Below are 57,066 nucleotides of genomic sequence, written 5' to 3'. Positions count from 1 at the left end.
CACACCGGCACGTTTAAGGGTCGCGGATCAGTTTGAAATCGACGCGTTCTGCCTTTGAACTACCGTGCCACGGAGCGGCACAGACAGGACTCGAACCTGCATTCGTCGATATTCGTCCGCGCCCGGTCGATCCGGTGTTCGGCGGCGAATGCTGAGACTGGAGCGGGAGTCTGAGATTCAGGGGGTCTGCCTCTGCCTGCTTGGGCCACCCCGGCCGGTGGTGCCGGGGGGAGGATTCGAACCTCCACCGAAACCCCTGGTCAGCTTCAACATCAGTGTCAGCTTTTCGCACCGCGCAGCGTCCCCGCCCGGTTCTCCCGGAACGGTTCCGACGCGCTCGGTGCACCCGCCCGGCTCCCCGGGCGGGCGTTCACGGGCTACCGGAACAGGTAGCCGAAGACGGCGTCACCCACCCGCTGGTCGGTGACCTCGACGGAGTTGGCCTCCTCGCGGGCGAACTTGACCGCCTGCTGGAGCCTCTCCACCCGGTCGGCGAGCTCGTTCACCCGGCGGGCCGGCAGCGCTCCGGAGAACTTGACCGTGGTCCAGTAGCCGACCGCGATGTCCTCGTAGTAGACCTCGACCTGGGCCGGGTGCTTCTCGGTGGCCTCGGCCTTGACGTGGTTGCGCGGCACCTTCTTGGTCCGGATGGTGCGCACCGGCTCCGTCTTCCAGGAGTCGGTGGACGGGTCGAGGTTCCAGGACTCGGAGGCGTCCAGCACCGGGAGCTTCTTCACGAAGGTGAACAGGTCGGTGAGCTGCTTCTCCAGGAAGAGCAGGTACGGCACCGGCACCTGGGGGAGGAGCACCTGGCCGTCCACCACGACGTCGGCGCGGGCGTCGACGTTGGCCCAGTCCTTGGTGGCCGTCACGTCGAAGAGCCGGGTGAGGGTGCTCGCGGTCGACCGCAGGATGTCCTCGGCCTTCAGCTGCACCCGGGTCGACTCCGGCGGCAGCTGCTCGCCCTCCTCGTCCTTGGGCTGGTAGGTGCGGGAGATCCCGGCCAGCAGCGCGGGCTTCTGCAGGTCCTGGTGGGCCTGCGTCAGCTCCTGGAAGGACTTGGACTTGACGCCCTTTTCGACGGCGATGATCTGGTTCAGCTTTGCCACGTCCGGGACGCTATCAGTCCCGAACTGAACGGCGACACCCGATTATTGACCGAGTGGCGACCGGAGCCCCGGCCGGACCGCTCGAACCGACGAGGAGAGGGCCATGGCCATCGCGCCGATCACCTCCGGCGACTTCCCCACCAGCCCGCTCGCCCTGCGCTTCGCCGACCCCGCCCGACAGGTCCGGGCCCGCGCGTTCGCCGCCGAGCAGGCGAGCGCCGCCACCGAGGCGGCCGGCCTGCTGGCACGGATGTGGCGGGCCGCCGCGGACCGGTCGGCCCGGGTGGCCGCGCTGGCCGTCGTCCACGCCCACCTGGTCGACTGGCGCTACCGGCTCGCCGTCTCGATGGGCCCGCCCCCGGGCGGCGTCGCCTTCGACCCGGAGCGCTTCCGCACCCCGATCCGGGAGGGCGACACCAACTACGACCGCCTCGGGGACGTCGGCCGCCTGCGCGAGGGCGCCCGGTGGGACCAGGCCACGCGCAGCTACACCGGAGGCCGGGCGACCCCGGCCTGGGAGGCCGTGCTCCGCTACGGCCGTCTCGCCGAACTGCGCTTCGCCGCCGAGGGCGTCAGGGGCGACACCCTGCAGAACCGGGTGCTGCTGCCGGACGGACGGCGGATCGCCGGCAACCGCCTGCTGCGGGGCGAAGCCGCCCGCCGCGCCGACGCCGAGCTCGTCGCCCGGACCGCGGCCCGGGGCCTGGACGCCTCCCGGCTGGAGACCGGCGGCAGGCCGGTCTACACCGCCACCCCCGCTCCCCGGGACAGCGCCGTGCTGCATTCCGCCGCCCTCGGCCTCCTGGCCCGGCCCCGGCTCACCGTCCAGGACTACCTGTCGGCCCGCTACCTGCTTTTCCAGGCCCCGCAGACCAAGAAGGGGAGCGACGCCGTGACCAGGACGTTCGTCGTGGCGGTCGGCGCCGTCGCCCTCCCCGGCGCCAGGCCCGCCCTGCCCGAGGACGTCGACCTGCGCTGCTACGTCCTCGGCCAGCCGCATCGGCGCCGGTAGGAGGGCAGCCGCGCCGCCACCCGAAGGAGGTCAGGCTGCCGGGGAGTCACGCGGCTTCGGCCTGACCGCGGGCGGCGGCCCCGGCGGCGTGCTCCCGGGGCCGGTCGTCGCCGGAGGCGCCGAGGGAGACCAGGAGTTCCCGGATGCGCAGGCCCAGGTGGAGGGTGATGCGGTCCGCGCCGTTGTCCAGGTCGAGTCCGGTGACGTCCTGGATCTGCCGCAGCCGGTAGTAGAGCGAGGTGCGGTGGATCCGGAGTGCTTCGGCGGTCCTGGGGACCGACCCCGCGTGATTGAGGAAGCACCGCAGGGTCGCCTCCAGGCGGTGTCCGCCGCTGGACTCCAGCAGGGCGCGCAGCGGTTTCGGGAGCAGGGACTCGTTCAGGGCGTGGTCCGGCAGTTGCAGGAGCACGGCGAACTCGCCGAGGTCCTCCCAGCAGCCGATGCCGTCCAGGCCGGGCATCCGGCGTGCGGCGCGTACCGCCACGAGTGCCTGCTCGTGGGAGGTCCAGGCGTGGGCGAGGCCGCTCTGGTGGCCGCCGACGCCGATGACGGGAGCGGCCGAGGCGCCCAGGCGGGCGCCGAGGGCTTCCCTGATGCGGGCGGACTGCTCGCGGAGCGCCTCCGGGGGCAGCGGCCGGTCGGCGGCCTGGAGCAGGACGGCCCGGTGCGAGGCGACCGCGAAGGCGCCGTGTGCCGATCGGGTCCGGCGGAATCCCTCCAGCACCCCGTGGAGTGCGGTCGCCACCTGCCCGGGGGACACCCGGGAGCGGGCCACCTGCACGATGCTGACCACCGCGTGGGGGGCGTCCGGCAGCAGCGCGTCGTCCAGGATCCGGGTGCGGCTGTCGGCGCGGGCGGTCGGGTCCGGGTCCAGCAGCGACAGCAGGAGCCGCTGCTCGCTGGCCCTCCGGGCGTCGGCCGCGACCTGGTCGGCGTACAGCTGGCCGACGACGGCGGGCGTCGCCCGGGCGACGGTCCCGGTCTCCTCGGGGGTCAGGGAGGTGTCCGGTGCGATGACCGTCAGCAGGCCGAGGAGGTGGCCGCGCTCGCGCAGCGGCACGCAGTAGCGGGGGAGCAGCCCGAGGTCCTCCCGGCCCGGGAGGAAGCCCGGCTTGGACCACCGGAGGACGCCCTGGTCGCGGACGTGCCGGGCGACCTCGTTGCTCACCCGTCCCTGCAGCAGGCTGTAGAGGCGGGCCGGGTCCGCGTCGTCGTAGTGCCGGCTCGAACAGATGCGCCTGCCGGAGGCGTCGGTCAGGGTGACGGACCGACGGAGCGACTCCGCGAGTCGCTCGATCAGCCCGCGCAGCGCGGCGGTGCCGGCGGGGGTCCGCCGCCGCTGTTCGGTCGTGGCAGTCGTCATCGTGGTCATCCCTCCGTGTCCTCGACCACGGTGGCACCGACGCGTTGCCCCAGGGTGCACAGCTCTTGCCCCTGTCTGCGGGAAGTGCCGGACCCTTGTGCCCCGGGGGCGGACCCGTCTCGGACCGACCGGCGGGTCAGTCGCCCCCGTCCGTGGCGACCGCGCCGCCTTGCCGCCGCCATTCGCTCGGGGAGACCCCGTAGGCCGCCTGGAAGCGGCGGCTGAAGTGGCTCGGGCTGCTGAAGCCGCAGCGGGCGGAGACGGCGGCGACGGTCAGGCGGTCGTACCGTGCGGAGGCCAGCATGTGCCGTGCCTTCCCGAGCCGCTCGGAGATGAGCCACTGCTCCAGGCTGATCCCCGCCCCGCTGAGCAGGGCGTAGAGCCGGCGGACCGAGACGGCGTGCTCCGCCGCGATCCGTTCCGGCGTCAGGTCGCGGTCCGCGAGGTGGGCCCGCGCGTAGGCCGTGATCCGGGTGAGCAGGGTCTCGTCCATCGTCGACCTGACCTCGGGGGCCTGTTCAGCGTGCGCGGCCGACAGCAGCAGGGCGCGGACGAGTTCCGTGGTGGCGGACGCCAGGGCCTGCGCGCCGGGGTCGTGCTCCAGCCGGCCGGGATCGCGCCACACGCCCCGCAGGTGCTCCAGCACCAGGCCGTACAGCGGACTGGCGCGCAACCGCAGGGAAGCCCGCACCACCGTGTCCACCGGTACGCCGAGGCGGTTCATGTCGAACATGATGGCCTGGGACGCGCCGTCGCCGGACCAGCCGTACACGCGGGGCGACAGCTCGTGGAAGACGCAGATGTCGTCGGCGCCCAGGAGCGTCCGCCGGTCCGCGACCTCGGCCCGGTGGACGCCCCGGGGCTGGAGCGAGACCGAGACGATCGGGTCGCTCCGGTGGTGGTGCACGTGCTGGGCCGTCCGCCGCACCTGGAAGCCCGAGTTCCGGGTGGCGAAGAAGTCCAGTCCGCCGACGCGCCAGAGTTCCATGCGGGCGCGGATACCGGTCTCCGGCTCCTCGTGGGCGACGTCGTTGGGGACCAGCGAATCCGTCAGCGCGTGGTGGAACGCCTCCACGCGCTCGCGAGGCGCCACGGTGTCGAGGTCGAGCAGCAGCACACACCCTCCCGGGGAAAATGATCTTCATCCCATTCTGCCGCACCGGTGCGCGCCCCCGGCCGCGGCGGACGTCCGGAGGCGGGGCCCGGGGTGGACGTTCGGACGGAGGGCCCGGGGCCGCGCGTCAACGCCGCTGGGGCGCGTACTCGGCCGGGTGAACATCGCGAGTGCGAGGTGCACCGCGCCGGCCGGCCGGGCAGTGGTGGGGAGCCGGGGGTTCCGTCAGAAAGGGGTGTGCCATGGGGCGTGCACTGATCGTGGTCGATGTGCAGAGGGACTTCTGCGAGGGCGGGGCCGTTCCGGTCGGCGGCGGGGCGGGGCGGGCCCGCGCCATCGCCGATCTCGTCGAGCGCACCGCCGGCGGCGAGTACGCCCACGTCGTCGCCACCCGCGACCACCACCTCGACCCGGGCGGCCACTTCTCCGACCATCCGGACTTCGAGGAGTCCTTCCCCGTGCACTGCGTCGCCGGCACCGAGGGGGGCGAGTTCCACCCCGACTTCGCCCCCGCGGCCGAGCGGAAGGTGGACGAGGTCTTCTACAAGGGCGCGCACTCCGCCTCCAAGAGCGGCTTCGAGGGATTCGCCGCGGACGGCACCGCCCTCGCCGACTGGCTGCGCGCGCGGGAGATCACCGAGGTGGACGTGGTCGGCATCGCCACCGACCACTGCGTGAAGGCCACCGCGCTCGACGGTGTGCGGGCCGACTTCGCGGTCCGGGTCCTGCTCGACTACACGGCGGGCGTGTCCGCCGAGACCACCGTCCGGGCCGTTGCCGAACTGGACGAGGCGGGCGTGGAGTTGAGCGGTACGCCGGTCGTCCTCGCCTGACGGCCGAGCGCGTCAACCTGATTCGCCGGCTCGCCCTCGAACGGGTGGGTTGCGGTACCTCGGGGGCGGCGGGTGGCCAGGGTAGCGGTCGTGATCAACATTCGAATTCGCACGGCCGCCGGCGCGGTCGCCCTCGCCTGCGCCGTCGTGCTCACCCCCGAGAGCCTGGCCGCCGCCGTCCCCGCGGCCGAGGCCGCCACGTTCCGCTGCCTCGACCCCAGCGGGGAGGCGCTCTGGAGCGGCCCCCAGTGCGACGGCGTCGTCGTCCGTGAACTCGGCACCGGGGCCGTCGCCATCGTCCTGGACGGCCGCCGGATCGACTTCGCGAGCGAGGCCGAACTGCGCGCCGACGGCTGCGCGGCCCGGCCGACCGTCACCCTCCCCGCCAGCACCTTCGAGAGCATCCCGGAGGGCCCGGACCCGCTGTACGCCGCCGTGGACCGCCGGGTGGACGCCCCCCGCATCACCCCGGCACCGCACTGGCGCAAGGACTGCCACCCCCTCTTCCGTTCGGACGGCCGCGACCCGTCCGTCATCTTCGAGCAGGGCTTCGCCCCGAAGGACGTCAACGGCCAGTACGACGTCACCAGTTACGTGCTGCAGAACCAGCCCTCGCCGTTCGTCAGCACCACCTACGACCCCGAGCTGTACAAGAAGTGGAAGAAGGTGCCCTGGGACTACTTCATCGACGCCCCCGGCGGCATCAACGTGAACGCCACCATCGGCGACCAGCACCAGTACGCCGACCAGGTGGAGGTCGCCTTCCCGGGCGGCGTGGACCGGCACTTCATCCGGCGGGCCTGCCCGGTCGACCGGGCCACCGCCGCACTGGTCGAGTCCGGCTGCGTGGACAACCCGAACTACCAGCCCTGGCTGCACTGACCGCGGGGCCGGAAAGCGAGGCGGCCGGTCGAGCCGAGGCTCGGCCGGCCGCCTCGTCCGCAGTGACGTGCGTCGGAAGTCCGGTTCGGTAGGGGAGTTCGGGACCGGCTGCCCGAGCGCCCTCCGGGCGGAGTCCTACCGGGTGTTCCAGAACAGGGCGGTGACGCCGGCGGTGAGGACCAGCCAGCCGGTGATCCCGACGGTGAGGGCGATGGCGAAGGCCATCCCTGTGGTGATCATGGTGGTGCTGCCGAAGAAGGCGAGGAAGGCGATGGCGAGGTAGGCGGCGGCGGGGGCCTTCCAGCCGATCCGGTGGCCCCGCAGCAGGGTCTGGACGGCGACGGCGGTGCCCGCGCCGATCAGCAGGGACAGTTCCAGGAGGGGCCGCCAGGGGACCGTGACGATCGCGTTGCGGTGGCCCCCGTGGGAGAGCTCGATGACGCGGCCGTTCCAGAAGGTCAGGTCCACGTCGGAGCCCGTCCGCGTGCTGTCGTAGAGGTCCTCGGAGACGTAGTAGGTGCGGTCGGGCGCCGCCTCGCGGGAGACGGTCAGCTGGTGGCTGGTGTTCTCGCCCTCCCAGTGGGTCTTCCTGCCGGTGACCCGGCCGGTCTCCCGGGTGGTGCAGTCCGTGGCGGGCGGGTCGGCGAGGGCGGCGCAGGCGGGGGCGCCGCGGTAGGCGAACACCTCGTCGTAGGTGTCGGTGAACCGGGAGAAGCCGAGGGCGACGGCGGCCAGGCCGGTCAGGACGAGCAGGGTCCGGGCCGCGAGGCGGGCGGCCGCACGGGCCGTGTGCGGACGGGCCGGGTCGCCGGTGCGGACGGGTGGCGCCGGGGGCCGGCCGGCGAGTTCACTCATCGTCGCCGCCCAGCACCTCGGCGAGGAGCGGTACGGCCCGCGCCTGCTCCGACTGCCCTGCGGTCAGCGTGACCCGGCCGCGCCTGGTGGTGACTTCGAGGGACACGTCCGTGTGGCGGGTCCGCAGCCACTGCGACAGCGCTCCGGCCAGGGCCGCGCCGGCGCCGCCGTCCCCGAGGGCGATCTCCAGCACCTCGGTCGTCCCGCCCGGTTCCCCGTCGGCGGGCCGGACGGGAAGCGGGCGGACCGGCCCCGCCGGGCCGCTCCCGCGGCGCAGCCAGTCCCGGAGTTCCGCCGTCTCCCGCAGCCCGTCGCCGCCGGCGACCCTGATCCGCGCGTCCATCGCACTCCCTCCGGCCACGCCCGGGCGGCTCCCGGGCTCAGTCGGGATGATGGCAGGCAACGGCGCCGGGCCGGGAGCAGGCGGCGGAGCTTGTGACGGAGTTGTGGAACTCCCGCGCGGCGGAGGCTCCTCGGCGGTCCTGGGCGGCCGTCGGCGGCCCTCGGCGATCGGCGGCGCGTCAGGTCGGGCAGACCGGCTCACGTCGCGCCAGGTCCGGCGGGTCGGCTCACGTCACGTCAGGTCGGCCACGCCGCGCCGGGTCCGGTCAGGGCAGCAGCAGGCCGGCGAGCTCGTCCAGCAGTTCGGTGACCCGCCGTGCCTTCTCCGGGTCCGGAACGGCCGTGGCGATGACCGGCTCGGCGGGCCGGGCGACATGGGCGTGGATGGCGCGCCGGGCCGACTCGGAGACGGTCAGCAGGGTGCGCCGCCCGTCGCCGGGGTCGGGGGCGGCGTCGAGCAGGCCGCGTTCGCGCAGGCGGGCGACGGAGACCGAGACGTGGCTCTGGGCGAAGCCGGTGCGGACCCGGATCTCCTGGACGGAGGAGGCGGGGTGGCGGAACACGTCGGAGACCACGGCGATCTCCCCTGCGGTGAGGTGCTCGGAGGCCGGATCGGTGATCAGGGCTCGGCCGAGCTCGGTCAACCGCTTGCCCAGTCTGAGGAGTTGCACGCCGTCCATGTCCCCAGAATACATCTTCACCGATGCATCGGTAGCGATGTAGATTGCCGGGCATGACGACCTCCGAACCGCTCAGCCCGGTCTCCCGCACCGCCCTGTCCGTCGCCCGGGTGCGGGCCTACGAGAGCTCCCGCCCCGACCCGCTCTTCGTCGACCCGTACGCCGCCGCGTTCGTCGCCGCCGCCGGTCTCGACCTGGCCCCCACCGGGGCGGACAGCAGCTTCGCCAAGGCCCTGCTCGCCCACGGCATCCTGCGCACCCGCTTCTACGACGACCGGCTGCGCGCCGCGGGCGCCGACCAGGTGGTGCTGCTGGCGGCCGGCCTGGACACCCGCGCGTACCGGCTGGACTGGCCGGACGGCACCCGGGTGTTCGAACTCGACCTGGGCCCGGTGCTGGCCTTCAAGGAACAGGTCCTGGCCGGGCTCGGCGCCGCGCCGAACGCCGAGCGCACCACGCTGCCCGCCGACCTGCTCGACCCGCGGTGGCCCGAGCGGCTGGTCGCCGCCGGCTTCGATCCGGCGCGGCGCTCGGCCTGGCTGGCCGAGGGGCTGCTGGTCTACCTCACCGCCGAGGAGGCGGCCGCCCTGCTGACGGCGGTGGCCGGGCTGGCCGCGCCGGGCAGCCGGCTGCTGCTGGAGCAGGGCCGGGACCTCAGCCGCACACCGGACGATCCGGCCCTCGCCCATCTCACCGGCCTGTGGCGCGGCGGGCTCGGCCCGGGCACCGGCGAGTGGCTCGACGGGCACGGCTGGACGACGGAGGTCACCACCCTCGTCCGGCTCGGGGAGGCCTACGGGCGGCCGTTCCAGAACCCCTCCGCCACGACGGCGTTCATCGAGGCGGAGCGCCGGGCGGCGCCGGGCGGGGCCGCCCGGCCCTGATCACGGCCGGCATGCCGCTTCCGTCGTCGCCCGGTCCCGGAACAACTGCCCTTCCGCACAAGGACGTCACAGCGAGCCGGCCGGCTGCGGCGGCCAGCTGCCCGGGAGCAGGACGCCGGTGGCGTAGGCCCGGGCGACCAGGGCGGTGCGGTTGGGGACGCGCCAGCGGCGGGAGAGCCGGGCCAGGTGGTAGTTGACCCCGTCCGCGGTGACGCCGATCTCCCGGGCGATCTGCGCGGTGGTGTCGCCGCGGGCCGCCGCGGCCAGGATCCGGGCCTCGACCGGGCTGGCCCCGGCCCGCGGGCCGGGCGGCGGGGCCGCCTCGCCCGCCGGCTCCGCCGCGTTCAGCGACAGCAGCAGGCTCGGGGTCTGCTCCGGGGTGTCGCCGACCAGGGCGACGGTCATCTCGCCCTGCCGCTCCCGGCCGCCGGCGGGCGTCCAGGAGACCCGGGCCGGGTACTGCGAGCGGCGGTGCAGCCGGACGGCCTCGGTGAGCGCCTCCAGGGTGCCGCTGTCCCGCAGAGTGAAGAACTCCAGAATTTTACGGTTGCGCAACTGGCCCGGCAAACGGCCGAATTCGGCGGCCATCGCGCGGTTGACGATCAGGATCCGACCGCCGAACTCGCACACCGCGATGGGCAGCGGCACGTGGTCCAGCAGCCGCAGCGCCCGGTTGCGCCAGATCACCGCCGCCTCCAACCCGTCGTCCGGCGCCGGGCCGCAGCCCTCGGTCGTACGCATGAGTGGTTCTCCTCCCCGGGGGCCGCTGCTGACGGTTCGTGGGCAAGCCCGTGACGGCCCCGGGTACTACACAATCATGTAGTGACCGGGGCCCGGGCTCCCGCCCGGTGGGCGCACAGTGGGGGAAGCCGAAAGTTTCCTGCTGTGGGAGGGGCACACCGATGACCGAGACCGTGGAGAGCGTGGCCGAGGACGAGCGGGCGGCGGGGGCCGGGAGCCGGGGGGTCCCGCTGGTGGACATCTCGTCGGCGCCGCCGCTCGCCGCCCCGATGCTGCGCACCATGGAACTGGCCAGAGAGCACGGCCCGGCCTTCGTCCAGCGGCTGCACGGCCGGGACACCCTGGTCGTCAGCTGCCTGGAGCTGGTGGCGGAGCTGGCCGACGAGACGCGGTTCACCAAATCGATCAGCCCGGCGCTGGAGAACGTCCGGCAGTTCACCGGCGACGGCCTGTTCACCGCGTTCAACGACGAGCCCAACTGGGCCCGGGCGCACGACATCCTGATGCCCGCCTTCGCGCTCGGCTCGATGCGCACCTACCACCCGGTGATGCTGCGGGTGGCCCGCCGACTGGTCGACGCCTGGGACCGCCGGGAGGCCGCCGGACTGCCGGTGGACGTGCCCGGCGACATGACCAGGATGACCCTGGACACCATCGGACTGGCCGGCTTCGGCTTCGACTTCGGCTCCTTCGAGCGGGACGAGCCGCACCCCTTCGTCGAGGCGATGGTGCGCTGCCTGGACTGGGCGATGACGAAGCTCACCCGCGACCCGGAGGCGGACCACCACGAGCGCGACGCGGCCTTCCGGGCCGACGCCGACTACCTGGCCGCCGTGGTGGACGAGGTGATCGCCGCCCGCGCCGGGGAGGGCGTCCCGGGCCCGGCCGAGGACCTGCTCGGCCTGATGCTCGGCGCGGTCCGCCCCTCGGACGGCACCCGGCTGGACGCCGAGAACATCCGCAACCAGGTGATCACCTTCCTGATCGCCGGCCACGAGACCACCTCGGGGGCGCTCTCCTTCGCGCTGTACTACCTGGCCAAGCACCCGGCCGTGCTGCGGCAGGTGCAGCGCGAGGTGGACGGGCTCTGGGGCGCCCAGGCCGACCCGGAGCCCTCCTACGAGGACGTCGGACGGCTGCGCCACACCCGCCAGGTGCTCAACGAGGCGCTGCGGCTGTGGCCGACGGCGCCCGCGTTCAGCCGGGAGGCGCGCGAGGACACCCTGCTCGGCGGACGCATCCCGCTGCGCGCCGGGGAGACCGTCTTCGTCACCACGCCGATGCTGCACCGCGACCCGGCCTGGGGCGACAACCCGGAGCTGTTCGACCCGTCCCGGTTCGACCCCGAATGCGAGGAGGCCCGCTCCCCGCACGCCTTCAAGCCCTTCGGCACCGGCGAACGCGCCTGCATCGGGCGACAGTTCGCGCTGCACGAGGCCGTCATGCTGCTCGGCATGGTGGTCCACCGCTACCGGCTGATCGACCACGCCGACTACCGGCTGACCCTCAAGCAGACGCTCACCATCAAGCCCGACGGCTTCACCCTCGGGCTCGCCCGGCGCACGCCCGTCCAGGCCTCCGCCGCCGATCCCGGCACCGCCGGGCCGACGGCCGTCGACCGGCAGGCCGGCCCGGCCGCCGAGGGCGCCGGCAGGGTCCGCCCGGGGACCGGGCTGCTGCTCCTGCACGGTTCCAACTACGGTGCCTGCCGGGAGTTCAGCCGACAGCTCGCGGAGGCCGCCGCCGACCTCGGTTGCGAGACCGAGATCGCCCCGCTGGACGCCTACGCGGACGGGCTGCCCACCGGCCGGCCGGTGGTGATCACCGCCGCCTCGTACAACGGGCAGCCGACCGACGACGCGGCCCTGTTCGTCCGCCGGCTCCAGGAGGCGCAGGAGGCCCCGGCGGAGCCAGTGGCCGACGACTCACCGCGATTCGGGGCGGGCGGGGCGGCCGACGGAGTCGAGTACGCGGTGCTCGGCATCGGCGACCGCACCTACGCGGCCACCTACCAGCGCGTCCCGGCGCTGATCGACGACCGGCTCGCCGCGCTCGGCGGCACCCGGCTGCTGGCCCGCGCCGAGGCCGACGCCTCCGGCGATCTGGCCGGCACCGTACGGCAGTTCACCTCGGCGCTGCGCGAGGCCCTGCTGGCGCGCCACGGGGACGCCGACGCCCCCGCCGCGCCGCGGCCGGAGGCCGCCTACTCGGTGACCGAGGTGACCGGCGGGCCGCTGGCCGCGCTGGCCGCCCGGCACGACATGGCGGAGCTGACCGTCACCGCCGTCGGCAGCCTGACCGACCCCGCCTACCACCGGGTCAAGCGGCTGGTGCGGCTGGCCCTGCCCGAGGGCGCCGGCTACCGGACCGCCGACCACCTCACCGTGCTCCCGGCCAATGACCCGGTGCTGGTCGAGCGGGCCGCCAAGCTGTTCGGCGCCGACCCGGACACCGTGCTGGGCATCGTGGCGCACCGGCGCACCGGACTGGCCGTCGACCGCCCGCTGACGGTGCGCGACCTGCTCACCCGCCACGTCGAGCTGCAGGACCGCCCGAGCGCCGAGCAGCGCGCCGCGCTGGCCGCGCTCAACCCCTGCCCGCCCGAGCAGGCCGCGCTGCGGGCACTGCCCGAGGACGACCCGCGCACCCTGCTGGACCTGATCGAGGACCACCCGGCCCTGCAGGAGCGGCTCAGCTGGCCGGTGCTGCTGGAACTGCTGCCGCCGATCCGGCCGCGGCACTACTCGATCTCCTCCTCGCCCACCGGCGACCCGGGCCAGGTGGAGCTGATGGTCTCGGTGCTCAGCGGGCCGGCCCGCTCGGGCCGGGGCGCATTCCGGGGCACCGGCTCCGGCTACCTCGACCGGGTGGCCGTCGGCGACACGGTGCTGGCCCGGGTCCAGCCCTGCCGGGAGGCGTTCCGGATCGGCCACCGCACCCCGGTGGTCATGGTCGCGGCGGGCACCGGCCTGGCGCCGTTCCGGGGCGCCGTCGCCGACCGCCGGGCGCTGCTCGCCGAGGGGGCCGGGCTCGCCCCGGCGCTGCTGTACTTCGGCTGCGACGACGCGGCGGCGGACTACCTGCACCGCGGCGAGCTGGAGGCGGCCGAGCAGGCCGGCGCGGTCTCGCTGCGGCCCGCCTTCAGCGAGCGGCCGCAGCACGGGCGGCGGTACGTGCAGGACCGGATCGCCGCCGAGGCGGCGGAGGTCTGGGAGCTGCTCGAAGCCGGCGCCGAGGTGTACGTGTGCGGCGACGGGGCCCGGATGGCGCCGGGCGTCCGGGAGGCCTTCCGGGCGATGTACCGGGAGCGCACCCCGGGGGCGGACGAGCAGCGGGCGCAGGACTGGCTGCAGGGGCTGGTCGAGGCCGGGCGGTACGTCGAGGACGTGTACGCGGGCTGACCGGTCCTCCCCCGACATGGCCGTGGGGGCCCCCCCCCCCGGGGGGGGGGCGCCCGGGGGGGGGGGGGGGGGGGCGGGGGGGGGCGGGGGGGGGGGGGGGGGGGCCCGGGGGGGGGGGGGGGGGACGCGCGGGGCCCCCCCGGGGGGGGGGGGGCGCCCGCCCCCCGGGGGGGGGGGGCCCCACGGCTGGGGCGGATCGAAGTGCTCAGCGGGCCGGAAGTGTTCAGCGGGCCCGAGGTGCTCGGATGGCTCGAAGGCTCCGAACGGCGAAGGCTTCGAACGGCCCGGTCAGTACACGCTGACCCCGTACGCGGAGAGCGCCGCGTTGACCGGCTGGTAGAAGGTCGTCCCGCCCGAGGTGCAGTTGCCGCTGCCGCCCGAGGTGAGGCCGAGCGCCTTGGTGCCGTCGTACAGCGGGCCGCCCGAGTCGCCCTGTTCGGCGCAGACGTTGGTCTGGATCAGGCCGCGGACGGTGCCGCCGCCGGTGTAGCGCACGGTGGCGTTCAGCCCGGTGACGGTGCCGCCGTGGGTGCCGGTGGTCGAGCCGGTGCGCTGGACCGACTCGCCGACGAAGGCGTTCGGGGCGGAGGTGAAGCCGCCCGGGTGGCTGAGCGCGGCGTTGTCGTAGCGGACCAGCGCGTAGTCGTGCCCGGGGAAGGTCGAGCTGACCGTCGGGCCGATCCGGGTGGTGTGGTTGGCGTCGGTGTACCAGTCGGGGGCGACGTTGCCGCAGTGCCCGGCGGTGAGGAAGTAGTAGGTGCTGCCGCTCATCACGTTGAAGCCCAGCGAGCAGCGGTACTGACCCCCGTAGATGGCGTCCCCGGCGGCGACCAGCGGGGTGAAGGTGCCGGGGACGCGGTGGATGTCGACGGCTGCCGCGTTGGTACCGACGGCGCTCATCAGCCGGCCGAGCGCGAGGGGGGTGACGGTGCTGTCGGCGGTCACCACGACGCGTCCGGCGGCCTCGTCGACGTACCAGGCGGTGCCGTCGACCTCGGCGTTCAGGATGGCGTCGCTGACCGCCGAGAGCTGTCCCGGTTGCGGGGCGGGGGTGGGAGCGGCGGCGGCGCCCGGCGCGGCGACCGCGGTCGCGGTCAGCAGGCCGAGGGTCGCGGCGAGCAGGCGGAAGCGGCGCCTGGTGCCGGTGCGGGGCGTGGTGCGCGTGGTCCTCACCGATGTCCTCCAGAGGGGTGACGGCCCTGGGGGTCGGGGCCGTGGAGCGCGGTCAGGGGGCGGGCGGACCCCGGCCGGTGCTCTCCGGAAGCACGACGGATGATCTGCTCCTGACAGGCGCTGACCGGAAGTATGAGGAAACGGACCTTTCGGTACAAGCTTCCTGATGGGGTGTCGGTGGACCCGCGGGCTCGGGGGTGAACCCGCGGATCCGCCGTTCGGCGGCTGCCACCCGGGTGCTACCGGGCGGGTGCTGCCACCCGGGTGCGGGCGGGCACCGGTTCGGGCCCGGCGAGTCGCCGGCCGCGGTGGAGGGCGTGCAGCGAGAACACGCAGAGCGCCCCCAGCCGCCGGTGGCGTAGTGCGAGGCGGCGAGGCGGCGGCAGGTCCAGACGGCCTCGGCCGGGGCGACCCAGTGGACCTCGTCGAAGGTGCCGTAGGCGACGTTGCGCGGGTGGATGCTGGAGCCGAGGCCGCGCATCAGCCGGGCGCGGGCGGGCTGGCCGAAGATCGTGGAGCCGACGGTGTCCACCCCGACCACCCGCAGCCCCGAGGCGGGGGAGTGGACGCGGGCAGCCCACGCCGGCGCGCACCGCGGGGCGGGCGTGGCGGGGCGCGGGCCGGAGCCGATCTAGACCCTCAGCCGGGCGATCCGGTGGGGGAGTTCGGGTGTTCTGGCCGCGGTGCCCCGGGCTGCCGGGAGTGCCGGGCCAAGCGTCGCGGGCTGTTCACCGAGGGCCGGTCGGACGGCGACGGCCGGCCGGGCGGCCTCGGCGCCCGGGCCGTCCTCGGGCTTGCCGGACAGGCACTCGCCGCCGGGGTGGTCGGCGTCCTCGTCGTGTTCCCGCTGGTGCGCGGGCTGGGTGCAGTCGGCGGCCTGCGGCCCGTCCGGCGCGGACCGGACGATCCGGATCGGATCGGTGCCCGGCGCCGTTCTCCATGCTGAACCCGTGGGCCGCGAACACGGCCGCCAGCAGGGCGCCCAGCCACAACAGCCGCGCCGCCACCCCTCGGGGGCGGGCGCGTCGTGTACGCAACGGCGACCGGGCGGTGACCGTGCCGTGATCCTAGCCCGACTTCCCGCTCCGCCGTAGCGTGCCTTGGTTGAGGTGATGAATCGTCAACCGGCGGTGCCGGGAGGCCGATCGAGGGAGGTGCGGCGTACGCCGGAGAGGGCGTTTCTCAGCCCCGGTCGCTCCGTGCGGCCGCGTGCCCGACGCGGGGCCGGCCGGGCGGGGTGCGGCGCTGGAGCATGACGGCCGCCTCGCGGTCGGTGATCTCGTGGAAGTCGCTGTACCAGGGCCCGGCGGCGTGCGCGTAGCGGGGGAGGTGGAGGCAGACCACCGCGTCCACGTCCCGGCGCAGCTCGGCCGCGATCCGGGCGTCGCCGACCGGCGCCGCGAGGATCAGCCGCCGCGGGTGTTCGGCGGTGAGCGCGTGGAGCGCCGCCCGGGCGGTGAGGGCGTCGGTCAGGCCGTCGGAGACCAGGACGGCGGTGCGCCCGCTCAGCGGCAGCCGGGCGCGGCCCTGGCGGTAGAGCGACTCCCGGCGGTGGACCTCGACCCGTTCCCGCCGGACGCTCTCGCCCAACTCCGCCGGGGTGACGCCGAGGCTGGTCAGGCTGCACCGGTCGAACAGCGGCGGGTCACCGTCGGCGATCGCGCCGACCGGGCGGTCGTGGCCGGGCACGGCCAGCGGCCGCACCACGGTGGCTTCGAGCGGGGCGCCCAGGGCCTCGGCGACCTCGGCGGCCACCGGCATCCCGCCCGGTGCCAGGCCCAGGACCACCACCCCGTCGCCGCTCCGTTCGCCCAGCAGCGGGACGAGCCTGCGGGCCAGCTGGTGTCCGGCGGTGCTGCGGTCGAGGAATCTCACGGCCTGTTCCCTGCCCTCCGTGCGTCCGAGCGCCCCGGTCGGGCGGCCGGGGTGCACCGGCGAGCGGCCTGCGGCCCCCGCCGCCGGTGCGGCTTCCCCGCCGGGACGGGCTCTAACGTCCGGGAGGCGGCCCGGATCGTCCGTGGACGCGACGCCGGACGTCCAGGACGTGACCCTCGGCAGACCAGGACCCGATCCGGACCGTCCAGGACGGGGCCCAGGACCGTCCCGGACGCGATCCGGGCCGGACGCGCCCCAGGCGGGTGTGCCCCGGCGGGGTTCGGGCAGACGCGGGGCATGGACGGCCGACGGTCGGCGCTACCGCCCCTACCCGGTGTGCTCGCGGGTACGGGCGCCGGCACGGCCCGCGACGGCGCACGCGATGATGTCCGGCGCGACGCCCCGCCGTCCCTGTCTGACCGGGAGCGAGCCATGCCAGGATCATCCGAGCCGTCCCGCGAGCCCGGCGGTCGGCACGTGCCCGAAGAGCCCGAGCCCGACGACCTGAGCGTCACGGTGGCCGACCGGGGGCCGGTGCGGATCGTCACCGTCACCGGGGAACTGGACCACGACAGCGCCGACCGGCTGCGCGTCGCGCTCGCCCGGCCGGCGTCGGCGGACGGCATCGAGCGGATCGTGGTCGACCTCGCCGGTCTGCGGTTCTGCGACTCGACCGGACTGAACGTCCTGCTGCGCGCCCGACTGGACGCGGGGGCGGGGGAGCTGCGGCTGGAGCTGGCCGGCCCTGGCCCGCTGGTGGCGCGGCTGATCGCGATCACCGGGGCCGACAGCGTGCTGCGGGTCCACCCCGACCTCCGTACGGCGCTGGCGGCCTCCGGCGAGGGGTCCGCCGGCGGGGCCGTGGCGCCACCCGGACCGAGGTGAGGAGGCGGACCGTGGAGCGCCCCGGGAACGGTGGGCCGCCGGGCCGGGAGGAGACCAGGCGGCTGGCGCTGGAGGGCAGCGCCGGCGCGGTGCAGCGCAGCCGTGACTTCAGCCGGCGGGCGCTGGTGTCCTGGCACTGGCTGCCGGCCGCCGACGAGGAGCGGCGGGCCGCGGCCGAGGACGTCCTGCTGATGGTCTCCGAGCTGGTCACCAACGCCTGTCTGCACGCGCCGGGCGGCCCGCTCGAGCTGCGGCTGCACTGGGACGGCGACCGGCTGCGGGTGGAGGTCGAGGACGCCAGTCCCGTCCCGCCGCGGCTGCGCCCGTTCGCGGGGCCGGGCCGCCCTGGCGGGCACGGGCTGCGGGTGGTGGACCGGCTCGCCGCCGCCTGGGGCTCGCGGCCCGAGGGCGGCGGGAAGCTGGTCTGGTTGGAGGTGCCGCGCCCACCCGTCGTGACGGCGGCGGACGGGAACCGGGCCCAGGGGCCGGCGGGGCCGGGCCCGGGCTGATCGGCGGCCGGTCCCGATCGGGACGCACCGAGGGGTTTCCGGCGCGGCACAGCGGATAGTCGCGGGATGTGAGCGCCGGCCGTCGACCGGCGCGTGCGGTCCGGACCGTGTGAGAGGAGCCGCAGCCATGGCGCAGCGCCCGTCGAAGTCCGGGGAACCCGCCGCCGACCGGGCCGAGGGGCTCACCGTCGAGATCCGGCCGTGGGCCGGGGGGACCGTGCTGGCACTGCTCGGCGACCTGGACCTGGACTCGATCGCCGATCTGCGGGCCGCGGTCGACCGGGCCCTCACCGAGCCCGCCACCGTGGTCGTGGTGGACTGCGCCGGGCTGGAGTTCTGCGATTCCACGGGGCTCAACGCCCTGCTGCGGGCCAAGGCCCGGGCGGCGGTGGACGGCAGCCGGATCGAGCTGGCCCGGCCCCGGCCGCTGATCCTGCGGATGCTCGAACTCACCGGCGCCACCGACGCCTTCCCGATCCGCGACACCGTGCCCGCCTGAGCCCCGCCCCGCGTGCCCTCCCCGCGTGTCACCCCCGGCCGGCGGTGGCACAGTGGGAGCAGGGCGGCGCCCGCCGCCCTCGGGGCCGAGGTGCCCGAACGGCGCACCCCGGCCGTGCGAGCGATCCGGACGGTGGACGGATGGACGAGCACCCGGTGGCCGGAGCCCCCGCGCCCGACCCGGCCGAGCAGGCGCTGCGGCAGCTGCTCGCCGGGCTGACGGCCGTGCGCGACGGGGACTTCCGCACCCGGCTCGCCCCGGACCGGCCGGGGGTGCTGGGGGAGATCGCCGCGGTCTTCAACGGCATGGCCGACCAGCTGGCCCGGGTGACCTCCGAGGTGACCAGGGTGGCCCGGGAGGTCGGCACCGACGGGCGGCTCGGCGGCCAGGCCCAGGTGCCGGACGCGACCGGCACCTGGCTGGAACTGACCGACTCGGTGAACGCGATGGCGGGCAACCTCACCTGGCAGGTGCGCAACATCGCCCAGGTCACGACGGCGGTGGCGCGCGGCGACCTCACCCAGAAGATCGAGGTGGACGCGCGCGGCGAGATCCTGGAGCTCAAGAGCACCGTCAACACCATGGTGGACACCCTCTCCTCGTTCGCGGACGAGGTGACCAGGGTGGCCCGGGAGGTCGGTACCGAGGGCCGGCTCGGCGGCCAGGCGCAGGTGCCGGGCGTCGCCGGGACGTGGCGCGACCTGACCGACTCGGTGAACGCGATGGCGGGCAACCTCACCTGGCAGGTGCGCAACATCGCCCAGGTGGCGACCGCCGTGGCGGAGGGGGACCTCACCCAGAAGATCTCGGTCGCCGCCCGCGGGGAGATCCTGGAGCTCAAGACCACCATCAACACGATGGTCGACCAGCTGTCCGCCTTCGCCGCCGAGGTGACCAGGGTCGCCCGGGAGGTCGGAACCGAGGGCCGGCTCGGCGGTCAGGCGGACGTCCGGGACGTCTCCGGCACCTGGAAGGCGCTGACCGAGTCCGTCAACGTCATGGCCGACAACCTCACCGCCCAGGTCCGCTCGATCGCCGAGGTGACCACCGCCGTCGCGGAGGGCGACCTGACCCAGAAGATCCGGGTCGACGCGCGCGGGGAGATCCTGGAGCTGAAGGAGACCATCAACACGATGGTCGACCAGCTGTCCGCCTTCGCCGCCGAGGTGACGAGAGTCGCCCGGGAGGTCGGCACCGCCGGGAACCTGGGCGGGCAGGCCACCGTCCGGGGCGTCTCCGGGACGTGGAAGGACCTCACCGACAACGTCAACGTGATGGCCTCCAACCTCACCGGCCAGGTCCGCTCGATGTCCGAGGTGGCGACCGCGGTGGCCCGCGGCGACCTCTCCCGGAAGATCACCGTCGAGGCCGAGGGCGAGGTCGCGGCCCTCGCCGACGCGATCAACACCATGGTGGACACCCTGTCCGTGTTCGCCGACGAGGTGACCCGGGTCGCCCGCGAGGTCGGCACCGAGGGCATCCTGGGCGGCCAGGCCAGGGTGCCCAACGTCGCCGGGACGTGGAAGGACCTCACCGACAACGTCAACTTCATGGCGCACAACCTGACCAGCCAGGTCCGCAACATCGCCCAGGTCACCACCGCCGTCGCCGAGGGCGACCTGACCCGCAAGATCGACGTGGACGCGCGCGGGGAGATCCTGGAGCTGAAGACGACCGTCAACACGATGGTCGACCTGCTGTCCTCGTTCGCCGCCGAGGTGACGCGGGTGGCCCGGGAGGTCGGCAGCGAGGGCCGGCTCGGCGGGCAGGCCCGGGTGGAGGGCGTCTCCGGCACCTGGAAGCGGCTCACCGAGAACGTCAACGAGCTGGCCGGCAACCTGACCCGGCAGGTCCGGGCGATCGCCGAGGTCACCAGCGCCGTCGCGGCCGGCGACCTGACGCGCTCGATCAGCGTGGACGCCTCCGGCGAGGTCGCCGACCTCAAGGACAACATCAACGCGATGGTCGGATCGCTGCGCGAGACCACCCTGGCCAACCAGGAGCAGGACTGGCTCAAGACCAACCTGGCCCGCTTCTCCGCCGCCATCCAGGGCCGGCGCGACATCCGCCCCGTCGCCGAGATGATCACCGACGAGCTGACTCCGCTGGTCGGCGCCCAGTACGGCGCGTTCTTCCTCGCCGAGGAGGGCGCGGAAGGCACCGAACTGGCCCTGATCAGCGCCTACGGCCGCCCGGCCGGCGAGCGGCGGCTACGGCTGGGGGAGACCCTGGTCGGCCAGGCCGCCCGGACCCGGCGGACCGTCGCGGTGGACGAGCTGCCGCCCGGCTACGCCACCGTCTCCTCCGGCGCGGGCAGCGCCGACGCCCGCTCGCTGGTCATCCTGCCGATCGCCCTGGAGGAGTGGCTGATCGGCGTGATGGAGTTCGCCTCCGTCCACCCGTTCACCCAGGTCCACCGCGACTTCCTGGCCCAGTTCGCCGAGATCTGCGGGGTCAACCTGGGCAACCTGCTGGCCAACGCCCGCACCGACGAGCTGCTCGGCGAGTCCCAGCGGCTCACCGCCGAACTCCAGGCGAGATCCGAGGAGTTGCAGGAAGGGCAGGAGGAACTGCGGCGCTCCAACGCCGAGTTGGAGGAGAAGGCCGCCCTGCTCGCCCAGCGCAACCGGGACATCGAGGCGAAGAACCTGGAGATCGAGCAGGCCCGCCAGGAACTGGAGGAACGGGCCAGGGAGTTGACCCAGGCCTCGATGTACAAGTCGGAGTTCCTGGCCAACATGAGCCACGAGCTGCGCACCCCGCTGAACAGCCTGCTCATCCTCGCCCAGCTGCTCGCCGAGAACAGCGCCGGCAACCTCACCCCCAAGCAGGTCGAGTACGCGGGCGTGATCCACTCGGCCGGCACCGACCTGCTCCAGCTGATCAACGACATCCTCGACCTCTCCAAGGTGGAGGCCGGGAAGATGGACCTGGCCATCGAGCCCTTCGCGGTGCGCGAGCTGCTGGAGTACGTGGAGTCCGGCTTCCGGCCGCTGGCCGACCAGAAGGGGCTGGCCTTCGAGGTGTCCGTCGACCGGAACACGCCGGAGCGGATCGTCACCGATCAGTCCCGGCTGCGCCAGGTGCTGCGCAACCTGCTCTCCAACGCCGTCAAGTTCACCGACGTCGGCCGGGTGGAGCTGCGGATCGAACGCGTGGAGGAGGCGGACCTGCCGTCCGGACTCGGCCGGACCCGGGCCGCGGTGGCCTTCCACGTGGACGACACCGGGATCGGCATCGACCCGGCCCACCTGGACACCATCTTCGGCGCCTTCCAGCAGGCCGACGGATCCACCGCGCGACGCTTCGGCGGCACCGGCCTCGGGCTGTCGATCAGCCGGGAGCTCGCCCGGCTGCTCGGCGGCACCATCACCGTGCGCTCGGCGGCCGGGCAGGGCAGCCGGTTCACGCTGTACCTGCCGCTGGGCGAGGCCGAGCACACGCCGGACGGCGCGGCCGAGCCGCGGGTCCTGGTGGTGGAGCCGGACCCGCCGGGGCTGCTCACCCAGCTCGCCCGGGCGGCGGTGGGGACGTCCTCGGGCGGTCCGACCGGCGGCTCTGCGGATGCGCCGGCGGACGGCGGCCCGTCGGACGGCCGACCGGCGCCGGTGGTGCGGGTCGACGGGGTGGGCGACGAAGCCGGGCTGCGGGCCGCGCTCACCGGCGGGCCGTACCGGTGCGTGCTGCTGGACCTGGTCGGCTCCGCGCACCTCGCCCCACTGCTCGGGCGGTTCGCGGCGGGCGGCACGCCGGTGCTCGGGTACGGGACCGGCGGCGCGCCGCCCGAGGGCGTGGAGCGGGTCGGCGGACTGGACGAGCTGCGGGCGCGGGTGATCCGGGCGCTCGGCGGTGAGCCCCCGGCCGCCCGGGAGCCCGGGGAGGCGGAGGAGGCCGCGGGGACCGACCACCCGGGCGTCGCCGCGGCCCTCGCCGGACGGACCGTGCTGATCGTCGACGACGACATCCGCAACGTCTTCGCGCTCACCGCCGCCCTGGAACGGCACGGACTGGACGTCCTGCACGCCGCCGACGGCCGCGCCGGGCTCGACCTGCTGCGCTCCCACCCGGACACCGACCTGGTGCTGATGGACGTCATGATGCCCGGACTGGACGGCTACGCGGCCATCGCGGCGATCCGCGCCGACGCGCGCTTCGAACGGCTGCCGGTCGTCGCCGTCACCGCCAAGGCGATGCCCGGCGACCGGGACCGCAGCCTGGCCGCCGGGGCCGACGACCACGTCACCAAGCCGGTCGACACCCGTCGGCTGCTGGAGCGGATGAGGGACTGGCTGGACGCGTCATGACCGCTCTCCGGCACGGGGGAACCGCCCTCCGGCTCGGCGGGACCGCGCTCCGACCCCGGGGTGCGCGGTGACCGACGGGCAGGAGCCCCCCGGGCACGCCGGGCAGGAGTCCGCCCGGCGGGAGTCCGCCGAGCGCACCGCCCGGGCCCTGGCCGAGACCGTCCGCCGTCTCCAGGCCGCCGCCGCCCGGTCGCACGCCGAGGCCCGGACCAGGGCCGCCGTCGACCTCGCCACCGGCATCCTGGCCGAGCGGCTCGACCTGCCCGTCGCCGAGGCCGCCGCGCATCTCGCCCGGCTGGCCCGGGAGGCGGGCGTGCCGGTGCTCGCGCTGGCGGCGGACGTCGCGGGGCTGCAGGCGCCGGGCCCGGTCCCCGGCCAGGATCCGGCACCGGAACCGGAGGAGGGGCCCGGACGGTCCGCCCCCGCCCTGCCCCCCGTCGGACCGCTCGAGGCCGGCCCGCCCGTCGCGCCCGCGCTCGCCGCCTCGCCCGACCTGGAACGCGCCGCCGGGGCCGTCCTGGACCAGGCCGCGGCGGCGCTCGGCGTCCGCGCCGTGGCCGTCTGGCTGCGCCTGCCCGGCGGAGCGCTCGCCCTCGCCGCGCACGCCGGGCTGTCCGCCGAGGAGGCGGCCGACTGGGCCCGGGTACCGCCCGGCGTGCCCACCCCGGCGCAGCTGGTCGTCGGCGGCGGAGCCGAGCTGTGGCCCGGCGACCCGGGGGCGGACGGGCCCTCGGTGGGCGCCGGCGCCGCCCGGGCGGTCCTCCCGCTGATCGACCGGCGCCGCCGCCGCGGCGCGCTGGAGCTGCTCTGGCCGGCCGCCGGCCCGGGATCCGCCCCGGTGCTCGGCCAGGCCCAGCGCCGCGAGCTGTGCGCCCTCGCCGACCTGTGCACCACCCTGCTCGGCCCGCCCCCGGAGCCGATGGCCCCCGAGCAGGCCGCCGCCCTCCTGGACGGGCTGCTCACCCCCGCGCTGCTCCTGGCCCCCGCCGTCCGGGCCGAGCGGATCGCCGACTTCACGCTGCTGCGGGTCAGCGCCGGGTTCCGCGACCCGCTCGGCCGCTCCCGGCAGGAGCTGGAAGGCGCCTCGCTGCTGGCGACCTACCCCGCCGCCTGCGCCGCCGGGCTGCTCGACCGGCTGCTGCGCGCCTACGAGACCGGCGTGCCGTCGACCGCAGAGCCGGTCCGGCTGGCCTTCCGGGAGCACGGACCGGCCGTGCCGGTGGCCGTGCTGCTCTCGGTCGTCCCGCTCGGCGCCCGGATGCTGGTCTGCTGGCAGCTGGAGGACGAGCGGGAGGAGGACGAGCACACCGCCCTGCTGCGCCAGGCCCAGCGGCTGGCCCGGGTGGCCGGGTTCGAGGAGCGCCCGGCCGAGGGCCGGATCCGCTGGAGCGACGGGCTGCGCGAGCTGTACGGGCTGCCGCCGGACGCCCCGCCCGTACCGCTGGACCGGCTCGCCCGGCACACCCACCCGGACGACCGGCCGGCGATCCGGCGGCTGCTGGACACCGTCCGGCACCACCACCGCACCGCCTCCGCGGTGGTCCGGCTGGACCGCCCGGACGGCACCCACCGCTTCACCCGGGTGATCGCCGAACCGGTGGTGGACGAGGCCGGCCGGCTGGTCGCCGTCCGCGGCGCCTACCACGACGTCTCCGCCCAGCACTGGACGGAGGTCGCGCTCGGCGCCACCCGGGAGCGGCTGGCCGACAGCGAGCAGGAGTCCGCCGAGCGGGCGCAGCTGGCGCTCCGGCTCCAGCAGGCCATCCTGCCGGCCGCGCCGCCCCCGCTCGGCGTCACCGGCCTGCACGCCGCCGTCCGCTACCGCCCCGCCGGCCAGCGCGACCGGGTCGGCGGCGACTGGTACGACGTGCTGGTGCTGCCCGACCGGCGGGTGCTGCTCGCGGTCGGGGACGTGGCCGGGCACGGCGTCGGCGCGGCCACCGGGATGGTCGCGCTGCGGCACGCGCTGCGCGGCCTCGCCGTCACCGGGGCCGGCCCGGGCCGACTGCTGGCCTGGGCCAACACCGTGGCGCTGCGCGAACCGGGCCAGATCACCGCGACCGCCGTCTGCGTGCTGCTGGACCCGGCCGGCGGCGAACTGCGCTGGGCCCGGGCCGGCCACCTGCCGCCGATCCGGCTCGGCGCGGACGGCGCCCAGGTGCTGCCGCTGCCGCACGGCGTGCTGCTCGGCGCGCTCGACGGCGCCGAGTACGAGGAGCACACCGCCCGGCTCGACCCGGGGGACGTCCTGTTGCTCTACACCGACGGGCTGGTCGAGCGCCGGGACCGCCCGGTGGAGGAGTCGGTGGAGCAGCTGCTCCGGGCGGCCGGCGCCCCCGGCCCGGACCTGGAGCAGTACCTGGACCGGCTGCTCGAACTCAGCCCCGCCGACACCGACGACGACACCTGCCTGATCGCCGTCCAGACCGAATAGCACCCCGCGGGCGGGTCTCCCACACCTCGGGCCCGACCGTCTTCCCGACCCGTTCCCCCGTCGCCCCGGGACGAGTCCGGCCCCACCGCTCACGCGGTGGGGCCGGAACCCGGCATCATCATCAGCCTTCGAGTCCGCGCCCGACCGGGGAGCGTCCCGGCGGACGGACCGTCAGGTGATCGAGCCCTGCCGGGTGTACATCCCCCAGACGTTGTCGTCGAAGTACGGGGTGTCGATCTCCACGCCGTCGTGCGCCCGGGTGACCCCGTTGACCGCCGGCTGCAGGGTGTCCGGATCCACCCACAGCCACGGCCCGCCACTGGCACCCTGACCCAGGGTCCGGCAGGGCAGGTCCAACAGGATGGGGTAGAGGATCAGCCGCTCCAGGGTTCCTGCGCAGCTCACCTGGTGGGCGGCGTCGTCGATGTTCGCCGGGTACCCGACGGCGGTGACGAAGGTCTCCTCACGCCGGTTCACCACCAGGCCGTTGCCGCCGGTGGCCTCGACCACCTTCTGCCCGTTGGCGTTGGGGTTGAGGGTGACCATCGCGACGTCCCACTCGGGAGCGTCCGACTCGTCCAGCCAGTTGTTGAACACCCGGGCCTGCTTCCAGGTGAACATCCCGTACGGGTACGGGTCGTTGCCGTTGTACGCCGGCACGTAGATCCAGTCGACCTTGAACCACTTCGGATCCCCGCCGTTCATCCGGCTGCCCTTGCCCGCGACGCAGTGCGCGGCGGTGATCACCATCATCTTCGAGGGGCTGTTGAGGGCGCTGGCCGTGCAGCTCTTGTTCGCCTGCTCGACCGTGTTGTAGTAGAAGACCCGCCCCACCGTCCGGTCCACCGACCGGTTGACCGCGAAGCGGGCGGCCGCGGCGTCGACCTCGGCCCGGTCCGCCGCGTCGCCACCGGCGGCCTTCGCCTCCTCGGCGACGGTGGCCGCCATCCGCTCGGGCGTCCAGTACGCGCGGGCCGCCGCGTCGTCCGCCGCGCTCGTCTCCGAGGTCGACGTGCCGGCGGTCCGGTCGGGCCGGGGCGCCGCGTCGGCGGTGCCGACCGTCCCCAGTCCCAGGGCGAGCGCCAGCGCGGCGCCGCCGAGAGTCCTCAGCAACTTCACTTCGTTCCCGCTTCCGTGTCCGTCGGGCGGCCGGGTGACCGCCGTGATGGCAGCGTGACACCGGGCCCGGGCGCGTCGCCTGAGTACGGATACTCAATGATGGCGCGCGAACAGGCTTGGCCAGCATGGGAATTCACGTTTCGGTCGGTCCGCGAACCGTTTCCGCCACTCGTTCGGCGGTAGCACGGCTCGGGGCGGCCGATGGCGGCGTGCCGGGGCCTCGGGGCGCTCAATCCCCTCGGCAGCGCGGTGCGTTCGGGTGCGTCCAGCAGGGCGAGCGCCTGGTTGAGCCGCGGAGACCCTCCGGCGGACCATCGCGAGGTCGCGGGCGGGGGTGACGGTGACATCGAGCCGGCGCTCGCCACCTACCGGGCTCTCGTCGCCGACGCCTACGGCCGCGGAGCCGTCACGCTCCGCGAAGCCCTGTGGACCTCGCGCTGGCGCTACAACGAGCGGATGGTCGACGGCTACCGCGTCGGGCGCGTCCTGCTCGCCGGAGACGCCGCCCACGTCCACGCACCCGCGGGCGCCCAGGGCATGAACACCGGCATCCACGACGGGATCAACTTCGGGTGGAAACCGGCCTCGGTCCTCAACGGCGCGCCCGAGCCGCTGCCGGACACCTACGAGCAGGAACGGCTGCCGATGGCCACAGCCGTGCTGGGCGTCTCCAAGGAGTTGGTGACGCGCTTCGCCCGGTTCGAGGACTCCGACCTCGATGCGGCGTCCGGCCTGGGGATCAACCTACCGTGGCGGCCCGCTCAGCCCGCTCCGGGACGGCGCCGGCCCGCACCCGGGCGACCGCAGCCCCGACGCGCTCTGCTCCTGGCCCGACGGGCGCCCGATGCGCCTGTTCGAGCTGCAACGCGGCAGCGACTGGACGCTCCACCGGTTCGGCGTCGGCCCGCTGCCCGACGTCGCCGGGGTCAACGCCTACTCTCTCGGCTCCGACCTGCTCGACCCGCACGCCGCGGCGGGGTCGGCGTACCAGGCTCACGACGACGAACTCATCCTGGTCCGCCCGGACGGACACGTCGGACTGCGCACCCGGGACGCAGCCGCCGTCACTGCTTACCCGGCCGCCGTGACGGCAGGCTGAGCGGGAACTCGGTCACTTCCCGCAAGATCGGTCACTTCACACAAGAGGTGGAAGACGACGGCTTCGCCCGCGTCCTCTGCGGCAGCGATCTCCCTGCGGCGTGGAACGGGGATCCCAGCGTGTGGCCGCGGAGTCATGGCCACTCGTCGACGGCGGCGATGAGGACAGTCGCCCCGTAGCGGACCGTGAGCTCTCCGTCTCGCGTAGCGACAGCACGGTTCCGCCGTTGTTGCCCGGTGGCCGTTAGGGGCCGCCGGGGGCGGGTAGGCGCGAGCGGACAAGGGGGGCCGAGACCAGGACGGAAGGGACCGATCCCCATGTTGCTGCTGGGACTTCTGCTGATGGCGGCGTCCGGAGCGTTCGTCGGACTGCTGATCGCGGACAACCTCTCCGGCGGGCCCGACTACCAGGTGACGATCCTGGGCAACGACCTGGTGACGTTGAACAGCCTGAGCATCTTCCTCGCCGGGGTGGCGCTGGCCCTGATCTTCTGCCTCGGCCTCGCGATGATGCGGCTGGCCCGGCGGACGCCGCGACGGGTGCGGCGGGCGCGGCCGGCCGCAGCTCCCGTGGAACGCGAACGCACCGTGGGCGGCTCCGACGACATGCGGGTGCTGCCCGAGGAGCGGGCCGCGGAGCAGGGCGGCCGGGAGACGGCGGCGCGACCGGGCGGCCGGATCCGGCACATGTTCGGACACTGACCACCCGTCGTCGGCCGAATCGCCCCGCCACCCCAGGAGGCCGCCATGGACCTCGCCTTCCTCACCCCGCTGCTCGACCGGACCGGCCCCTGGGCCTCGGTCCACCTCGACACCTCCCGCGCCACCGAGGACGCCGCCAGGCGGCGGGCGCTGATCGACCGCGCCGCCGTCCAGCGGCTGGCCGACGCCGGCGCCGACGGACCGACCTGCGCGGCCGTCCGCGAGCACCTGGCCGGGATGCCCGCCGCCGGGTCCCCGCCCGGCCGGGCGCTGTTCGCCGCCGACGGCGAGGTCGTGCTGGACGTGCCGCTCGCCGACTCCCCGCCCGACGTCGCCGCCACCTGGGCCCCGCTGCCGCACACCGGCCCGCTGCTCGGCCTGCTGGACGACGCGGTGCCCGCCTGCCTGGTCGCTGCCGTCGACCGCACCGGGGCCGACCTGCGGCGCTACGAACTCGGCCGCGGTGAGCCGCTGGGCACCGTCGAGGGCCCGCAGTGGCAGGGCCGGGGGCACCGCGCCCCACCCGCCGACCGCTACGAGTGGCACTACCGGCACCGGGTCGAGGACACCTGGGAGCGCACCGCCGGGATCGTCGCCGAGCACCTCGCCCGGAGCTGGCCGCACAGCGGCGCCCATCTGCTGGTGCTCACCGGCGGCACCCGGGAGCGCCGGGCCGTCCACGACCGGCTCCCTCCCCAACTCCAGGACGTGGCCGTCGAGTTGGACGGCGAACCCACAGGGGACGCCTTCGACCGCCGCCTCGCCGAGGCCTGGGCCGACCACCGCGGCCGGCACGTGGCCGAGCTGCTGGACGCCTTCCGCACCGGCGTCGGCCGCCCCGGCGGCCACCGCACCGACGGCGACGGCACCGAGACCGCGCCCGGCTCTGCCGCCCAGGGCATCCCCGCCGTGGTGAGCGCCGCCCGGCAGCACCAGCTCGCCGCGCTGCTCCTGCAGGCCGGCGGCCACGACCCGGAGCGCCCGGTGTGGACCGGGCCCGAGCCCGAGCACCTCGGCGTCGACCGGGCCGACCTGCGCCGCATGGGCGTCCGCCACCCGGTGCAGGCGCCCGCCGCCGACGCCCTGCTGCGCGCCGCCACGGCCTGCGCGGCCGAGGCCGTGCTCGTCCCGGAGGCCGTCCCCGGCCCGCCCGGCGGCCTCGGCGCGGTTCTGCGCTGGCCGGCCTGACGCCACGCCCGGCCGGCGGACGGCACACCGCCGGCCCGCCGGCCGGGCGGAGCCGGCGCCGACGGGCCGGTCGGAGCCCGCTCACGGCCGTGTCGTTCAGCGGGCGGCGACCGGGGGCAGCCGGTCCAGGATGCGCTCCATGCCGCTGGTCCAGTTGGCCTCCAGCGCGGTGACGGCCTGGTCGATGTCGCCGTCCAGCAGGCACTGGGCGATCCGCTCGTGCTCCTCGGCGGCGCGTTCCAGGATCTCGTGGTCGCCGACCACCACCCGCTCGTAGCGGTGCAGGGTGAGCTTCAGCGAGTCGATCATCTCGCGCAGCCGGGCGTTGGCGCAGCCGGAGAGGAGCAGGGCGTGCCAGGCGTCGTCGTAGCGCTCTATCGTGCCGTGCGGGGCTTGCGGGGCGGAGAAGGCGCGGGCCTCGGCGAGCAGCCGGGGGGCGATCCCGGCGAGGTGCGCCGGGTCGGAGGTGCGCAGGGCCAGCGACTCCAGGGCGATCACGATCGCGGTGAGGTCGAGGAACTCCTGTTTGCCGGTGGGGGCGAAGCGGAAGCCCTTGCCGCGCTCGCTGGTGATGATGCCCTCGCGTTCCAGGCTGATCAGGGCCTCGCGCAGGGGGGTCCGGCTGACGCCCAGTTCCTCGGCGAGCTGGACCTCGTTGATCGACTCGCCGGGGGTGAACCGGCCGCGGCCGAGCTGCTCCAGGAGTTCGTCCTTCACCTGCTCGCGCAGCGGACGCCGCTCGATCGCCATCGGGCTTTCCTTTCGTTCTCGGTCGGTAGCGTACCGGCCGGGCGACCGGCGCCGGCGGTCGGGCGCCCGGGGCCGGGTACGGGGGTGCGGGTCAGGCGGTGCCGGCGCCGTCCACGGCGATGACGGCGCCGCTGACGAAGGCGGCGGCGTCGCTGGCCAGGAACGCCACGGTCCGGGCGATGTCCCGGGGTTGGCCGATCCGGCCGAGCGGTCGGTCGGCGGCGTCGGTGTAGAAGGCGTCCGGGCTCTCGCCGAGCTGGCGGGCCTCCTCGGCGAGCATGCCGGTGTCGGTGTCGCCCGGGCAGACGCAGTTGACCCGGATGTTGTCCGGGCCGTGGTCGATGGCCATCGCCCGGGTCATGTTGACCACGGCGCCCTTGGAGGCGCAGTAGGAGACGGCCCGGCCGCCGCCCTTGATGCCCCAGCCGGAGCCGGTGTTGACGATGCTGCCGCCGCCGTTCGCCGCCATCAGCGGCACCACCAGCCCGCTGAGCAGCATGATCGAGCGGACGTTGACGGCCATCACCAGGTCCCAGTCCTCGTCGCTGATCTCGGTGACGGTGGAGCGGCGGATGATGCCCGCGTTGTTGAACAGCACGTCCACGCCGCCGAGTTGCTCCACCGCGGTGCGTACGGCCCGCTCGCAGTCGGCGCGGCGGGAGACGTCGCAGCGGACGAAGGTGCCGCCGGTCTCCTCGGCGGCCGCTTCGCCGCGCTCGGCGTCGACGTCCAGGAGGACGACGGCCGCGCCGAGTTCGGCGAGCAGGGCGGCGGTGGCCCGGCCGATGCCGGAGGCGGCGCCGGTGACGATCGCGCGCTTGCCGTGCAGGTCGATCATGGGGGCTCCTTCAACTGGCCTGGGGGAGTGGGGTGTCGGAGTCAGGCGGAGAGGCGGTAGACGGCGCCGGAGCGGCGGCCGGTGATCACCCGGACGTGGCCGGCGAGGGCGTCGTCCAGGTCGGGGTCGCCGGTGTCCAGCAGCAGCGGGCGCCCCGCCAGGGCGGCGAGCTTCGCCTCGGTGGCGAGCACCAGCAGCCTCTCCCGGCCCGCGGTGCGCAGCAGTTCGGGAGTGAGCTGCTGGTTGCCGCGGCCGAGCAGGAAGCCCTGGCCGCCGATCGGGGAGAGGGCGATGAAGGGGGTGGCGGGCAGGGCGCGCAGCTGGTCGGCCCGGGCGTCGCGGACCAGCACCCGGGCGGCCGTGGCGAGGCCGTCGCCGTGCCCGGGGCCGATGGCCCGGCGCCGGCCTCCTGCCCGCGGGGCCTCGGCGGGGCCGAGCCGCAGCAGGTCGACGCCGGTCAGGCTGGTGTCCGGCGCGCCGAGCGCGGTGGCCACCGCGTGGGTGGTGCTGCCGGGCCCGAGGACCAGCAGCCCGCCGGGGCCGACCCGTTCGGCGACCTCGGCGGCGAGGCCGGCCGGGGTCCCCGGGTCGGGCCCGGAGCTGCCGGTCTTGCGCTGCTGCACCCGGGCGGGCAGCACCGGGACGGTCAGCCGGCCGTACAGCCGGGCGGAGACCAGGCCGGCCCGCAGCGCGGCCTCGTCCCGGTCGACCACCTCGGCGGGCGTCAGGCGCACGCCCCGGCCGGCCGCCCAGGCCGCCGCGACCTCGGCGGCGGCCCGGGGGTGGACGGCGAACACCGCGGAGTGCATCTTGACCCCGGCCGGGATGCCCAGCACGGGCAGCCGGGGTTCGGGCCCGAGCGCCTCCAGCACGTCGCGGGCGGTGCCGTCGCCGCCGCAGAACAGCAGCAGTCCGGCGCCGGCCGCGACCAGGGCGCGCACCGCCGCGCGGGTGTCGGCGGCGGTGGTCGCCGTCCCGGCGGGCCGGTGGACGGTTCGCGCGGGCCGGCCGGCCGCCCGGGCGGCGTCGGCGCCCATCGGGCCGTCGGCGGTGACCAGTTCCACGCCGGGCAGGCCGCGCAGCGTCAGCGCGGCCCGGGCGACGGCCTGCGGGGCGGCCCCGAGTGCCAGGGCCCGCCGCTGGACGTCGGTGCCGTCGCTGCCCTTGAGGCCGACCCGGCCGCCGAGCCCGGCGACCGGGTTGACCACGAGCCCGATCCGGGCGCCCGGGGCGGACGTCACGGCCGCTCGCCCAGGACCTTGCGGCGGTAGGCGCGCCAGCTGACCGCCCAGAGCGCCGGGTCGTCCAGCGGTTCGTGCCGGATCCGGTGCACGGTGGAGTTGTGCGGCGCGGTGCGGACGGTCTCCGGGTCCTCGTACGCCTCGCGGGCGACCTCGGCCAGGATCGCCGCGTACTCGTCCAGGTCGGCCCGGGAGTAGGACTCGGTGGGCTCCAGGGTCATCGGCTCGGGGACGACGTGGGGGTGGTGGCTGGTCCAGTAGTGGGTGCCGAAGTCGGCGGCACGGTAGCCGAGGTCCTCGCTGTGCAGGCCGGTGTCCTCGTTGAGCCGCTGCCAGCTGTAGCGGACCTGCTCGACCCGGGGGCGGCCCTCGGCGTACGGGACGGAGACGCCGCGGATCCGCCGTACGTGGTGCAGCAGGTAGTTGTTGTTGAGCACGGCGGTCTCGGCGGCCGCGCGCAGCCCCTCGGCGCCCAGCGCGGTGATCCAGGCGTAGGCGCGCACCAGGTTCGGCACGACGCCCAGGTAGGGGCGGATCTTGCCGACCGAGTCCGGCCGGTCGTCGTCCAGGAAGTACCGTTCGCCGTCGAACTCGACGGTGGGGCGCGGCAGGTGGGGCGCCAGCTCGGCGGTGACACCGCAGGCGCCGGCCGCCGGGCCGCCGCAGGCGTGCGGGGTGGAGAAGGTCTTGTGCAGGTTGAAGTGGCACAGGTCGAAGCCGGCCTCGCGGGCCCGGGTGATGCCGAGGATGCCGTTGGCGTTGGCCTGGTCGTAGGCGCACAGGCCGCCGGCCTCGTGGACGATCCGGACGAACTCGGCGATCCGGGGGTTGTAGATGCCGGTGTCCTCGGGGTTGGTGATCAGGAGGGCGGCGGTGCGCGGGCCGACGGCGGCGCGCAGCGCCTCGATGTCGGGGTAGCCGTCGGCGTCCGGGTGCAGGGTGACCACCCGGAAGCCGGCGGTCCTGGCGCAGGCGGCGTTGGAGGGGTGGGAGAAGGCGGTGGTGACGACCTCGTCGCGCTGCTCCAGCTCGCCGCGCGCGGCGTGGTACGCGCGGATCACCGAGACGTTGGTCCAGATCGCCGCCGAGCCCGCGCCGGGCTGGAGGCTGACCCGGTCCATGCCGGAGACCTCCTTGAGCGCCTGCTCCAGCCGGTGGACGAGTTCGAGCACGCCCTGGACGGTGGAGGCGTCCTGCGCCGGGTGCAGGGCGGCGATCCGGGGGTCGCGGACGAAGGCGTCGTTGACCTTGGGGCTGTACTTCATGGTGCAGGTGCCCTGGCCGACGTCCACGTTGAGGTCGGCGCCGAGGTTCTCCTGGGAGAGCCGCAGGTAGTGCCGGAGCACCTGCTGCTGGCCGAGTTCGGGCAGGGCGGGCGGTGTGCCGCGGCGCAGGGCGGCGGGCAGCCGCTCGGCCGGGTCGCCGACGGCGGCGGTGACGGCGGGCTCGGGCAGCGGGGGCAGGACGCCGCGCTCGCCGGGGGTGCCCAGCTCGAAGACCAGCTTCTCGTCCCAGCGGGCCTGGTGGAAGCGGCGCAGCGCGGGCTTGGCGGCGATCCGCGGGTCCACCGGCCGGCCGTTCTCCTGACGGTTCGTCACTTCACGATCTCCTCAAGCGCGTCGGCGAGGCGGTCGATGTCGGCCCGGGTGTGCAGTTCGGTCACGCAGTACCGGCCCTCGTGCGGCCCGGCCGGGGTGCCGCCGTGCAGGCCGAGGGCGAGCAGCGCCCCGGCGATCTCGGCGGCGCCGCGCTCGCCGGTGTAGCGGACGGTGAAGTCGGCGAAGTGCACGGCCTCGGGGTCCGCCGGTTCCACGCCGGGGACGCGGGCCAGGCGCCGGCGGGCGTACTCGGTGTTGGCGAGGATCGTCCCGCCGATCTCGCGCATGCCGTGCGGTCCCATCAGCGCGAGGTAGACCCCGGCGGCGATGCCGTGCAGGGCGGCGGCGGTGCCGACCCACTCCTTGCCCTCCTCGCGCAGCGCGAAGGAGGTGCGCTCGTACGCGACGTCGCCGAAACCGTACTCGCCGGGGACGTCGGTGGGGGTGAGGCCGAACAGCCGGCTCGGGTACTCGGCGACCAGCCGCTCGTCGTCCGGGCTGCCGATGAAGCCGGCGTTGCCGCCGCCGAAGCTCGGGTGGATGCCGAGCGGCTGGAGGTCGCCGCAGGTGAGGTCGGCGCCGAGTTCGGCGGGCGGGGTGAGCACGCCGAGGCTGAGCGGGTTGACGTGGACCACCGCCAGCGCCCCGGCCCGGTGGGCGAGTTCGACGTACTGCGGCAGTTCCGGGTCCACCCGCCCGCGGTGGTCGGTCAGTTGGGCGTAGACCGCGGCCGCGTCGCCCTGCTCCAGCGCGGCCCGGACGGCGGCGGGATCGGCCGGGACGGGCACCAGTTCGTGGACGCCCCGGACGTAGTCGCGGATCCGGGAGAGCCGGTCCGGGTCGATCGCGCCCACCAGCACCAGCCGGCGCCGCCCGGTGGCCCGCCCGGCCATCCGCAGCGCGGTCGCGGCGGCCTGGAAGCCGTCGTACGTCGGCACGTTGACGACCTCGACGGCCAGCAGTTCGGCCATCAGCGACTGGTACTCCCACAGCGCCTGGAAGCGGCCGTGGTCCTCGTACGGTTCGCCCGCGTAGGCGGTGAGGAACTCGCTGCGGTTGACGATCTCGTCCACCACGGCGGGCACGTGGTGGCGGTAGCAGCCGGCGCCGAGGAAGCTGCGGCCCGGCGGCACGGCGGTGTTGCGGGAGAGCAGTTCCTCCATGTGCGCGACCAGCCGGGCCTCGGACTCCAGCGGCTCGGGCAGCCGCAGCGGGCGGTCCAGCCGGAGGGCGGCGGGGATGTCGGCGTAGAACTCCTCGACGTCCTGGGCGCCGATCGCCGCCAGCATCGCTTTCCGCACCGGTGGGGCGGAGTTGGGGATGTACGGGTGGGTTCGGGGGGCGCGTGTGCTCATCGTGGCACCTTCCGCGATTTCAGTCACAAGCCTTGACGGGGTTGTGAATGCTGAGTTCTGTATACAGCATTCGGCATTCACCAGTCGGGAGGCAAGATGTCCGCAGAAACCCGGCACCGAGAACATCCCCAACTCGCCCACGAACGGGGCGGATCACCGCCACGCCCGGCGCGGCGCCGGATCCTCTCCGCCGGACTCGCGGGCGGCGCACTGCTGTTGACCGGCGCCACCGGCTGCGCGACCGGCGGGGCCGGCGGCACCGGAGCCAAGCAGCTCACCGCGGGCCCGGGCACCACGCCCACCGGGAAGGTCGTCATCTGGTCCTGGGACGTCGCCGCCAAGGCCATGCGGCGGCTCGGCAAGGAATTCGAACAGGCCCACCCCGGCACCACCGTCGAGGTGGTCGACATCGGCTACGACAACGCCTACGACAAGATCACCGTCGGCCTCGGCGCCGGCAGCGGACTGCCCGACGTCCTCACCGTCGAGGGCCAGCGGCTGCCCACCTACCTCGGCAACTTCCCGAACGCCCTGGTCGACCTCACCAGCCGAGCCGCCGGCCTCGGGCCCCAGTACGCCGAGGCCTCCTGGCGCGCCGTCTCGGACGGCGAGGGCCGGGTCCACGCCCTGCCCTGGGACAGCGGTCCGTGCGCCCTGTTCTACCGGCGCGACCTCTTCGAGCAGGCCGGCATCGACCCGACGGGCCTCGGCACCTGGGACGACTACGTCACCGCCGGCACCGCCCTCAAGGCCGCCACCGGCAGGAAGCTGCTCATCCTGGACGCCAAGCAGGACAGCCTCTTCGCCATGCTGCTCCAGCAACAGGGCCAGCGCTGGTTCACCGACGGCAAGGTGGCCGTCGCCACCCCCGCCGCCGAACGCGCGCTCACCCTGCTCAAACAGCTCGTCGACCGCGACCTGGTCGACTTCGAGAACGGCTGGGACGGACTGGTCTCCGGCACCCACGACGGCAAGGCCGCCACCACCCCCACCGCCGCCTGGTGGGACGGCACCCTCACCGCCGAAATGGCCGACCTCGGAGGAAAGTTCGGCGTCGTCCCGCTCCCCGCCTTCACCCCCGGCGGCACCCGAACCTCCAACAGCGGCGGCTCCGTCCTGTGCATCCCCGCGCAGAGCGGGAACCCCGAGACGGCCTGGGCCTTCGTCTCCTTCCTGCTCGCCGACAAGGCCAACCAGGCCTCGATGATGCGGCACGAAGGCCTCTTCCCCGCCTACCTCCCCGCCCTGGACGATCCGTACTTCCAGCAGCCCGCCCCCTACTACGACGGCCAGTCCGCCATGCGGCTGTTCGCCGGGCTCACCCGCTCCATCCCCACCGTCGAGCTCACCGCCGACGACTCCAAGGCCGCCGACATCGTCACCACCGCCGTCAACCAGGTGCTGCACAACGGCGCCGACCCGGGCACCGTACTGCGCTCCGCCGCCCGCCAGATCGCCACCGCGACCGGCCGCCGAACGGTCGGGTAGGGGCGGCACCGATGACCAGCCCTCCGGTGACCCTGCGCAAGCCGGCGGCCCCGACCCAGGCCGCCCCCGCCCCCGCCCGCCGCCGACGCTCCCCACGCACCGCCGCCTGGCTGTTCGCCGGGCCCACCACCGCGCTCTTCGTCGCCTTCTTCGCCTACCCGCTCGGTGCCAGCCTCTACCAGAGCTTCACCGCCCGCCGCGACGGCGCCGACGTCTGGGTCGGCCTGGACCAGTACCGGCGGATGCTGAACGACCCCGCCTTCCTGCACTCCCTGGTCAACACCGGCATGATCCTGGCCGTCCAGGTGCCCGTGATGATCGGCATCGCCCTGGTGCTGGCCGTCCTGCTCAACCAGTCCTGGCTGCGGTTCCGGGCCGGATGGCGGGCGGTGTTCTTCCTGCCCGCGATCACCACCCTGGTCGCCTACGCCGTGGTCTTCCAGGTCCTGCTGCGCACCGACGGCGGCCTCGCCAACCAGGTCCTCCAGGCGCTCGGCCTCGGTCCGGTCGACTGGCTCAACTCGCCGACCTGGGCCAGGATCTCGCTGATCGGCTCGGTCACCTGGCGCTGGACCGGCTACAACGCCGTCATCCTGCTGGCCGGACTGCACGCCATCGGCCGCGACCAGTACGAGGCCGCCGCCCTCGACGGCGCCGGCGCCGTGCGCACCTACACCGGCGTCGTGCTCCCGCAACTGCGCCCGGTGGTGCTGTTCTGCGTCATCACCTCCACCATCGGCACCCTTCAACTCTTCGACGAGAACTACGTGCTGACCCGCGGCGGCCCCGGCGACGCCACGCTCACCCCGGTCGTCTACCTCTACAAGGTCGGATTCCAGCAGCTCGACTTCGGCTACGCGGCCGCCATCGCCTGGGTGGTCGTGCTGGTCATCGCGGCGGTCTCACTGCTCCAGTTCCGGCTCTACGGAAGGGAAAGGCGCCGATGAGCAGCACCCCGCCGCCCGGCCCGCCCGGCCGCACCCCGCTGCCCGCCCGGCTCGGCCGGACCGCCGTCCTCGCCGTCCTCGTGCTCGGCGCCGTACTCAGCCTGCTGCCCTTCGCCTGGATGCTGGTCGCCGGCACCCACAGCAGCTCCGAACTGTTCCACTCCCCACCGCCGTTCCTGCCCGGTGGCAACCTGCTGCGCAACCTGGTGCACCTCCAGGAGACCATCGGCTTCGGCCGGGTCATGCTCAACAGCCTCGGGATCGCCGTCGTCTACACCACGCTCAGCTCGCTGCTCTCCGCGATGTGCGGCTACGGGCTGGCCAAGTACCGCTTCCGCGGCCGCGGACTGCTGCTCGGCCTGGTGCTGGCCACCATGATGATCCCCCTGCAGGTGCTGCTGGTCCCGCTGTTCCAGATGATGGCCAGCCTCGGGTGGATCGACAGCTACCAGGCCGTGATCGTGCCGTTCCTGGCCAACTCCTTCGGCATCCTGCTGATGCGCCAGGGCTTCCTGGACTTCCCCGACGAGCTGCTGGAGTCCGCCCGGATCGACGGCTCCGGCGAGCTGCGCACCTTCTACCGGGTCGTCCTGCCGTGCGTGCGGCCGCAGTTGGGCGCACTGGTGATCTTCACCTTCATGGGCCAGTGGAACAGCTTCATCTGGCCGCTGCTGATGCTCAACACCGAGGACAGGTACACCGTGCCGGTCGCGCTCAACACGCTGACCGGGCTGTCCCACGTCGACTACTCCGGCCTGATGCTCGGCTCCTTCCTGGCCACCCTGCCGCTGATGGTGCTCTTCCTGGTCTTCCAGCGGCAGTTCGTGGCCGGCCTGCTCGGCGGAGCCCTGAAGGGATGAGTGACGAAGCGATGACTGCTGGAGGAACGCGTGACGAGGCGATGAGCGCTGCCGGAGCGCGTGACGAAGCGGCGCCTGACGGAGCGGTGGCCCCGGGCCGCCTGACCAGGGTGCCCGGCCTGCTGTACGGCGGGGACTGGAACCCCGAGCAGTGGCCCGAGCAGGTGTGGGCCGAGGACGTGAAGCTGATGGCCGAGGCCGGGGTCAACCTGGTCACCGTCGGCATCTTCTCCTGGGCGCGCCTCCAACCCGACGCCCACAGCTGGGACTTCGGCTGGCTGGACCGGCTGCTCGACCTGGTGCACCGGCACGGCATCGCCGTCGACCTGGCCACCGCCACCGCCTCGCCACCCGCCTGGCTCGTCCGCGCCCACCCCGAGCTGCTGCCGGTCACCGCCGACGGGGTACGGCTGGAGTTCGGCTCGCGCCAGCACTACTGCCCGTCCTCGCCCGCCTACCGGGAGGCCGCCGTCCGGCTCACCCGGGCGCTCGCCGAGCGCTACCGGCACCACCCGGCGCTCGCCCTGTGGCACGTCCACAACGAGTACGCCGACCACGTCGAGGAGTGCTTCTGCCCCGCCTCGGCCGCCGACTTCCGCCGCTGGCTGCGCCAACGCCACGGTGGCATCAGTGAGTTGAACCGTTCCTGGGGCACCGCCTTCTGGTCCCAGCACTACAACTCCTTCGACCAGATCGAGCCGCCGCGAACCGCGCCGGGCCCGGTCAACCCCACCCAGCTGCTGGACTGGCGCCGGTTCTGCTCGGACGCGCTGCTCGCCCTGCACCGCGCCGAGAAGGCCGTCCTGGACGAGGTCTCGCCCGGCGTCCCGGTCACCACCAACTTCATGTCGATGCTCAAGGCGCTGGACTACTGGGAGTGGAGCCGGCACGAGGACTTCGTCTCCGACGACGCCTACCCCGACCCGGCCGACCCGCGCGCCCACGTCAACGCGGCGATGAACTACGACCTGATGCGCTCGCTCAAGGGCGGCCGCCCCTGGCTGCTGATGGAACAGGCCCCCTCCGCGGTCAGCTGGCGCCCGGTCAACCTGCCCAAGGGCCCGGGCCGCTACCGACTCTGGTCGCTCCAGGCGCTGGCCCGCGGCGCCGACGGCGTCCTGCACTTCCAGTGGCGCGCCTCGGTGGCCGGGGCCGAGAAGTTCCACAGCGCGATGCTCCCGCACCGGGGCACCGCCTCGCGCGGCTGGCAGGAGACCGTCCGCCTCGGCGCCGAACTGCGCCGGCTCGGCGAGGTCGCCGGCAGCCGACTGCGCGGGCGGGCCGCCGTCCTGCTCGACTGGGACAGCTGGTGGGCGCTGGAACTGGACGACCACCCCTCCGCCCGGATGCGCTGGCTGGACCTGCTCCGCCCCTGGTACGCGGCGCTGTACGAGCGCGGCGTCACCGTGGACTTCGTCCCGCCCACCGCCGGGCTCGACGACCACCCGCTGCTGCTCGCCCCCAACCTCTACCTGCTCGACACCGCCACCGCCGAACGGCTCACCGCCTACGTGCGGGGCGGCGGCCGACTGGTCTGCGGCCCGTTCAGCGGCATCGCCGACCGGCACGACCACATCCACCCCGGCGGCCATCCCGGGCCGCTGCGCGACCTGCTCGGCATCGTGGTGGACGAGCACTGGCCGATCCCGGACGGCGCGACCACCGCCGTGGACCTGGACGGCACGGGCCTGGACGCCGAACGCTGGAGCGAGTGGATCGAGACCGAGGCCGCCGAGACCGTGGCCCGCTACGGCTCCGGCGCGCTGGCCGGCCTCCCGGCCGTCACCCGCAACCGCCTGGGCGCCGGCAGCGCCTGGTACCTGAGCTGCCACCTCGGCGCCGACCTCGGGCCGGTGCTCGACCTGGCACTCGCCGAGGCCGGGGTGGGCGCCGAACTGCCCGGCCTGCCCGAGGGCGTCGAGGCGACCCGCCGGGTGGCCGCCGACGGCACCGGCTACCTCTTCCTGCTCAACCACGGCCCGGCGGAGCGCCTCGTCCCGCTTCGCACGCCCGGCCGCGACCCGCTCGCCGGGGCCGGCCCGCTCCCCGGCACGGGCCTGCTCGCCGGGGCCGACCCGCTCCCCGGCCCGGCCCCGCTCACCGGTACCGACCTGCTCACCGGCGCCGAGGTCGCCGGAGCCGTCACCCTCGCGCCGCTCGGCGCCGCCGTCATCCGACTCCCCGCCGCCCAGGAGCGCGCATGAACCCGCTGACCCGCCGCCACTTCCTGGCCGGCTCCGCCGCCCTCGCCGCGGCCGGCACCCTCGCCGCCGCCCCGGCCGACGCCGCGGAGCCCGTACCGGCCGCGTCACCGGACCCGGCCGCGGAACCGCTACCGGCCGCCGGGCCGCCGGACGACCGCTACGCCGACGTCCTCGACCTCCACGGCACCCCCACCCAGGCCTACCCCGGCGACGCCCGCGGCAACAACCCGATCAACGTCTTCGCCGACCTCGGCGCCTGGCACGCCTACGCCCTGCCCCGCCCGGCCGACCGGCCCGGCGGCTTCACCGGCCCGCTGTACCTCGCCCAGGAGTACCCCTGGTGGCTCAGCGACGGCCTGACCCGCCTCGAACTGACCGAACGGGGCCGCCCGCTCGACCTCACCGCCGGCGCACCCGCGCGCGGCACCTCGCTGCCCGGCCTGCTACGGCTCACCCACGACCTCGGCGGCGGCCTCGCCCTCACCCTGGAACTGCGCTTCGCCGGCAACCGCACCGCCCTGCTCCGGGCCCGGCTCGCCAACACCGGCCCGGCCGTGCGGACCCTGGCCGTCGCCTGGACCGGCCGGCTGCTGCGCCCGGCCACCGGCCCGCAGCGCGAGGCGCCGAAGCTGGTCGCGGCCGAACACGGCGTGGAGGTGCGCTTCGCCAGGGTCCGGCAGACCTGGGACTACCTCACCGACGGCACCGAGCGCTTCGCCGTCCGCCACGCACGGCCCGTCCGGGTCGTGCTGAGCGCCGACGGCGACGGCCACCGCACCGAACTCGCCGAGCCGCTCCGGCTGGCACCGGGGGAGAGCCGGACCCTGGACTGGACCGAGAGCTACACCTTCACCGAAGCCGAGCACGCCCGGGCGGCGGAGGACGCCGAGGCCGCGCTGCGCGCCCCCGACCGGATCGCGGCGGAGGGCGCCGCCCGCTGGCACGGATACCTGACCCGGGCCACCGAGGGCGTCCCGGCCGCCCGCCGCCGCACCGCCGTCAAGTGCGTGCAGACCCTGGTCACCAACTGGCGCAGCCCGGCCGGGCGAATCCGGCACGACGCCGTCACCCCCACGCTCTCCTACAAGTGGTTCAGCGGGGTCTGGGCCTGGGACACCTGGAAACAGGCCGTCGGTACCGCCGCGTTCGCGCCCGCACTGGCCGCCGACCAGATCCGGGCGGTCTTCGACCACCAGGTCCCGATCGGCTCGCCCCGGCGCCCGCAGGACGCCGGCATGGTCCCCGACTGCGTCTTCTACAACGACCCCGGCACCGGCGGCGGCAACTGGAACGAGCGCAACTCCAAGCCCCCGCTGGCCTCCTGGGCGGTCTGGGAGGTCTACCGGCGCAGCGGCGACCGGGCCTTCCTGCGGGAGCTGCTGCCCAGACTGACCGCCTACCAGGACTGGTGGTACCGCACCCGGGACCACCTCGGCGAGGGCCTGTGCGAGTACGGCGCCACCGTGGACCCGGCCAACGCCACCGCCGAGGACCGCCGGGAGGCGGCCGCCTGGGAGTCCGGCATGGACGACGCCCCGCGCTTCGACGCCGCCACCGTGCTCCCCAACCGGGACGCGGACGGCACCCTGCTGGGCTGGTCGCTGGACCAGCGCTCCGTCGACCTCAACGCCTACCTGGCCGCCGACCACCGCCACCTGGCGCTGATCGCCGCCGAACTGGGCGACCGGCCCGCCGCCGAACGGCTGCGCGCCCGCGCCGAACGGATCGACGCCGCCGTGCGCGACACCATGTACGACCCGGCCGACGGCTGGTTCCACGACACCGACCTCGCCACCGGTGCCCGGCTCACCGCCCGGGGCCGCGGCATCGAGGGCGCCGTCCCGCTCTGGTCGGGCACCGCCACCGCCGCCCAGGCCCGTACCGTCCGCCGGCTGCTGCTCGACCCGGCGGAGTTCGGCACGGCCATGCCGTTCCCGACGGTGGCCCGCAGCTCGGCCTCCTTCGACCCGGCCGGCTACTGGCGCGGGCCGGCCTGGCTCGACCAGACCTACTTCGCCGTCGAGGGCCTGCGCCGCTACGGCTGGGAGCAGGACGCCCGGCGCACGGTCGAGCGGCTGCTCGCCACCGCCGCCGGGCTGGCCGGGGACGGCCCGGTGCGGGAGAACTACGACCCGCTGACCGGGGAGGGGCGCAGCTCGACCAACTTCAGCTGGTCGGCGGCGCTGCTGCTGCTCCTGCTGCGCGGCTGAGCGGCTTTGGCTCCGGGCCGTCCGACCAGGCATGATCGGGGCATGGTCGAACGAGTCATTGCAGCGTGTGACGGAGCAGCCAAGGGCAACCCCGGTCCGGCGGGCTGGGCGTACGTGGTGGCGGACGCCGCCGGGGCGCCCCAGCGCTGGCAGGCCGGTGCGCTCGGGCACAGCACCAACAACGTGGGCGAGTTGACGGCGCTGCGGCAGCTGCTGGCCTCGACGGACCCGGCGGTCCCGCTGGAGGTGCGGCTGGACAGCACCTACACCCGCGACTCGGTGACCAAGTGGCTCAAGGGCTGGAAGCGCAACGGCTGGAAGACGGCGGCCGGCAAGCCGGTCGCCAACCAGGAGCTGATCCAGGCGATCGACGCCCTGCTGGAGGGCCGGGACGTCACCTTCGTGTACGTGCCGGCCCACCAGGTGGACGGCGACCCGCTGAACGCCATCGCGGACAAGGCCGCCAGCGACGCCGCCCGCACCCAGCAGGACGCCTCCGGCACCGCCGCCGACCTGCCGGTGCCCGACCCGGCCGCCGCCACGAAGGCCCCCAAGGCGCGCGCCGCCCGTCCCGCCGCGGCCACCGGTGCCACCGGCACGGGCGGCGCCGCCAAGCGGAGCGGCGGCTCGCGCACCCTGAACGCCCGCTTCCCCGGCACCTGCCCGTGCAGCCGCCCGTACGCCAAGGGCGACAAGATCACCAAGGTCGGCGGCTCCTGGGGCCACCCGGAGTGCGCCGCCGCCCACGCCTGACGGCCGGACCGGGCGCACCGGCGCCGCCGGGTGAGGCCGGGTGCCCACCCGGCGGCGGATGACGGCGGTCATCGGGAATCGCGCGACCAGGGACGGGCCGGTCGTCGCACGGCGGGGCGAGCGGCGGCATCAGGCCCGCTGATGCGCGGTGAAGCGGACCGCGTTGGACGTGATCGAGGCCGGGGCTACAGGATGGCCGCATGACCGTTTCCTCCGCCATCGTCTCCTTCGCCGTCGTGGCCGGCATGCTCACCGTCATGCCGGGACTGGACACCGCCCTGGTGCTGCGTTCCGCCATCACCCTCGGCAGGCGCCGGGCCTTCGCGACCGCGCTGGGGATCCTCTGCGGCGTACTGGTGTGGGGCGTGGCCGCGGCGGTCGGTGCCACCGCGGTGCTCACGACCTCCCGACTGCTGTACGACGTGCTGCGCCTGGCCGGTGCCGGGTACCTGGCGTGGCTGGGGATCGGCATGGTCCTCCGGACGCTCAAGCAGCGCGGCCGGTCCGGGCCGGGGGACGCGGCGGGCGGATCGGGTGACACCACCGCGGAGGCGACCTGGGCACGGTCCTGGGCGCGCGGACTGGGCACCAGCCTGCTGAACCCGAAGAACGGCGTCTTCTACATGGCGATGCTGCCCCAGTTCATCCCCGACGGCGCCCCGCACCTGCTGATGGGGGTCGTGCTGGCGGCCGTGCACGACCTGGAGGGGCTGGTCTGGTTCAGCGCGCTGATCTTCGGCACCCACCTGGTCCGCCGGTGGCTGAACCGCGGCTCGGTGCAGCGGGCCATCGACGCCGTCACCGGCACGGTACTCGTCGGCTTCGGCATCAAGCTGGCGCTCGGGAACGACTGACCGACGACTGACCACGGAGGCCGGCCGGCGCGGACGGCGGCGCGGGCCGGGAACGCGCGACCGGCCGACCGCGTCGCGCGCGGTCGGCCGGTCACGGGTGCGGGTCAGGCCCGGGGCGGGGTGTCCTCCTGGGCGATCTCCTTGATGTCCTCGTAGGTGAGGCCGGCCCGGTTGAAGGCGCGCGCCTCGGTCTCGGTGACGCCGAGGCCGGCGAGCTCCTTGATCTGGGCGTCGGTCAGCGGCGGGGCGATCGGGAGGCCGGTGCCCGTGTCCTCGGGGTCGAACCCGCCCCCGGGGCCCGCGGTGGCCAGGCCGAGCACCGCGTCCGTCAGCTGCTCGTCGGTCACCTTGACGGCGTCGCCCGGCGCCTGGACGTTCGGGGCCGCCTGGTTGAAGGCCAGCTTCACCGGGAAGTTGACGCCCGGCTCGACCTTGTCGGCCAGCTGGGCCAGGTCGAAGGTGGCCGAGGAGAAGGCGCCGTTCTTCAGGTAGAGGTCGAGGCCGATCCGGCGGTCCGGCACGTCGCTCGGGGCCTGGTCCGGGAAGCCGCCCAGCTGCTTCGGGAACTTGGTGGACAGCGGCTTGACGGCCTTGTACATCTCGTCCACCAGCTGGCGGGCCGGGGCGCTGACCCAGAGGTGCTCGGTGCCGTCCTTCTTGCCCTTGTCCTCGTACGTGACGGTGCGGCCGAGCACGTCCTTGACCGAGTTGAGCAGCTGGTTGCCGAGCTCCGGGTCGACGCCCGGGGCGGCCTTCTTCCCGTCGGACTCCTTCGCCTTGTCCGCGAGCGACTGGAGGTCGAAGGAGACCCACTTGCCGGCCAGCACGTCCCCGACCGGCTTCAGCTTCTCGGGCAGCTCCGCGCGCATCTCGTCCACCACGGACGGGTCCTCGCCGACCAGCTTCACCAGGCCCTTGGCGTCGGCGTGCAGGTAGCCGGTGCCGTCGACCTGGCGGTACTCCAGCAGCGCGGTCCCGTTGCGGTCGGCGAGCAGGTAGGAGACGCGCACCGACTTGTCGAGCGTCAGGTCGGTGTTCCGGCCCGCCTTGCCGGCGTTCTTGAAGGCCTCCACGTCCTTGAGCGGCTTGTCGGCGGAGACCGCGACCGAGACGGAGAGGCCGGAGATCGCCTTGGCGGCCTTCTCGTCCATCTCGCGGCCGTTGCCGCGGGCCGAGCCGACCAGGCCGTTGCCGTGCCTGCCCTTGCCGCTCCGGGCGAACGCGGCCACCTGCTCGGGGGTGGCGTCGATGGAGAGGGTGAAGCCGGCCGACTTGCCGTTGCCGACCTTGTCGAAGGCCTTGGACACCTTCTGGGCGGCGGACAGCTGCTCGACGGTGCCGCAGGCGGCGAGACCGGTGGCGAGTACGGAGGCGGTGACGGCGACGGGCATCGCCCCACGGGCGGCCTTGCGGATGGCGGTGTTGATGGTGCGACTCCTGTTGATGGGGCCCGCTCGGTGAAGCGGGCCGTTCCCTCCCCTGCGACGCGCAACGCCACAGTGCCTGCACATGTGATCACATTATCGGCAAGGGGTCACTCGCTTATTTGGCCGGGTCTTTAACCACATCGGCCAAAACCACGGCCAAAAGTCCGGAACCTCCCCTCGGCCAAGAGCACCCGGACCACCGGGGACGGGTCACGGGTATCGCGGGTCGCCGCCCTCGCCCGCGGACCGGCGGCCCGCTCTGCCGAGGGCTAAGTCCGGCCCGGACGGGGCCAGGCGGTCACTACAGTCCGATCCCATGACGACGGTTACCACGCGCACGGTCGAGTACCCGGCCGACGGACTGACGATGATCGGGCACCTTGCTCTCCCCGCCGGCACCGGCCGCGGTCCCGCGGTCCTGATCGGACCCGAGGGGCCCGGCCTGAGCGACGTCCTGCGCCAGAGGGCCGACGCGCTCGCCGAACTGGGCTACGTGGCACTGGCCTTCGACCTCCACGGCGGACACTGGTTCACCGACCCGCAGGAGATGCTGGCGCGGGTGATGCCGCTGCTCGACGACCCCGACCGGATGCGGGGCATCGGCCGGGCGGCGCTCGACGTGCTGCTCGCCGAGCCGCGGACCGACCCCGGGCGGATCGCCGCCATCGGCTACGGCACCGGGGGCGCGATCGCGGTCGAACTCGGGCGCGCCGGCGTCGACCTGCGGGCGATCGGGACGGTCAACGGCCTGACCACGGGCCGACCGGGCGAGGCGGCGCGGATCCGGTGCCCCGTGTGGGCCGGGGTCGGTTCCGAGGACCCGATCATGCCGGCCGAGCGGCGGAACGCCTTCGCCGCCGAGATGCAGGCGGCGGGCGTCGACTGGCGCCTCGTCGTCTACGGCGGGGCCCAGCACGCCTTCCACCACCCGACGGCCGGTCACGCGGTGCTCCCCGGCGTCGGCCACCACCCGCGGCAGGCCGAGCGGGCCTGGCACGACATCGTCGGCCTGCTCGCCGAGTGCCTGCCCGTGGACCCGCCCGCGGCGGTCTGAGCCAGCCCGTTCGGAGGCGGACCGGGCGGCCCCGTACGGCCCCGGAGCGGTCCGGAGCCGTACGGGGATCCCGGGGCTGCATGGCGCCGACGCTCTCGGAGCCGTTCGGCCCGTCGGACAACGCCCGGCCGCCGCCCACGGGTTCGTTCATGGGGATCTCGAGTCGCGCGTCCTCGGATGTTCCGGGCCGAGCCGGGTCGACCCGTGTGGGCAGTGCGGCCGTCCTGTGCGCGGGAGTTGGCGAGATCGTGCCCATTCCGAGGCAGCCTGGTTGACCGTGGCCGCGACCGGGCGGTTGGCTCGGCCGGAGCGACGGGGAATCCAAGGGGAGGGGAGCCCATGAGGACGACGACGGTACGGGTGGTCTGCGCGCTGGCGGCCGCGCTGCTGGCGGCCACCGGAGCACCGGCCGCGCAGGCCGCGCCCGCGTCCGCCTCCACACCCGCGCCCGCGGCGGGCGACGGAGACCCGGTACTGGTGAACGTGGGCCCCGACGGCGCGCCCGCCGACGACTGGTCCGAGCCGCTCGGGCTGAGCGCCGACGGCCGCTACGCCCTGTTCACCTCGCTGGCCTCGAACCTGGTGGCCGGCGACACCAACCGCCTCTACGACGTCTTCGTCCGCGACCTGTGGACGCGGCGGACCGAGCGGGTGAGCGTCGCCGACGACGGCTCCCAACTCGACGGCTCCAGCAGCCAGGCGGCGATCAGCGCCGACGGCCGCTACGTCGCCTTCAGCAGCGACGCCGCCGGCGCCGTCCCCGGGAACGCCGGCGGCCGCACCGACGTCTACGTCCGCGACCGCCGCACCGGCCGCACCGAGCTGATCACCGCCGGAAGCGGCGCCGGAAACTCCGTCAGCCCGGCGATCAGCGCCGACGGCCGCCACGTCGCCTACTCCTCGGACCGCGCCGACCTCGCCCCCGGGGCCGGGGCGGGCACCTCCAACGTCTACCTGACGGACCGCCGGGCCGGTACCACCCGCCTGGTCACCGCCGGGCGGGGCGGCGCCCCCGCCGACGGCGGCTCGGTCGAGCCCTCGCTCAGCGCCGACGGCCGGACCGTCGCGTTCCGGTCGAAGGCGACCAACCTGCTGCCGCCCGCGCCGACGGCCCTGAAGCCGCCGCCCACCCGGCAGCTGTTCCCGCTCTACGTGTACGACGCCCGCACCGGGCGGATCGAGGGCGCGAGCACCGACGGCAGTGGTGCCCTGCGCGACGCGGCAGGCCAGGGGCGGCTGAGCCCCGACGGCCGGTACGCGCTGTTCCGGGTGTTCCAGCCGGACCAGGGCGCCACCCGCGTCGCGCTCCACGCCCGCGACCTGCGCACCGGGACGGTCACCGAGGTGGCGCCCGCCGGCACCCGGCCGGCCGCGGTGACGGCGGACGACCGCTGGGTCTACTTCGCCTCGGACGACGCCGCTCTGGTGCCCGACGACACCAACGGCGCCGCGGACCTCTTCCGGCGGGACCTGCGGACCGGCCGGACCGAGCGGGTCGCCGAGGCCGTCGGCCCGGCGTCCACCGCGCCCGCCGTGGACGCGTTCGGCACCACCGTGCTGTACGGCGCCCTGGACGGCACCCGCGCCGACGTCCTGGTGCGCCGCCTGCCGCCCCGCTGACCGGCCGCGGCGCCCGGCTCCCGCGGGGTGCGGGCGCCGCGACCGGGGCGCGGCCGGTCGGCCGGTGACCGGCCGTCAGGCCCGCGCGGCGACGGAGTTACCGACGAGTTCACCGAATGCTCGCCCGATGTCTTGCGGACGGTGTCGAGAGCCAAGTTGGATACACAACATCCCTCGACCCGACGGGTCCACGACAACGCCCCCCACGGAGGCCCGATGTCCCTGTCGTCCGTCCGCCGCGCCCTGGCCGCCGGCGCCGCCGCCACCGTCCTCGCCGTGCTCGGCGCCGCCCCGGCCTCGGCCGGGAGCGCCCCGGCGACCGCGCCCCCGCTCGACGTGCTGACCTACAACACGTTCCTGATGAGCACCTCGCTCTACCCCAACTGGGGCCAGCAGTACCGCGCGCAGGCCATCGCCTCGGCGGACTTCTTCCAGGGCCACGACGTGGTCGTGCTGGAGGAGGCCTTCGACAACGCGGCCTCCGACGCGCTGATCACCAAGGCCTCGGCCGGGTACCCGTACCACACGCCGGTGGTCGGCCGCTCGACCGGCGGCTGGGACGCCACCTCCGGCAGCTTCAGCTCCACCACACCCGAGGACGGCGGCGTCACCCTCCTCAGCAAGTGGCCGATCCTGCGCAAGGAGCAGTACGTCTTCAAGGACGCCTGCGGCTCGGACTGGTTCTCCAACAAGGGCTTCGCGTACGCGGTGCTGGACGTGGACGGCCGCCGCACCCACGTGGTCGGCACCCACCTGCAGTCCACCGACTCGGGCTGCGCGAGCGGCCAGGCGGCGGACATCCGGGCCAAGCAGCTCACCGCGATGCGCTCCTTCCTGGACGCCAAGCGGATCCCGGCCGACGAGCCGGTCCTGGTCGCGGGCGACCTCAACATCGACTCGCACGGCTCCGAGTACCAGGCGCTGCTGACCAACGGCAACCTCGCCCCGGCCTCCGAGCGCACCGGCTGGCCGTACTCCTTCGACACCGTCGACAACTCCGTCGCCGCCTACCGCTACCCGGGCGAGCCCAGGGAGGACCTGGACTACGTCCTCTACCGGGCCGACCACGCCCGCCCGCAGCAGTACACCAACCAGGTGGTCCGGACGCACAGCGCGCCCTGGACGGTGAGCAGTTGGGGCAAGAGCTACACCTACACCGACCTGTCCGACCACTACCCGCTGGCCGCGCGCTGACGGCCCGGATCCTCCGGGGGTGTGGGATGCGTCACCCGTGACGCCCCGCAGGCGGTTCGGCCCCTTACGATCCTGAACGCCGAGGTCGGGCGCCGTCGCACCACGGCGGCGCCCCGCCCGGCAGCCAGCGATCCGGCCCGAGGAGAAGCGCACGTGACCACCCCCACCGCCGCGCCCGACAGCTACTACCAGCGCACCGGCGAGAACACCTACAAGCCCACCGCGCAGGCGCAGGGCGCCTGGCACCCCGACGAGCAGCACTTCAGCCCGCTCGGCGGGCTGATCGTGCACGCCATCGACCGCTACCGGGCCGACCGCCACCGGGCCGACCAGCGGTCCGACCGTCCCGCCGACGGGCTGGCGCTGGCCCGGATCAGCTACGACATACTCGGCCTGATCGCCCTCGACGAGTTCGAGATCACCGTGGAGACCGTCCGCCCCGGACGCACCATCGAGCTGGTCGAGGCGACCGTGGCGGTCGGCGGGCGCGCCGTGGTCCGGGCCCGCGCCTGGTTCCTCGCCCAGCTGGACACCGCCGCCGTCGCCGGCACCCACGACGAGCCGCTGCCCGCGCCCGAGGAGTTCGAGCCCTGGGCGATGGACGGGGTGTGGGGCGGCGGGTACATCTCCTCGGTCGACGTCCGCCACCGGGCGACGGCCCCCGGCCGCGCCGCCGCCTGGATCTCCACCCCGGTCGAGCTGGTCGCGGGGGAGCCCAGCGGCCCGCACGCCTCCTTCGTCATGCTGGTGGACACCGCCAACGGCATCGCCGTACGGCAGGATCCCACCGAGTGGATGTTCCCCAACACCGACCTGACGATCCACTTCCACCGCCGCCCCGAGGGCCGCTGGACCGGCCTGGACACCAGCGTCAGCTTCGGCCCGGCCGGACACGGCGTCACCAGCACCGTGCTGCACGACGTCCACGGACCGGTGGGCCGGGCCGAGCAGATCCTCACCGTCCGCCCGCTTAACGGGAGCTGACGGAGCCGGGGCGGCGCCGGGGCGGCGCGGAGGCAGGCCTCGCGCCGCCCGAGGCCTCAGGGGCCTCGGGCGCCTCAGCCGGTCAGCGAGTCCATGAAGGAGCTCACCGAGAAGACCGCCTGCCCCGGCCCGGCCGGCCCGTAGCCGGGCGGGGAGGAGAGGCCGAACTCCTCCAGGGTCGCCCGGTAGGTCCGCAGCAGCCGGATGTGGTACTCCAGCGGCGCGCCCTGCGGGTTGGCCTTGCCGAGCGGGGTGGTCGGCTCGGGGCACCAGGTGGTGAAGCGCGGCACCACGCCGTGGGACATGAAGAAGCGCAGGCCCTCCTCGGTGGACGCGATCGCCTCGTCGACCGTGGTGAAGCCGAAGGGCTCGGCCATCTCCACGCCCGCGACGAAGTTGGGGATCACGTTCTCCGGGCCGAACACCTCGGTGGAGTCGAGGATCCGGCGGTGCCACTCGTCCCGGCCGACGTAGCGCTCCTTGCCCGGGCAGTACAGCTCGAACAGCCGCTTGTCCCACACCTCGAAGTTGGGATGGTAGATCCGCACCCCGTAGTCGTGGAAGCGCTGGACGTCCTCGCGCGGCAGCGCCTGGGCCACCACCTTGCCGATCCAGCGCCCGGGGAAGCGCTCCTCGATGGCCTTGGCGTACTGCCCGTAGAAGTCGGCCTCGTCCCGGCCGCCGACGTGCGAGGTGATCGCCCCGCCGGTGAGGGTGTACGCCTGGGAGGCGCGGGCGGTGTCGTGCTCGTCGATCAGCGCGAGCGCCTCCAGCACCTCCTCGACCGGCTTGACCCCGGTGTACGGGCGGCCGGCGGCCTTGTGCTGGCGCCAGTTGTGGTTGATGTCGCAGTACTGGCACTCCTCCTTGGCGCCGAAGTACTGGCAGACCCGGAACACCGTGAGGTAGATCAGGTAGCCCCACTGGATGGTCGGGGCGACCTCCATCACCGACTTCCCGTTGGCCAGCGTGTGCCGGTAGTAGTCCGGCATCGGCGGCAGCCCGACGTCGGCGATCCGGGCGCCGTCCAGGTAGAGGCCGAGCGTGCCGTCCTCGCCGGCGTCGACCCGGTACGGCGAGTCCGGGTTCACCCGCACCGACACCACCGTGCGGCGCAGCCCGTACGGCCCGCCGGTCAGCACGACCTCCTCCGGCGGCCGGTTGAGCGCGGCGGCGCCCAGTTCGGGCAGGGTGCGGTGGTCGAAGGAGAAGATGAAGTACGACTTCGGCTTGACCTCGCCGCCCCCGTCGGCACCGGCGCTGCCGCTGAGCGCGGACTCGTCGAAGGCCATGCCGCCGCGCAGCAGGTCCTCCTTGATCACCGCCTCGCGGGGCACGTCGGGATAGCGCTCCATGAGCTCCTCGACGAGTGCGGTGCGGCTGCGGGCCTGGCTCTCCATGCGCTGGTCTTCCTTCCTGGCACCGTCCTCACGGCGCCCAGCCCATTCTGGTCCCCCTTACGCGGCCGCTCGCGCACCGGTGTCCGCCGGAGACGGTCACCCGGTCGGATCGGGGGTCCGCCACGCCGCCATCTGCTGTCGGAACTTCGGACAGTCGACGATGTCCTCCTCGCCGCACCTGAGGGCGTGGACCAGGAGCTGTTCGGCGTGGTCGAGATCGACCACGCGCTGCCGGAGCTCGGTGATCTTGGCGCGGATCATGGCCTCCCGGCGCGGCTGCTCCCGCTGGAACTCGCGGATCTCGGCCAGGCTCAGCCCGGCCTGCTGGCACGTGCGCAGCACCGTGATCCGCGCGGCGGCCTCGGGCGGGTAGCGCCGCTGACCGCCCTCGCGCTCGGGCGCGGGGAGCAGTCCGTGGCGCTCCCAGTACCGGATGGCCGACGCGGGCACCCCGGTGATCTCGGCGAGTCGGCCGATCGTCATGCGCACGTTCCGCTTCCCCTGCTCCTCGTCGATCCGGGCGGTTGACTTGAACCTTAGTTCAAGCAGCAGAGTGGTCGGCACCTGGACGGCGGCGAACGGAAGCCGCCGGCAGCACACTTGGGGAGACCGCCATGACCGACAGGAACGTACGGGAAGAGCGCGCCGAGCAGTTGGTGGAGGCCGCGGAGAACCTGTTCGCGGCCGGGGTGATGTCCCACTCCGGGCACGCCAACCTGAGCGCCAGGCTCGACGGCGAGCGCCTCCTGCTGACGCCGGGGTTCGTCCGCGGCCTGAGGCCCGGACAGCTGGCGACCGTGGGATTCGACGGGCGGGTGCTCGACGGCGAGCTGCGGTCCGTCAGCGCCGAGATCATCGCCATGCACACGGCCGTGTACGAGGCCCGGCCCCACGTGGGCGCGGTCATCCACACCCACTCGCCCGCCGCGACCGCCTTCGCCGTGGCCCACCGGCCGCTGCCCTGCCGCACGGAGCCGATGCTGCGCTTCGGACAGGCCGAGGAGGTCCCCGTGGTCCCCTGGGGGCCCCGCGGGTCGGACGTGTCGGTGCGCGGCATCGCGGACGTGCTGCGCCGGCGGCCGACGACGGCGGCCGTCCTCCTGGCCAACCACGGCCTCCTGGTGTTCGGCCCGGACTCCGCGGCCGCCGCCCACCTCGTGGTGGCGATCGAGGAGAGCGCCGAGGCCGAGATCGCCGCCGCGGCGATCGGCGGGGCCGTGGACTTCCCCCCGGGTGCCCGGGAGGCCGTGCGCGCCTCGATCGCGCGGGTCGCGTCATGACGGACGACACCCTGGACGCGCGTACGGAGGCCGTCCGCGACCGCTACCGCTCCACCCTCGGGACCGTCCCCGGCGGGGTGCGGGAACGGCTGCGCCTGGCCCGGGAGTTCGATCGGCTGCCGACCGAGGAGGCGATCGCGGAACTGCGCCACATCGTGCTGACCGACAGCCCGCTGGGAGCGCGGGTGCAGCAGCTCGTCCACTTCGGCCAGCTGCTGGCCCTCGGCCGGGAACACCCCGCCCGGATCCACGCCCGGGGAGCGCTCCACGCCGGAGCCGGTGTCGCCGATCTCATCGGTGTCGCCGAGACCGCGCTCATCACCGCGGGCGTGCCGGCGTACGCACTCGGCACCGAGATCGTCGCCGAACTCCTGGCCCGGGAGGACGCCGACGCCAGAGAGGACGCCGACGCCCGGGAGGACGCCGACGAGGAGTGAGGCCGGACGGTCATCCGCCGGACCGGCCCCGGCGTCCGTCCAGCAGCGCGGCCGCGGCGGCCAGCAGGTCCTCGTTGTGGCCGAGGACGTCGCGCCTGGTCAGCCGGTGCAGCGGGTCGGCCGCGACGCCGAAGTGCGCGGGACGGACGGACCGCGTACGCCCACGCGTTGAGGCAGACGTACGACCGGGTCAGGCCCAGCTTGGCGAGGAACCCCTGCACCCGCTGCCCGGCGTTGCCGACCAGGCTGCGCCCGGCGATCCGCTCGGTCGGCCCGGGGTCGGAGGCGACGACCAGGACCCGCGCCGACCCGTCGACCCGGCCCCGGTGGAAGACCGGCCCCCAGTCGGACCAGAACGCCGTTTCGTCGGGCGGATCGGGCACCCGCGCGCACAGCTCCGCGAAGGCGTCCGTCGGCCCCCGGTCGAACTCGGCCATCGGTCACCACCTCACTCACCGGTGGCCACCCGGGCGCCGGCGCTCACGGACCGTGGCGCCACCGTGGGCCGCCGGGACGGTACCGGGGCGGGTCGGCCGTTCCGGTGTCCCTTCCAGCGCACCACACCGCCCCCACCTCCGCAAAAGCGGGCCGGGGCGCCCGGTCCGGCACGGGGAGCCGGCCGGTGCGGCCTCCCGTGCCGGTCGGGGCGGACGCCCGGGCGACGTGCGGACGCGACATCCGGCGGGCGGCCGGCGGTCAGGGGATTCGCGGTCGAACAGCCCCCGCCACGGAGGCAGGAACGCCGTCGACCGGATCGGGACACGGGTGCCGCTCACCGGGTTGACGCGCCGGTTCGGGCGGAGCGGTCCGGCCGGTTCGCGCTCGGAGCGCCAACCAGCGGGACAGGCCGGAGCACGACTGCGGCTTGTCCAAACGCCGTCAGCATGAACGTTCACCCTATCGGGTGAGGAAGATCGTCCGTTGCGATGCGGAACGCGCCTTCGCGCCTACGGTGGGGAACCGAGCGAGACGGGGCCCGCGGCCGGAGTTCCCGTCCGAGACGGGCGAGATGACGACCCGTCATATTGTGCGATCCCTTCAGAGGAGGCTCCATGCCCCTGCGTGCCAGACCGGACACCGCATCCGGGCCCGTCACCGTGCCGGTGGTGGGCCCATGAGCTCCCCGGCGATCGACCGGGTCCTGCGCGGGCCCAGCGGACTGGGCACCTCCGGGCTGCAGTTCCGGCCGCGGGTGCCGGTGCCCGAGGCCCCGGTGCGCGAGGCTCCGGAGCCCGAGGCCGCGGTGTGCGAGGTGTACGAGGTGGTGGCTGTGGAGACCTCGGTGCCCGCCGCCCCGGTGGTCAGGCCCTCGGGGCCGGAGGCCGCGGCGCCCGCGGCCGCGCTGACCGAGACCCCCGGGTTCCGGGCGCCGTCCGTCCCCGGCCTCCCCGTCCCGTCCGCGGTGGCCCGGGCCGCCGTGACCCCGGCCGCCGGGGCGCCCGGGGGCGGCAAGCCCAGGAGCGGCGACCCCGTCCCCGGCCTCTACCACCACCCGGTCGCCGAGCCCGACCCGGTGCGGGTGGAGGCGTTGAGCGCCAAGCTCAAGGTCTGGGCGATGGAGGAGATCGAGCTCTACCCGCCGGAGTGGGAGAAGGACTTCGACGGCTTCTCCACCGGGCGCTACATGGTGGCCTGCCACCCGGACGCGCCGAGCGTCGACCACCTGATGCTCGCGGCCCGCCTGATGGTGGCCGAGAACGCGGTGGACGACTGCTACTGCGAGGACCTCGGCGGTTCGCCGATCGGCCTGGGCAGCCGCCTGCTGCTCGCGCACACCGCGCTCGACCCGCTGCACACCACGCCGGAGTACCAGCCGGCCTGGGAGGCCTCGCTGTCCTCGGACGCGCCCCGGCGCGCCTACCACTCCGCGATGGAGTACTTCACCCGGGCCGCCACGCCGTCCCAGTCGGACCGGTTCCGGCACGACATGGCGCGGCTGCACCTCGGGTACCTGGCCGAGGCCGCCTGGGACCAGGCGGACCACGTCCCGGAGGTGTGGGAGTACCTGGCCATGCGCCAGTTCAACAACTTCCGCCCCTGCCCGACGATCACGGACACCGTCGGAGCCTACGAGCTGCCCGCCGAGCTGCACGCGCTGCCCGCGACGCAGCGGGTGATCGCCCTGGCCTCCAACGCGACCACCATCGTCAACGACCTGTACTCGTACACGAAGGAGCTGGCCAGCCCCGGACTGCACCTGAACCTGCCGGTGGTGATCTCCGAGCGCGAGGGCGTCTCCCGCAAGGAGGGCTACCTGAAGGCGGTCGAGGTCCACAACGAGCTGATGCTGGCCTTCGAGGCCGAGGCGGCGGCCCTGGCCGTGGCCTGCCCGGTGCCGACGCTGGCACGGTTCCTGCGCGGCGTGGCCGCGTGGGTCGACGGCAACCACTACTGGCACCAGACCAATACCTACCGCTACACCCTGCCGGACTTCTGGTGACACCACCCGTCGCCGGTGGCGCCCTCCCCTTGACGACCGACCCCTTGACGACCGACCCCTTGACCATCCGCTAGGAGCTGACCCATGTCCGTGACCGACGACATCACCACCCCCGGCAACGCCATCCCCGGCCCGGCCACCCCGTACCAGGGCGACATCGCACGCTACTGGGACCACGAGGCCCGTCCGGTCAACCTCCGCCTGGGTGACGTCGACGGCCTCTACCACCACCACTACGGCATCGGTGCGATCGACCAGGCCGCGATCGGCGACCCGGCCGACAGCGAGCGCGAGAAGAAGGTGATCGCCGAGCTGCACCGCCTGGAGTCCGCCCAGGCCGAGGTGTTGCTCGACCACCTCGGCGACATCCGTGCCGACCGGACCCTGGTCGACGCGGGCTGTGGCCGCGGCGGCTCGATGGTGATGGCCCACCAGCGCTTCGGCTGCCGGGTCGAGGGCCTGACCCTCTCCACCCAGCAGGCGGAGTTCGGCAACAAGCGCGCCGCCGAGCTGGGCATCGGCGACTTCGTCCGCTCCCGGGTCGCCAACATGCTGGACATGCCGATCGAGACCGGTACGGTCGCGGGTTCCTGGAACAACGAGTCCAGCATGTACGTCGACCTGCACGACCTGTTCGCCGAGCACGCCCGGGTGCTGAGCGTCGGCGGCCGGTACGTGACCATCACCGGCTGCTGGAACCCGCGCTACGGCCAGCCGTCGAAGTGGGTGTCGCAGATCAACGCCCACTTCGAGTGCAACATCCACTCCCGCCGGGAGTACCTGCGGGCGATGGCCGACAACCGCCTGGTGCCGCAGGCCGTCATCGACCTGACCCCGGACACCCTGCCCTACTGGGAGCTGCGGAACACCACCTCGCTGGTGACCGGCATCGAGGAGGCGTTCATCGAGTCGTACAAGGACGGCTCCTTCCAGTACGTGCTGATCGCGGCCGACCGGGTCTGATCCGGCGGCCCGGCCCGGCCCGGCTCGCCCCGGTCCGGTGGTACGGACGAGGGGGGGCCGCCCCCCCCCCCGGGGGGGGCCCCGGGGGGCCGCCCCCGGCCGCCCCGGGGGGGGCCCGCCCGGGGGCGGGGGGGGGGGGGCCAACGCACGGGGCCGCCCCCCCCCCC

General features: G+C 74.6%; 46 protein-coding genes and 2 pseudogenes. 29 read left to right on the top strand and 19 right to left on the bottom strand.

The window, feature by feature from the left end; translation table 11 throughout:
• Positions 1-377: 377 nt before the first annotated feature.
• A complete protein-coding gene (locus tag ACIQI7_RS01140) occupies positions 378-1,109 on the bottom strand; it encodes a hypothetical protein (protein WP_401103658.1) in 732 nt (243 codons plus the stop codon).
• Positions 1,110-1,212: 103 nt separating this feature from the next.
• Between ACIQI7_RS01140 and ACIQI7_RS01135 the strand changes: the two genes are divergently transcribed.
• Complete coding sequence (locus ACIQI7_RS01135; protein WP_401103656.1) at positions 1,213-2,121, top strand: hypothetical protein; 909 nt, start codon at positions 1,213-1,215, stop codon at positions 2,119-2,121.
• 46 nt (positions 2,122-2,167) lie between these two features.
• Here the strand turns inward: ACIQI7_RS01135 and ACIQI7_RS01130 are convergent, their stop codons facing one another.
• Together ACIQI7_RS01130 and ACIQI7_RS01125 are read right to left on the bottom strand one after the other, a co-directional pair.
• Entirely contained in the window at positions 2,168-3,484 is a 1,317-nt protein-coding gene (locus tag ACIQI7_RS01130) for a PucR family transcriptional regulator (RefSeq protein WP_401103655.1), read from the bottom strand.
• Positions 3,485-3,620: 136 nt separating this feature from the next.
• Positions 3,621-4,601: an AraC family transcriptional regulator gene (locus tag ACIQI7_RS01125; protein WP_401103654.1), complete on the bottom strand. Its 981-nt coding sequence runs from the start codon at positions 4,599-4,601 to the stop codon at positions 3,621-3,623.
• A 239-nt stretch (positions 4,602-4,840) separates the two neighbouring features.
• On the opposite strand from ACIQI7_RS01125, the gene ACIQI7_RS01120 reads away from it, so the two are divergent.
• Together ACIQI7_RS01120 and ACIQI7_RS01115 are read left to right on the top strand one after the other, a co-directional pair.
• Positions 4,841-5,431 carry an isochorismatase family protein gene (locus ACIQI7_RS01120; protein WP_401103653.1) on the top strand — a complete coding sequence of 197 codons (591 nt, stop codon included), beginning with the start codon at positions 4,841-4,843 and terminating at the stop codon, positions 5,429-5,431.
• Positions 5,432-5,521: 90 nt separating this feature from the next.
• Positions 5,522-6,313, top strand: coding sequence for an ADP-ribosyltransferase (locus tag ACIQI7_RS01115; protein ID WP_401103651.1), 792 nt, complete (start codon positions 5,522-5,524; stop codon positions 6,311-6,313).
• Positions 6,314-6,448: 135 nt separating this feature from the next.
• On the opposite strand, the gene ACIQI7_RS01110 is transcribed toward ACIQI7_RS01115, so the two are convergent.
• The 3 genes from ACIQI7_RS01110 to ACIQI7_RS01100 form a co-directional block, all read right to left on the bottom strand.
• Complete coding sequence (locus ACIQI7_RS01110) at positions 6,449-7,168, bottom strand: hypothetical protein (RefSeq protein WP_401103649.1); 720 nt, start codon at positions 7,166-7,168, stop codon at positions 6,449-6,451.
• Positions 7,161-7,511, bottom strand: coding sequence for a hypothetical protein (locus tag ACIQI7_RS01105; protein WP_401103647.1), 351 nt, complete (start codon positions 7,509-7,511; stop codon positions 7,161-7,163). The genes ACIQI7_RS01110 and ACIQI7_RS01105 overlap by 8 nt, the downstream gene beginning before the upstream one ends.
• A 265-nt stretch (positions 7,512-7,776) precedes the next feature.
• Positions 7,777-8,190, bottom strand: coding sequence for a MarR family winged helix-turn-helix transcriptional regulator (locus tag ACIQI7_RS01100; RefSeq protein ID WP_401103645.1), 414 nt, complete (start codon positions 8,188-8,190; stop codon positions 7,777-7,779).
• A gap of 53 nt (positions 8,191-8,243) precedes the next feature.
• Between ACIQI7_RS01100 and ACIQI7_RS01095 the strand changes: the two genes are divergently transcribed.
• Positions 8,244-9,074 (top strand): SAM-dependent methyltransferase, encoded by an 831-nt coding sequence (locus tag ACIQI7_RS01095; RefSeq protein ID WP_401103643.1) that lies wholly within the window; start codon positions 8,244-8,246, stop codon positions 9,072-9,074.
• Positions 9,075-9,140: 66 nt separating this feature from the next.
• Here the strand turns inward: ACIQI7_RS01095 and ACIQI7_RS01090 are convergent, their stop codons facing one another.
• Positions 9,141-9,815, bottom strand: a complete 675-nt coding sequence (locus tag ACIQI7_RS01090; protein ID WP_401103641.1) for a helix-turn-helix transcriptional regulator — start codon at positions 9,813-9,815, stop codon at positions 9,141-9,143.
• Between the two features lie 161 nt (positions 9,816-9,976).
• On the opposite strand from ACIQI7_RS01090, the gene ACIQI7_RS01085 reads away from it, so the two are divergent.
• On the top strand, positions 9,977-13,216 hold the full coding sequence (locus ACIQI7_RS01085) for a bifunctional cytochrome P450/NADPH--P450 reductase (RefSeq protein ID WP_401103639.1): 3,240 nt from the start codon (positions 9,977-9,979) through the stop codon (positions 13,214-13,216).
• Between the two features lie 288 nt (positions 13,217-13,504).
• Here ACIQI7_RS01085 and ACIQI7_RS01080 read toward each other — a convergent pair whose 3' ends face one another.
• The 3 genes and pseudogenes from ACIQI7_RS01080 to ACIQI7_RS01070 all read right to left on the bottom strand — a co-directional run bounded on the left by ACIQI7_RS01080 (position 13,505) and on the right by ACIQI7_RS01070 (position 16,264).
• The gene (locus ACIQI7_RS01080) at positions 13,505-14,389 is read right to left on the bottom strand and encodes a S1 family peptidase (RefSeq protein WP_401103637.1); all 885 of its coding nucleotides are present in this window, start codon (positions 14,387-14,389) and stop codon (positions 13,505-13,507) included.
• A 331-nt stretch (positions 14,390-14,720) separates the two neighbouring features.
• Positions 14,721-14,936 (bottom strand): annotated as a pseudogene (locus ACIQI7_RS01075) (pyridoxal-5'-phosphate-dependent protein subunit beta); the annotation flags it as partial.
• 635 nt (positions 14,937-15,571) lie between these two features.
• Positions 15,572-16,264 (bottom strand): phosphoribosyltransferase, encoded by a 693-nt coding sequence (locus ACIQI7_RS01070; protein ID WP_401103635.1) that lies wholly within the window; start codon positions 16,262-16,264, stop codon positions 15,572-15,574.
• Between the two features lie 432 nt (positions 16,265-16,696).
• Here ACIQI7_RS01070 and ACIQI7_RS01065 point away from each other — a divergent pair, with 432 nt between their 5' ends.
• The 5 genes from ACIQI7_RS01065 to ACIQI7_RS01045 all read left to right on the top strand — a co-directional run bounded on the left by ACIQI7_RS01065 (position 16,697) and on the right by ACIQI7_RS01045 (position 24,895).
• Positions 16,697-17,149: an STAS domain-containing protein gene (locus ACIQI7_RS01065; RefSeq protein ID WP_401103633.1), complete on the top strand. Its 453-nt coding sequence runs from the start codon at positions 16,697-16,699 to the stop codon at positions 17,147-17,149.
• An 11-nt stretch (positions 17,150-17,160) separates the two neighbouring features.
• A complete protein-coding gene (locus tag ACIQI7_RS01060) occupies positions 17,161-17,658 on the top strand; it encodes an ATP-binding protein (RefSeq protein ID WP_401103631.1) in 498 nt (165 codons plus the stop codon).
• 127 nt (positions 17,659-17,785) lie between these two features.
• Positions 17,786-18,157, top strand: a complete 372-nt coding sequence (locus tag ACIQI7_RS01055; RefSeq protein WP_401103630.1) for an STAS domain-containing protein — start codon at positions 17,786-17,788, stop codon at positions 18,155-18,157.
• A gap of 140 nt (positions 18,158-18,297) precedes the next feature.
• Entirely contained in the window at positions 18,298-22,461 is a 4,164-nt protein-coding gene (locus ACIQI7_RS01050; protein ID WP_401103629.1) for a HAMP domain-containing protein, read from the top strand.
• 67 nt (positions 22,462-22,528) lie between these two features.
• Positions 22,529-24,895 carry a SpoIIE family protein phosphatase gene (locus tag ACIQI7_RS01045; protein ID WP_401103627.1) on the top strand — a complete coding sequence of 789 codons (2,367 nt, stop codon included), beginning with the start codon at positions 22,529-22,531 and terminating at the stop codon, positions 24,893-24,895.
• A 171-nt stretch (positions 24,896-25,066) separates the two neighbouring features.
• Here the strand turns inward: ACIQI7_RS01045 and ACIQI7_RS01040 are convergent, their stop codons facing one another.
• Entirely contained in the window at positions 25,067-26,014 is a 948-nt protein-coding gene (locus ACIQI7_RS01040) for a trypsin-like serine peptidase (protein WP_401103625.1), read from the bottom strand.
• A gap of 201 nt (positions 26,015-26,215) precedes the next feature.
• Here ACIQI7_RS01040 and ACIQI7_RS01035 point away from each other — a divergent pair.
• The 4 genes and pseudogenes from ACIQI7_RS01035 to ACIQI7_RS01020 all read left to right on the top strand — a co-directional run.
• Positions 26,216-26,665: pseudogene (locus ACIQI7_RS01035) on the top strand (FAD-dependent monooxygenase); the annotation flags it as partial.
• Between the two features lie 67 nt (positions 26,666-26,732).
• Complete coding sequence (locus ACIQI7_RS01030; protein ID WP_401104582.1) at positions 26,733-27,113, top strand: hypothetical protein; 381 nt, start codon at positions 26,733-26,735, stop codon at positions 27,111-27,113.
• A 317-nt stretch (positions 27,114-27,430) separates the two neighbouring features.
• Positions 27,431-27,814, top strand: coding sequence for a hypothetical protein (locus tag ACIQI7_RS01025; protein WP_401103623.1), 384 nt, complete (start codon positions 27,431-27,433; stop codon positions 27,812-27,814).
• Positions 27,815-27,859: 45 nt separating this feature from the next.
• On the top strand, positions 27,860-29,002 hold the full coding sequence (locus ACIQI7_RS01020; protein ID WP_401103621.1) for a hypothetical protein: 1,143 nt from the start codon (positions 27,860-27,862) through the stop codon (positions 29,000-29,002).
• Between the two features lie 96 nt (positions 29,003-29,098).
• Here ACIQI7_RS01020 and ACIQI7_RS01015 read toward each other — a convergent pair whose 3' ends face one another.
• The 5 genes from ACIQI7_RS01015 to gcvPA all read right to left on the bottom strand — a co-directional run bounded on the left by ACIQI7_RS01015 (position 29,099) and on the right by gcvPA (position 34,784).
• Positions 29,099-29,752, bottom strand: a complete 654-nt coding sequence (locus tag ACIQI7_RS01015) for a GntR family transcriptional regulator (protein WP_401103619.1) — start codon at positions 29,750-29,752, stop codon at positions 29,099-29,101.
• 91 nt (positions 29,753-29,843) lie between these two features.
• Positions 29,844-30,590, bottom strand: a complete 747-nt coding sequence (locus ACIQI7_RS01010; protein ID WP_401103617.1) for an SDR family NAD(P)-dependent oxidoreductase — start codon at positions 30,588-30,590, stop codon at positions 29,844-29,846.
• Positions 30,591-30,631: 41 nt separating this feature from the next.
• Positions 30,632-31,831: an ATP-NAD kinase family protein gene (locus tag ACIQI7_RS01005; protein ID WP_401103615.1), complete on the bottom strand. Its 1,200-nt coding sequence runs from the start codon at positions 31,829-31,831 to the stop codon at positions 30,632-30,634.
• The gene (gene gcvPB / locus ACIQI7_RS01000; RefSeq protein ID WP_401103613.1) at positions 31,828-33,429 is read right to left on the bottom strand and encodes an aminomethyl-transferring glycine dehydrogenase subunit GcvPB; all 1,602 of its coding nucleotides are present in this window, start codon (positions 33,427-33,429) and stop codon (positions 31,828-31,830) included. Before gcvPB ends, ACIQI7_RS01005 begins: the two co-directional genes overlap by 4 nt.
• Positions 33,426-34,784: an aminomethyl-transferring glycine dehydrogenase subunit GcvPA gene (gene gcvPA / locus ACIQI7_RS00995; protein ID WP_401103611.1), complete on the bottom strand. Its 1,359-nt coding sequence runs from the start codon at positions 34,782-34,784 to the stop codon at positions 33,426-33,428. The genes gcvPB and gcvPA overlap by 4 nt, the downstream gene beginning before the upstream one ends.
• A gap of 96 nt (positions 34,785-34,880) precedes the next feature.
• On the opposite strand from gcvPA, the gene ACIQI7_RS00990 reads away from it, so the two are divergent.
• The 7 genes from ACIQI7_RS00990 (at position 34,881) to ACIQI7_RS00960 (ending at position 44,100) form a co-directional block, all read left to right on the top strand.
• On the top strand, positions 34,881-36,272 hold the full coding sequence (locus ACIQI7_RS00990) for an ABC transporter substrate-binding protein (protein ID WP_401103609.1): 1,392 nt from the start codon (positions 34,881-34,883) through the stop codon (positions 36,270-36,272).
• A gap of 11 nt (positions 36,273-36,283) precedes the next feature.
• Positions 36,284-37,219, top strand: coding sequence for a carbohydrate ABC transporter permease (locus ACIQI7_RS00985; RefSeq protein WP_401103607.1), 936 nt, complete (start codon positions 36,284-36,286; stop codon positions 37,217-37,219).
• Positions 37,216-38,079, top strand: coding sequence for a carbohydrate ABC transporter permease (locus ACIQI7_RS00980; protein ID WP_401103605.1), 864 nt, complete (start codon positions 37,216-37,218; stop codon positions 38,077-38,079). Before ACIQI7_RS00985 ends, ACIQI7_RS00980 begins: the two co-directional genes overlap by 4 nt.
• A gap of 41 nt (positions 38,080-38,120) precedes the next feature.
• Entirely contained in the window at positions 38,121-40,283 is a 2,163-nt protein-coding gene (locus ACIQI7_RS00975) for a beta-galactosidase (RefSeq protein ID WP_401103603.1), read from the top strand.
• A complete protein-coding gene (locus tag ACIQI7_RS00970; RefSeq protein ID WP_401103601.1) occupies positions 40,280-42,493 on the top strand; it encodes an MGH1-like glycoside hydrolase domain-containing protein in 2,214 nt (737 codons plus the stop codon). Before ACIQI7_RS00975 ends, ACIQI7_RS00970 begins: the two co-directional genes overlap by 4 nt.
• 42 nt (positions 42,494-42,535) lie before the next feature.
• Positions 42,536-43,246 (top strand): ribonuclease H, encoded by a 711-nt coding sequence (locus tag ACIQI7_RS00965; RefSeq protein WP_401103599.1) that lies wholly within the window; start codon positions 42,536-42,538, stop codon positions 43,244-43,246.
• Positions 43,247-43,446: 200 nt separating this feature from the next.
• A complete protein-coding gene (locus ACIQI7_RS00960) occupies positions 43,447-44,100 on the top strand; it encodes a LysE family translocator (RefSeq protein ID WP_401103597.1) in 654 nt (217 codons plus the stop codon).
• Positions 44,101-44,204: 104 nt separating this feature from the next.
• On the opposite strand, the gene ACIQI7_RS00955 is transcribed toward ACIQI7_RS00960, so the two are convergent.
• Entirely contained in the window at positions 44,205-45,491 is a 1,287-nt protein-coding gene (locus tag ACIQI7_RS00955; RefSeq protein ID WP_401103595.1) for a hypothetical protein, read from the bottom strand.
• Positions 45,492-45,843: 352 nt separating this feature from the next.
• Between ACIQI7_RS00955 and ACIQI7_RS00950 the strand changes: the two genes are divergently transcribed.
• The 4 genes from ACIQI7_RS00950 (at position 45,844) to ACIQI7_RS00935 (ending at position 50,379) form a co-directional block, all read left to right on the top strand.
• Positions 45,844-46,581, top strand: coding sequence for a dienelactone hydrolase family protein (locus ACIQI7_RS00950; protein WP_401103593.1), 738 nt, complete (start codon positions 45,844-45,846; stop codon positions 46,579-46,581).
• Between the two features lie 339 nt (positions 46,582-46,920).
• Entirely contained in the window at positions 46,921-48,201 is a 1,281-nt protein-coding gene (locus ACIQI7_RS00945; protein ID WP_401103591.1) for a hypothetical protein, read from the top strand.
• Positions 48,202-48,417: 216 nt separating this feature from the next.
• Positions 48,418-49,395 (top strand): sphingomyelin phosphodiesterase, encoded by a 978-nt coding sequence (sph, locus tag ACIQI7_RS00940; protein WP_401103589.1) that lies wholly within the window; start codon positions 48,418-48,420, stop codon positions 49,393-49,395.
• Positions 49,396-49,548: 153 nt separating this feature from the next.
• The gene (locus tag ACIQI7_RS00935; RefSeq protein ID WP_401103587.1) at positions 49,549-50,379 is read left to right on the top strand and encodes a thioesterase family protein; all 831 of its coding nucleotides are present in this window, start codon (positions 49,549-49,551) and stop codon (positions 50,377-50,379) included.
• A 74-nt stretch (positions 50,380-50,453) separates the two neighbouring features.
• Here ACIQI7_RS00935 and ACIQI7_RS00930 read toward each other — a convergent pair whose 3' ends face one another.
• Together ACIQI7_RS00930 and ACIQI7_RS00925 are read right to left on the bottom strand one after the other, a co-directional pair.
• A complete protein-coding gene (locus ACIQI7_RS00930) occupies positions 50,454-51,779 on the bottom strand; it encodes a radical SAM protein (protein ID WP_401103585.1) in 1,326 nt (441 codons plus the stop codon).
• A 96-nt stretch (positions 51,780-51,875) separates the two neighbouring features.
• Complete coding sequence (locus tag ACIQI7_RS00925; RefSeq protein WP_401103583.1) at positions 51,876-52,262, bottom strand: MerR family transcriptional regulator; 387 nt, start codon at positions 52,260-52,262, stop codon at positions 51,876-51,878.
• 131 nt (positions 52,263-52,393) lie between these two features.
• Here ACIQI7_RS00925 and ACIQI7_RS00920 point away from each other — a divergent pair, with 131 nt between their 5' ends.
• From ACIQI7_RS00920 to ACIQI7_RS00905, 4 genes are all read left to right on the top strand, one after another.
• Positions 52,394-53,059 (top strand): class II aldolase/adducin family protein, encoded by a 666-nt coding sequence (locus ACIQI7_RS00920; RefSeq protein ID WP_401103581.1) that lies wholly within the window; start codon positions 52,394-52,396, stop codon positions 53,057-53,059.
• Positions 53,056-53,496, top strand: a complete 441-nt coding sequence (locus tag ACIQI7_RS00915) for a carboxymuconolactone decarboxylase family protein (RefSeq protein WP_401103579.1) — start codon at positions 53,056-53,058, stop codon at positions 53,494-53,496. Before ACIQI7_RS00920 ends, ACIQI7_RS00915 begins: the two co-directional genes overlap by 4 nt.
• A 1,192-nt stretch (positions 53,497-54,688) precedes the next feature.
• On the top strand, positions 54,689-55,936 hold the full coding sequence (locus ACIQI7_RS00910) for a family 2 encapsulin nanocompartment cargo protein terpene cyclase (RefSeq protein WP_401104519.1): 1,248 nt from the start codon (positions 54,689-54,691) through the stop codon (positions 55,934-55,936).
• 84 nt (positions 55,937-56,020) lie between these two features.
• Positions 56,021-56,899, top strand: a complete 879-nt coding sequence (locus ACIQI7_RS00905) for a geranyl diphosphate 2-C-methyltransferase (RefSeq protein ID WP_401103577.1) — start codon at positions 56,021-56,023, stop codon at positions 56,897-56,899.
• The last annotated feature ends 167 nt before the right edge of the window (positions 56,900-57,066 follow it).

Origin of the sequence: Kitasatospora sp. NPDC092039 (assembly GCF_044756065.1) — a bacterium.
Lineage (GTDB): Bacteria > Actinomycetota > Actinomycetes > Streptomycetales > Streptomycetaceae > Kitasatospora.
The sequence above is the reverse complement of the archived record's forward strand: the minus strand, read 5'-3'. Positions and strand labels throughout refer to the sequence as shown.

Bases quoted from the DNA above. Each gene is read 5' to 3' on its own strand.
- ACIQI7_RS00955 (WP_401103595.1), bottom strand. From the start codon at position 45,491: ATGCCCGTCGCCGTCACCGCCTCCGTACTCGCCACCGGTCTCGCCGCC.
- ACIQI7_RS01065 (WP_401103633.1), top strand. From the start codon at position 16,697: ATGCCAGGATCATCCGAGCCGTCCCGCGAGCCCGGCGGTCGGCACGTG.
- ACIQI7_RS00915 (WP_401103579.1), top strand. From the start codon at position 53,056: ATGACGGACGACACCCTGGACGCGCGTACGGAGGCCGTCCGCGACCGC.
- ACIQI7_RS01085 (WP_401103639.1), top strand. From the start codon at position 9,977: ATGACCGAGACCGTGGAGAGCGTGGCCGAGGACGAGCGGGCGGCGGGG.
- ACIQI7_RS00905 (WP_401103577.1), top strand. From the start codon at position 56,021: ATGTCCGTGACCGACGACATCACCACCCCCGGCAACGCCATCCCCGGC.
- ACIQI7_RS01010 (WP_401103617.1), bottom strand. From the start codon at position 30,590: ATGATCGACCTGCACGGCAAGCGCGCGATCGTCACCGGCGCCGCCTCC.
- ACIQI7_RS01095 (WP_401103643.1), top strand. From the start codon at position 8,244: ATGACGACCTCCGAACCGCTCAGCCCGGTCTCCCGCACCGCCCTGTCC.
- ACIQI7_RS00970 (WP_401103601.1), top strand. From the start codon at position 40,280: ATGAACCCGCTGACCCGCCGCCACTTCCTGGCCGGCTCCGCCGCCCTC.
- ACIQI7_RS01100 (WP_401103645.1), bottom strand. From the start codon at position 8,190: ATGGACGGCGTGCAACTCCTCAGACTGGGCAAGCGGTTGACCGAGCTC.
- ACIQI7_RS00990 (WP_401103609.1), top strand. From the start codon at position 34,881: ATGTCCGCAGAAACCCGGCACCGAGAACATCCCCAACTCGCCCACGAA.
- ACIQI7_RS01055 (WP_401103630.1), top strand. From the start codon at position 17,786: ATGGCGCAGCGCCCGTCGAAGTCCGGGGAACCCGCCGCCGACCGGGCC.
- ACIQI7_RS00930 (WP_401103585.1), bottom strand. From the start codon at position 51,779: ATGGAGAGCCAGGCCCGCAGCCGCACCGCACTCGTCGAGGAGCTCATG.
- ACIQI7_RS00975 (WP_401103603.1), top strand. From the start codon at position 38,121: ATGAGCGCTGCCGGAGCGCGTGACGAAGCGGCGCCTGACGGAGCGGTG.
- ACIQI7_RS01030 (WP_401104582.1), top strand. From the start codon at position 26,733: ATGCGGCGTCCGGCCTGGGGATCAACCTACCGTGGCGGCCCGCTCAGC.
- ACIQI7_RS00985 (WP_401103607.1), top strand. From the start codon at position 36,284: ATGACCAGCCCTCCGGTGACCCTGCGCAAGCCGGCGGCCCCGACCCAG.
- ACIQI7_RS01130 (WP_401103655.1), bottom strand. From the start codon at position 3,484: ATGACGACTGCCACGACCGAACAGCGGCGGCGGACCCCCGCCGGCACC.
- ACIQI7_RS01135 (WP_401103656.1), top strand. From the start codon at position 1,213: ATGGCCATCGCGCCGATCACCTCCGGCGACTTCCCCACCAGCCCGCTC.
- ACIQI7_RS00950 (WP_401103593.1), top strand. From the start codon at position 45,844: ATGACGACGGTTACCACGCGCACGGTCGAGTACCCGGCCGACGGACTG.
- ACIQI7_RS00920 (WP_401103581.1), top strand. From the start codon at position 52,394: ATGACCGACAGGAACGTACGGGAAGAGCGCGCCGAGCAGTTGGTGGAG.
- ACIQI7_RS01015 (WP_401103619.1), bottom strand. From the start codon at position 29,752: ATGGCGATCGAGCGGCGTCCGCTGCGCGAGCAGGTGAAGGACGAACTC.
- ACIQI7_RS01120 (WP_401103653.1), top strand. From the start codon at position 4,841: ATGGGGCGTGCACTGATCGTGGTCGATGTGCAGAGGGACTTCTGCGAG.
- ACIQI7_RS01105 (WP_401103647.1), bottom strand. From the start codon at position 7,511: ATGGACGCGCGGATCAGGGTCGCCGGCGGCGACGGGCTGCGGGAGACG.
- ACIQI7_RS01025 (WP_401103623.1), top strand. From the start codon at position 27,431: ATGTTGCTGCTGGGACTTCTGCTGATGGCGGCGTCCGGAGCGTTCGTC.
- ACIQI7_RS00965 (WP_401103599.1), top strand. From the start codon at position 42,536: ATGGTCGAACGAGTCATTGCAGCGTGTGACGGAGCAGCCAAGGGCAAC.
- sph (WP_401103589.1), top strand. From the start codon at position 48,418: ATGTCCCTGTCGTCCGTCCGCCGCGCCCTGGCCGCCGGCGCCGCCGCC.
- ACIQI7_RS01050 (WP_401103629.1), top strand. From the start codon at position 18,298: ATGGACGAGCACCCGGTGGCCGGAGCCCCCGCGCCCGACCCGGCCGAG.
- ACIQI7_RS00925 (WP_401103583.1), bottom strand. From the start codon at position 52,262: ATGACGATCGGCCGACTCGCCGAGATCACCGGGGTGCCCGCGTCGGCC.
- ACIQI7_RS00980 (WP_401103605.1), top strand. From the start codon at position 37,216: ATGAGCAGCACCCCGCCGCCCGGCCCGCCCGGCCGCACCCCGCTGCCC.
- gcvPA (WP_401103611.1), bottom strand. From the start codon at position 34,784: ATGAGCACACGCGCCCCCCGAACCCACCCGTACATCCCCAACTCCGCC.
- ACIQI7_RS01110 (WP_401103649.1), bottom strand. From the start codon at position 7,168: ATGAGTGAACTCGCCGGCCGGCCCCCGGCGCCACCCGTCCGCACCGGC.
- ACIQI7_RS01090 (WP_401103641.1), bottom strand. From the start codon at position 9,815: ATGCGTACGACCGAGGGCTGCGGCCCGGCGCCGGACGACGGGTTGGAG.
- ACIQI7_RS01020 (WP_401103621.1), top strand. From the start codon at position 27,860: ATGGACCTCGCCTTCCTCACCCCGCTGCTCGACCGGACCGGCCCCTGG.
- ACIQI7_RS00945 (WP_401103591.1), top strand. From the start codon at position 46,921: ATGAGGACGACGACGGTACGGGTGGTCTGCGCGCTGGCGGCCGCGCTG.
- ACIQI7_RS00960 (WP_401103597.1), top strand. From the start codon at position 43,447: ATGACCGTTTCCTCCGCCATCGTCTCCTTCGCCGTCGTGGCCGGCATG.